Raw genomic sequence first — 55,370 nt, 5'->3', positions numbered from 1 at the left:
CACAGCTGAAAACGATGCCATGGCGGCTGCCGACAGGTCGATGCAGCCGAGCAGCACCGGAAGCGTGCTGCCGATAACCAGGATCAGCAGCGGCGCGGCATCGAAGAGCAGCGCATTGATCGCGCGCCATTTGAGGATGCCTGGCGCGATCCAAATCACGGTCGCAAACACCAGCAGGAGGACAATGGCCGGCCCGCAAGCACGCAGCAGGTCGCCAATGGATCGGATGGATGGGAACATTCGGGCGAGTGCGGGGGTCATGAACGGCTCCGATGGGTCCACCAGGTGCAGTCTCGATCGAGAGGGTCGCGGCGCATGCTCATACCATCGCCCTCACGATGTCTTCCTCTGACGGCCGTTGGGTTTGCACGTCATCGAAGCGCTGGCTGAGCCTCCCGTCCCGCAACACCAGGATCGTGTCCGAGAGCGTCACCATCTCATCCAGCGTATCGCCCACGAAGACGATCGAGAGGCCGTCCTCGGCCAATTGACGGATCGCGTTGAAGAGATCGGCGCGCGCTCCGGGATCCAGACCGCGGGTCGGATGATCGAGCACCAGGAGCCGCAGCGAGCGACCCAGAAGCCATTTGCTGAGCACAGCCTTCTGCTGATTTCCGCCGGAGAGCTGGTCGATGCGATGGTCGAGCGACGGCGTTTTAATCTTGAGCCGCTCAACCCAGTTCGCCGCCTCGCGCCGTTCGCGCCGTTTCGACAGCAAGAGCCCGCCATAGCCGTAGTCCGACCCGAAGGTTACGGTCATGTTCTGGCAGACACTCATCCCTTTCATCATCGCTTCCGCCTTACGCTCGGCGGGGACATAGCCTATGCCGAGACCGACGGCGCCGCTCGGACAGCTGACACGCACTGGCCGACCCTCATATTCGATGTGGCCGCTATGGCTGTCCTCGACGCCGAAAATCGCGCGGCAGACCGCTTCGGCGCCGGATCCCTGGACGCCGATCAAGCCGACGATCTCCCCGGACGCGACATCGAAGGTCACATCCTCGACTTTGCCCGGCACCGTCAGGTCGCGGACTGCCAGTCGCTTCGGCGCGCTCTTGTCCGGCGGATTGTTCCTCGGCAGCACCGAACCGGCGCGCTGGCGTCCGACCATCAGCTCGTACAGCTCGTCGGGATCAGTCTCGCCTTTCGCTCTTTCGGCGACATTGCGTCCATCGGAAAGCACATAGACCCGGTCGGAGATCGCCAGCACCTCCTCCATGCGATGCGAGATGAAGACGACCGATGAGCGCATCTTCAGCCGCCGCACCTGGCGGAACAACGCCTGGATCTCGGTCGGCGTCAGGACCGACGTCGGCTCGTCGAATAGGACGACGAGATGGCCCTCCACCAGTTCCTCGAGCGACAGCACTTTGGCCAGCTCGACCATCTGGCGCTGCGCAAAGGTCAGCTGGTCGACGGGCGTATCGGGCGCGACATCCAGTTCGACCTTGTCCAGTTGGATACGGGCCGCATCGTTCATCCGGCCCCGCCGATAGAATCCGAAGCGGCTGAAGTCGGTCGGCTTGTCGATGAAAAGGTTCTCGGCAACGGTGAGATTGCCGATGAGCGACTGCTCCTGATGGACAAGGCCAATGCCCGCTCGCGCGGCCTCGAGGGGAGAGCCGAAGCGCACGGGCGAACCGCGCAGACGCATTTCGCCTGCGCTTGGTTGATGGAGGCCGCCGATGATCTTCATCAATGTCGACTTGCCCGATCCGTTCTGGCCGATCAGGCCGAGAACCTCGTGCTCGCGCAGTTCCATGTCGATCTCATCGAGAGCGAGAACGCCGGGAAAGCGTTTGGAGATGTTTTGCAGGGACAGGAGCGCGCTCATTTTACCACTCTGGTCTTGCGCCGCAGGTGCCATGTGGACGCGGCGACCGCGACGACGATCACCATTCCCTCGATGGCTTTCTGCAGCAGAGGGTTGGCTCCCGTCTGCACGAGCCCGTTGCGCAGGGTGACGAGAACAAGGACGCCGACGAGTGAATGCAGCACGCCACCCCGGCCGCCGGACAGCAACGTGCCGCCGATCACGCAAGCGGCGATTCCGGGAAAGAGCAGCCCCTCTCCCGCCAGGGGATTGCCGACGCCGATCTGCGCCGCGGTCAAGATGCCGGCCAATCCGGTCAGACATCCACAGATGGCAAAAGCGCCGACCTTGTAGAAATTCACATTCAGGCCGGCCAACCGGACAAGCGCCTCGTCAGCGCCGATGGCAAAGCCGATACGGCCAAGCTTGGTGCGCCGCTCGATAATGAAGGCAACAAAAGCGACCGCCACTGACAGGTACACCAGCGCGCTGAGGCCCAGATGCTTGTGCAGGGTCAATCCGACAAAACCGCCGTCCAGGATTTGCGGCTGTCTGGAGGGAAAGAGCAAAGCCGCCAGGCCGAGCGTGATCAGCCACATCGCAAGCGTGACGATGAGCGACGGCATGCGCAGATAGGCATACAGTGTCCCGTTGAGGGCACCGACGGCCAGACCCGCGCCCAGCGCGACCACGATCGCACCCGCACCAAGATCGTGTGCGGTGACGCTGTTAGCGATCAGGATCGAAAGCAGGATGTTGGCGAGCGAAGCCACTCCCTCGCCCGACAGGTCGATCGAGCCTTGCACCAGCACGAAAGTCATCCCGATTGCGACCACGGCGGGAACCGCCGCCGACTCCAGGATCGCCTGCAAATTGGCCACCGAAACGAAATTCGGGGTGAGGCTGGCGAACACCAAAATCATCGCAAGCAGCGACACTATGGGACCGGCCGACTTCAAGACACCGAGTCCGATGTGCCCGGAACGCTGGTGTCGTGGGCGTGCAATTGCGCCTGGGTCATGGCGCGGCTCAGTTCACGCCGACCGGGATCTGACCCTTTGACCGCGCCCAGAAATTCTTCTTCAGCGCGTCGTAGGTGAAGTCGGCCGGGTTCGGCTGGGCCGAGAGCATCGCATCCACATTGTCCTTGGTCGCGAGTGTTTGCACCAGGTAGAAGTCGCGCTGCGCCTGCGCCAGGTCGCCGATCTTGAGGTCTCCCGAGGCCACCGCGTAGGCAAGAGCTGCCGCCACGGCTCCGTGCAGTTGCGAGCTGATCCGCATGCTGGACAGCATCTCGCCGGATTTGATCAGCTTCAGCACGTCGCTGGATCCGTCGGAGCCGGTGACAGGGACCTTGCCGGCCAGGCCTTTCTCGCGCAGCGCTGCGACCGCGCCGAGCGCCATGCCGTCATTTTGCGCGAAGACACCCTTCAGCTGGTCCCCGTAGCGCGCAATCCATGTACGGGTGATGTTCTGACCTTCCGTCTGCCCCCAATTGCCGATCTGGGTGTCGAGGATCGTCATGCCCGGACATTCCGAGACCGCCTTCAGGAGGCCAATCTCGCGCTGCTTCGACGGCGGATTGTCCGGCGTCCCCTTGAGGACCGCGATGCCGCCCTTGCCGCCGATCGCCTTGCACAGCGCCATGCCGTTCTGATAGCCGGAATCAACACCGTCGAACGAAATGTTGGCGATCCATGCATCGGAAGCCGTGTCCCATGGATGGATCTCCTCAGGACGATTCCACATCGTCGTCATGAAGGCGCCGCCGGCTTCGGCACGCTCAACGAAAGCCTTGGTGAAAGCGGTCGAGTCCGGGAACCAGGCGAACGCACAGCCTTCGCAGCCGGCTGCAAGTATCGCCCCCAATTGCTGCATGTGCTTCTGGCCGTCGAAGCCGCTCTCGTAGACCTCGAGCTTGGCGCCGACGGAGTTCGCCACCTGCTGGGCGCCCCAGATGACTTCCTGCCAATACTCGCTGCTGGTCGTTCCGACCGCCAGATAGATGGTTTTTGGTTTCTCCTGGGCCATTGCGCCGTGGCTGGCCAGAGGCCCGACGGCGATAGCCACAGCCGCCACTACCGCGGCTGAAATCCTCTTCAGCAGTTTCACTTCATCCTCCCGATGATCGTGTTCATGCGATCGGCCGTCCTCTACGGCCTGCAGAAATTACATTTCCTCAAAAAATCTATTTTGTAAAGCTGAATAAATTATCTAAAAGAAAAAGTGACGATCGATCCGCAGCGCATTCAACGGGAGGTTCGGCCATGGGAACGGGAGAAACCGTGCTTGTCACAGGCGCCACGGGGCGGACAGGCAAAGCGGTGATCGCCGCGCTTGCCGCACGCGGAGCGCGGATTCGTGCCATGACCCGCACGCTGGCGGCACAGGACGGCCTTCGCGCTGCCGGCGCGCACGAGATCGCGGTCGCCGATCTCGGAGATCGCTCGTCGCTCGATAGCGCGGTCTCAGGAATTGGGCGGCTCTACCATATCGGCCCGCGTTTCAACGACCGTGAAATAGCGTTGGGAGCCAACATCATCGCCGCCGCCAGCGATGCCGGCCTAAGGCATTTCGTCCTTCATTCGGTGTTCCATTCGCAGTGCCGAACCATGATCCACCACCGGCAGAAGCTTAGGCTGGAGGAGATGCTGATCGAATCCGGCCTGCCCTACACCATCCTTCAGCCGGCGATGTACATGCAGAACATCGCGCTCGAATGGTCGAAGATCGAAGCCGAGGGCATCTATGAACGCCCCTATCGGACAGACCTTCCCATGGCGATGGTGGATCTCGCCGATCTGGCCGAGGCGGCGGCGGTCGTGCTGACGACCGAGCGCTACATCGGGGGCACGTATGAGCTGGTCGGCGGCGAGCCGCTTTCACATGCCGATATGGCGAAGGTGCTGACCGGACTTTTGGGGAAACCGGTTCAAGCGTCGCGCTATGCGCCGACGGAATGGCGACGCCGCAACCGCGACCGGTTTCCTGACGACTATCTTCGGATCTATGCAGCGATGTGCCGGCATTATGACCGCTTCGGTCTGCCGGGCGGCAATCCGGTGGTGGCGTCGATGATCCTCGGCCGCGAGCCCACCGGCTTCGGGGATTTCGCCCGCCGCTTCGCCGCGGAACGAAAGACAAGATAGCATGCAAGCGCCCGGACCTTCTTTGTCCGGGCGCAAGTGTCAGGCTATTGCCAGCCTCACGCCGGCCTCTGCCAGCACCCTGCGGGAAGTGTCGCCCGAACGCACCCCAGCCGCTGACGGCGACAGCGCGTCGGCTTCGAGCGAGAAGACTTCTGGGCCGACATGGCGAAGGTTGCCTTTGCTCGCGACGATCTTGATGATCTCCACGACATCGAACTCGCCCTCTCCCGGGAAATTCCGATAGTTGATCGTATCGTCGAAGAGCGACTTGCCCACCTGCCGCCGCAGACCGTCATCGATCTGCATTCCAGCCAGGTGCTTGGCCGGCAGGCTCTTGAGCAGGTCGAGCTCGTATGCGCCCTTGGAAAAGTGCCATACGTCGACAAGGATGCCGGCATTGGATGGATTGACGCCACTGACGATCGCCCAGGCATCGGAAAGATTGGGCATTCCCCAGAACGGCATGAATTCAAGATCGATCCAGTATCCCTGAGCCCTGGCGCGCTCGCAAAGCCGCCCGAACCCGTCGACCAGCCGGGAGAGCTCAACCGTTCCCTTGTCAAAACCGGCAACCGCCAGGATCGACGTCAAACCGAGTTTCTCACACATGCGAAACGAATGATCGGTGCTGACATCGAAGCGGGCGCGCAGCTCCGGCGAACATTCCGCAGGCACACGGATGGGGGCCCAGTCGGTGAGCGAATCCAGATAGCGCAGCGGGGCGCCGGCATCGGCGGCCATCGCCTTCATATCCGATGGCGTGAGCCCCGACTCCAATGCTTCGAGGTAGGTTTCAGGCGCGATGGCAAGAGCGGTGAAGCCACCTGCCCTTGCGGCTTCCACATGCCCCCGGAACCCATGCGCGCGCGCCGACGCAGGCCAGAAGACGAAATCGACCGGTGCAGTCATCACAATCCCTCGCTTGTCTTTTCATGGCGTCGCGGACTTCCGCCGGCCCGGCGGAACGCCGCGCCGGCCGCGGCCGTGGCAGGCAGCCCGTTATCTGCCGATGATTGGCCGGCAACGCCGTTGTTGACTTGCAACCGACTCAGGCGGCCTCGGCTGTCCCGAAACGGTGTGGAATACCCGCCTTGTCGAAGACATTTGCGAGCGCCACCCGGCTCCGGTTGCCGATCTCATCGGCCGACAGCGTGTCGTAGAGACCGGAGAAGGTCTCGGGTCCATAACGATTGAGCCCGCCGATGCGATGAAGCTGCTGGAGCAGCTCGACCACCGGGAAGCCGCCGGTGCCGGCGTCCACGCGATGGAAGATGCAGTCGTCCAGCAGGGACCGGCCGGGTGTCAGCTTGGCGTCGGCATCGGCGATCTGCACGGTGGAGATCCTGTCGCCGGGGATCGTGTCGAGCAGCGCCGGGTCCGGCTTTCCGCGCAGATAGTGCCAGAAGTCGAACACCAGGCCGCTGTTGTCGCGATCCGCGGTCTTGATGATCTTCCAGGCGGTCTCGAGGTCGGGAAGGCCCCAGAACGGGATGAATTCGAGGTCACAGCGCCAGCCAAGGCCGGCGGCCCGGTCACAGGTCCTGGCAAAGCCCTCAATGAGCTGATCGATCGAGACCTGGCTTTTCGGGCAGGTGATGATGCAGCTCATGGAGTCGACCCGAAGCGCCTCGCCGATACGAAAGAAGTCGTCTTCGTCAAATCCGAAAAAGCCGAGCGAAAACGCGGCCGGGTCGAGATTGTCGGGCAGCCAGTGCGTCGCCCAGCGCGAATAGGGATCGAGCTGGGTGAGCTTCACCCCCTCGTCATCCGCCATGAGCAGCATGTCCTTCGTTGTGATGCCGTCAGCAAGCCAGCGGCAATAGTGCCATGGCGTGATGGAGATGGCATCGCAGCCTGCCAGCCGCGAGGCGCGCAATTGCTCCTTCAGCGGCAGCGACCGCACCGTTCCCACCCACATGATCGTCGACGACTTGTCCATACTCTCCTCCTTGTCGCAGCCAGGCGCGAAGCAATGGCGCCTCAAAAACCTTCGAATACAATCTTGCCATTCACGGAACCGGCCTCGATATGCCGGTGGGCCTGGATCAGCGCGTTCGCCGAGGCCGGCCCCAGGCGCTGCGCCAGCGTGGTTCGCACCTGGCCTGCGTCGACCAGCTGCGCCAGCTTGCGCAGAATTGCGCCCTGCTCGGCCATGTCCGGGCGCTGAAAAACCGGCCGTCCCATCACTGAATGCATATGCACGGCAATGCACTTGGTTTTCAACGTCGCGAGCGGAAACGGATCGGGATCATCGAGGACCCCGATCGACCCGAACGGCTGGACCAGATCCACGAACTGGCTCTGATGTCGAGGCGTCTGGGCCAGGGCCATGACGAGCTCCACGCCCTTGAAGCCCAACGCCTCGACCTGCGGCTTCAACGGCTGCCGGTGGTCGATGATATGGGCGGCGCCAAGCTTCCGGCACCAGTCAGCCGTCTCCGGTCGGGACGCCGTCGCGATCACCGTCAAATCGGTCAAGGCGCGCGCGAGCTGGATCGCCATGGAGCCGGTCCCGCCGGCGCCGCCGACAATCAGCAGGGTCCGTCCATCTGCGGCCGGCCGGGGACGGGCGACAAGCCTGTCGAACAGAAGCTCCCAGCTTGCCAGCGTGGTCAGCGGCAAGGCCGCCGCTTGCGCAAAATCGAGACTCTTCGGCATCGCCGCGACGATCCGCTCGTCCACAAGCTGATATTCTGCGTAGCTGCCCTGACGAACGACCGAGCCGGCGTAGAACACGGCGTCGCCTGTCTTGAAGTTCGTCACCTTCGAGCCCGCCGCCACGACGATCCCGGCGGCGTCGTAGCCGGGCACTTTGAGCGCACCGCCCGGGTCGGCTATGCGCCTGAGCTTGGCGTCGAGCGGATTGACCGAAATCGCCCTTATTTCGACCAGAAGGTCGCGGTCCTGCAATTCGCTCGGTCGGGACAATTCGACGTCGACAAGAGCATCCGGCGCGTCGACGGGTCCGGCCTTGGTGAATCCGACTGCCTTCATGCGTCTGCTCCTAGAACAGGTTGCGGATCGAACCGCCATCGACGCCCCAAACCGATGATGTGACGAAGGATGCCCGCTCCGAGGCGAGGAAGACGATGATGTCGGCAACCTCCTCCGGTTCGCCCATGCGCTCAAGCGGCAGTTGCCGCAGTTTCATTTCATGGTCGACCGCCTGGCGCGGCGGCATGCCGTGAACCTCCGCAAGCTTGTCCGCAAACCCGCCCGGCCGGGACCACAGCGGGCTCCAGACCGGCCCTGGCGCGACCGCATTCACCCGAACACGGGGAGCCTCGGCGCGTGCCAGGCTTTTGGTGATGCTCACCAGCGCGGTCTTCAGGGCGGCATAGTCGGCTGGGATGGTCTCGGGCTGGCGGGCGAGATCGGACGTATTGTTGACGACCGCGCCGCGGCTTTCGCGCAGCCGGGGCAGCAGGGCGCGGGTCATGCGGATATTGCTGAGGAAATTGACATCGAATGTGCGTTGCCAGTGCGCGTCGGTCAGCAGATCGAACGGCTGAGCGTCGACAATGCCGACATTGTTAACCAAGACATCCAGTCTGCCATTTCCGGCCGGGAACGCGTCGGCGATCCCCTGTTCGACACCTTGCGCCGACGATAGATCGGCGACCGCAAGCGTGATGTCGACGCCCGTCGCCGAGGCCGATGCGGCCGTCTCCTTCAGGCCCGCCACATCCATATCGATGAGCCGAAGATCTGCTCCCTCCCTGGCAAACGCGAGCGCCGTCGCCCTGCCTATGCCGCTTGCCGCACCCGTTATGAGCACGGTCTTTCCCTTCAATCCGGTGTCCATGGATCCCTCAGGCAGTGGTTGGTTCGCGCCCATGCGCCATGCAGGCGCAGCAACGCTGGTTGTGCAGTTTCGAAGCGTTGCTTCCGATTTCCGTCAGGCGGCCTTGCCGGCCATGTCCTCATGGCGAACTTCGTCGCGGATCGGATTGACCAGCTTTCCAAGCCCCTCGATCGAGACTTCGCACTTGTCGCCGTCCTTCATCAGCAGGCGCGGGTTGCGGGCCCATCCGATGCCGGCAGGGGTGCCGCTGACGATCAGGTCGCCGGCTTCGAGCGTGATTGCTTCGCTGATCGTCTCGATGAGGGTGGCGACGTCGAAGAGCATGTCGTCCGTGGTCGCCGACTGGACGACCAAATCGTTGAGCCGCGTCTCGAGCCTCAGCCCCTTGCCGCCCGCCGGCACTTCATCGGCAGTCACCAGCGCGGGGCCGAAGCCGCCCGTGGAATCGAAATTCTTGCCCACCGTCCATTGCGGCGACTTGAACTGATATTCGCGGACCGATCCTTCGTTGAAGATCGAGTAGCCGATCACGTGGTCATGGGCACGTGACTTCGGGATGTGGCGGCCGCCCCGCCCTATCACAACCACCATCTCGCCCTCGAAATCGAGGCTGGTCGAGGCAAGCGGCCGCACGATCGGCTGGTTGTGACCCACCAGCGTGGTGGCGAAGCGCGCGAACAGCGTTGGGTAATCCGGCTGTTCGTACGGCGACTCCTTGGTGTGGTCGGCATAGTTCAGCCCGACGCAAATGATCTTCGGCGGCCGCGCCAGCGGCGGAAGAAAAGTGACGGCATCGGGATCAAATTCGGTGCCCTCGGCGAGCCTATGGCCCACGCGCAACAATTCCTCCGGACCGGCAGCTATCAGATGCTCGAGCTCGAGCGCGCGATCCGTGCTGGCGGCAATCGAGCCACGCAGCCGACCCGCCCTTTCCACGGCCAAGCCTCGTTGACCGCCCAATTCGAACCTTACAAAGCGCATGCGTTTCCTCGCTCACAATGTGCTGCTTGTTGAGGCAAGGATTTTCCAAAAAATAAGATATGTCAACAAAAAATCTATTTTTCTCTTGACCATCTGATTTACGCATGGATAGTAGTCATATCGAGCAGCTTGGTGGAGGAGCCAGCTTGCGCCGTCATGCCTGCCGTCGGCTGCATGGCGCCAAAAGGGACAGTCTGGGAGGATAGATCATGAAGGCCCTTCGTTTTCACGCCGCGCGCGATCTACGGCTGGAGGACATAGACCCGCCCGCCGCCCCGGAGCCGAACGAGGTCATCGTCGCAGTCAGCCATTGCGGGATTTGCGGGACCGACATCCACGAATATCTGGACGGACCAATATTCGTGTCGACGCGGCCGCACCCTCTCACCGGCGCGTCGGCGCCGCTCGTGCTCGGCCACGAATTCTCAGGCAAGATCGCCGCTGTCGGGCGCGGTGTCGGCCGCTTCCGCGAGGGCGACCGGGTTGCGATCCTCCCCCATCTCAACAAGCCGGGAGACTATTTCGTGCGCCGCGGGATTGGTCACATCAGCGATACGACGGCCTTGGTGGGCCTCTCTTCGGCCTATGGCGGCATGGGGGAATATGCGGTCCTTCCGCAGGACAACATCGTCAAATTGCCGGAAAGCGTGAGCGACGAGCAAGGGGCGCTGTTCGAACCAATGGCGGTGGCGATCAATGCGATCGATCGGGGCTGTGTTCATGCTGGCAGCACCGTTCTGGTGACCGGCGCCGGCCCGATCGGCGTTCTTTCGGCAATGGCCGCGAAAGCCGCCGGCGCATCGAGGGTCGTGGTGTCCGAAGCCAACCCCGCACGCCGCCGCAGGCTGGAGTCTCTCGAACTCGGCTACGAGATCGTCGACCCCACTTTGGCGAATTTTGGCGATGCCGTGCTGAGGCCGACCGAGGAGGGCCTGGGTGTCGACGTGGCGATTGAATGCGCGGGCAACGAACGCGCCCTGGCCGACTGTATCCGGCTTGTGCGGCGTGGCGGAATAGTGGTTCAGGTGGGCATCTTCGTTGATCCTCCCCGCGTGGACATGCGGTTGCTTGTTTCCAAGGCCGTGACGCTGACAACGAGTTGGGGCTTTCCGATCACCATCGGCCCCCGCGTTGTCCAGTTGATCGCTGCCGGACAGGTCCACCCTGAAAAAATCATAACGGGTCGGGTGACGATGGAAGACGCCATCGCCCGAGGCTTCGATACGCTTGCCCGGCCGGACCAGGACCATCTGAAGGTTCTCATCGCAGTCGCGGCCTAGACCCGGCGGCATCACGACTTTCATTGACCTAGGAGGAAGAACAATGGGCCGTCTCGAGGGCAAGATCGTGCTTGTGACCGGTGCAGCACAAGGTATTGGCGCGGCGATCGGAAAGCTCTTCGCCGCCGAGGGCGCGGTGCTTTACCTGACCGACGTCCAGCCGTCACCGAAAGGGCAGCCGCAGTCCGGCACGGAGTATCGTCGGCTCGACGTTTCGAAAGAAGATGATTGGCGCGCCGTCGTCTCGGAGATCGTCGAGCGTTACGGCCGCCTGGATGTCCTCGTGAACAATGCCGGCATTGTCGAGCACTATGGCCAGATCGACGCCACCAGCACCGAGGCCTGGCACCGCGTCATCTCGGTCAACCAGACGGGAACCTTCTTCGGCATGCGCGAGATCGTCCCCGTCATGAAGCGTAACGGCGGCGGATCCATCGTGAATTTCTCCTCGATCTGGGGCACCACCGGCGCCGCCGGAGCGGCCCCTTATCAAGCCGCAAAGGGAGCGGTCCGCACCATGACAAAGAACGCGGCCATCAGCTACGCCAAGGACAACATCCGGGTAAATTCCATCCATCCCGGCATCATCTGGACACCCCTGATCGAGGGCCAGAGCAAGGAGATGAACGACAGCATCATAGCCGTAACGCCAATGGGTCGCGCTGGAAGGCCGGAGGAGATAGCCTTTGGCGTGCTCTACTTGGCGAGTGACGAATCTTCCTTCGTGACAGGCCTGGAGCTGAACATAGATGGTGGGTATCTGGCCCAGTGATCGGGGGATTGCGCCCTATTTTGCGTTTTGCGGAATTGGATGGACAGAAGCAGACGTGTGCACAGTGCCAGCCGCCGAACTGCCTTTCCGGCGTCCCTTGCTCAAATGCCGGATCGTCTGCTTTCAGGCAATGCCAGCATGGCGTCAAACGGCCGATAGCAGGCGCAAAGCTGTCTTTCCAACATCAAGCCTTGGTGTCCTATTTGTCCCAACACCAGCAACCGGTAACCGTCAACAATAATCGCCTCCCCCTTAAGGGCGCGGTACGCCGTGCTAAGGCGCGATAACTTGCTCGCTCCGCCGTTTTGCGCGAATTCTCGGCACGGTGATGCACCGCCTGGCGGGCTGCGGTGGTTGCGTGCCCTTAAAACGCAAAAACCGCCCCGGTCAGACCGGGACGGTTATGGATTTATGACAAAATTGGTTGCGGGGACCCCCTTTTGTCATAACATCGTCGGACTGGTCATTTGGCGAGTTCGAGGATACTGAACAGCGTAGCTCCGTATGCACCTCGCCGCGCTTGTCGCCGGGCGCGAACAAGATCTCTCCGATCAACGAGCGCAACGCCTCGGCGGCTGGACGCCCGTCATCGTGGTCGGCGAGCGCTTGCGTGAGCTGCTCGACCCGCTTGCGATAGGGAGTGGCGATGTTGGGATGCAGGTCAGGCCGGTTCCAAAGCCGCCACCACGAACGCAGCGACGCTAGTGGTGAGCCCGTTGTCGGGGAGCGGATAACGCTTCACGGCGCGGTAACAGGGTTTCGATTCCCCTTGGGCGTGCCCTTTCAGGCACCTAGCGTCATGCTAGGCAAAGCCGTCAATTAGCGGTCAATACGCCTTCTGTTAGCCCGGTCTTTTGGGCCACCTTCTGCGCTGTGCGGCAGGGGCCATGTAAGCTTGTCGACCGTCTTGACGATGGCGGTAGCCAAGGCAGCGGCTTCGTGAATCAGCGTTGGGCCATAGCGTCGACCCCGCCCGCGAGGGGCGGGACCGATCTCGCTCAGCTTCGCGCGGATGTTTCGTTGGCCGACACCTGCTGCGCGGCAAGGAACATCAGCGTCGAGGCGACGGTCCGCCGGTTCCATCCGGCGGATTCAGCCGCATCGAGCAGGCTTGCCAACAGCGGCTTCAGCGTGCTCCGGCATTCGGCTTCATAGGCGAGGAATTCGCTTGCCGAATGCGTCGGCGCGGGAATCGAGCCATCTGCGCTCATCATGTTCATGAGGGCCTCCCAAGTTTCGGTGAAACGCCCGCTCCCGTAGCCGGGAGCGGGCTCCCATCTCTATCTCAGAAGTCCATGCCGGCGCCGGCCGGCACGGCCGGCGCGGTTTCCTTCTTCGGCTTTTCGGCCACCATCGCCTCGGTGGTGACGAGTAGACCGGCGACCGAGGCCGCATCCTGCAGGGCGGTGCGCACGACCTTGGCGGGGTCGATCACACCTTGCTTGTAGAGGTCGCCATATTCGCCGGTCTGGGCGTTCCAGCCAAAGGCGAAGTCGGTCTTCTCGCGCAGCTTGCCGACGATGATCGAGCCTTCCGATCCGGCATTCTCCGCAATCTGGCGCGCCGGAGCCTCGATCGCGCGCCGCACGATGTCGACGCCGTATCTCTGGTCGGCATTGTCGACGGCAACCGCGTCGAGCGCCTTGGCCGCCCTGAGCAGGGCGACGCCGCCGCCGGGCAGTATGCCTTCCTCGACCGCGGCGCGCGTGGCGTGCAGCGCATCGTCGACACGGTCCTTCTTCTCCTTGACCTCGACTTCCGTCGCGCCGCCGACGCGGATCACCGCGACACCGCCGGCGAGCTTGGCCAGCCGCTCCTGCAGCTTCTCGCGATCATAGTCGGAGGTGGTCTCCTCGATCTGCGCCTTGATGTGCGCGACGCGGCCCTGGATCTCCTCCTTCTTGCCGGCGCCGTCGACGATGGTGGTGTTCTCCTTCTCGATCGCGACCTTCTTGGCGCGGCCGAGCATCTCCAGCGTGACGTTCTCCAGCTTGATGCCGAGATCCTCGCTGATGGCCGTGCCGCCGGTGAGGATGGCGATGTCCTCCAGCATAGCCTTGCGGCGGTCGCCGAAGCCCGGAGCCTTGATGGCGGCGACCTTCAGCCCGCCGCGCAGCTTGTTGACCACCAGCGTGGCCAGAGCCTCGCCCTCGACATCCTCGGCGATGATCAGCAGTGGCTTGCCCGATTGGACCACGGCCTCCAGCACGGGAAGCAGCGCCTGCAGGTTGCCGAGCTTCTTCTCGTGGATCAGCACATAGGGCTCGTCGAGCTCGACGCGCATCTTGTCCTGGTTGGTGATGAAGTAGGGTGAGAGATAGCCGCGGTCGAACTGCATGCCTTCGACGACTTCCAGCTCGGTCTCGGCGGTCTTGGCTTCCTCGACGGTGATGACGCCTTCGTTGCCGACCTTTTCCATGGCCTCGGCCAGAAAGCGGCCGATCTCGGCATCGCCATTGGCCGAGATGGTGCCGACCTGTGCGATCTCGTCGTTTCTGGTGATCTTGCGGGCGTTGGTCTTGAGTTCGACGACGACCGCATCCACCGCTTTGTCGATGCCGCGTTTCAGATCCATCGGGTTCATGCCCGAGGCGACGGCCTTGGCGCCTTCGCGGACGATCGCTTGCGCAAGCACGGTGGCCGTCGTGGTGCCGTCGCCGGCGAGGTCGTTGGTCTTCGAAGCGACTTCGCGGACCATCTGGGCGCCCATATTCTCGAACTTGTCCTCGAGCTCGATCTCCTTGGCGACGGTGACGCCGTCCTTGGTGATGCGCGGGGCGCCGAACGACTTGTCGATGACGACGTTGCGGCCCTTGGGGCCGAGGGTGACCTTCACCGCGTCGGCGAGGATGTTGACACCGCGCAGCATGCGCTCGCGGGCATCGGAATGGAATTTGACTTCCTTGGCAGCCATTGGATCACTCCTTTTAGGCAGTTTTCATTGACTGGGTTGCGGTTCCGATCGAAGCCCCGGTCAGGCGGCTTTCTTCAGCGTCGCGGCTTGCTCCATCACGCCCATCACGTCGCTTTCCTTCATGATGAGCAGATCCTCGCCGTTGAGCTTGATCTCGGTGCCGGACCACTTGCCGAAGAGGATGCGGTCGCCGACCTTCACGTCGAGGGCCACGAGCTTGCCGCTCTCGTCGCGGGCGCCCGGGCCGACGGCGATGACTTCGCCTTCCTGCGGCTTTTCCTTGGCGGTGTCGGGGATGATGATGCCTCCGGCCGTCTTCTCTTCGGCCTCGATTCGGCGGACGAGCACGCGGTCATGCAATGGACGGAACGTCATATCGTTCTCCTTCAGGACAAACAGATTGCGAGAGGTTCCTCCGCTCCGGACCGGAAGTCCGGAGAGGGGCGCGCGACCCTTTCGGCGTCGCGCGCATGTGGAGCTAATTTTGCCTTCTTCTACTTTCAAGGGGGTGTCGAAAAAATTTTGGCACTCTCGATCGCCGAGTGCTAGCGTGCTGAAAACAATGCGATAAATCCCATCGCGCGACAAAGGAAAGGCTTGAATTCGCGATTGAGCTGAACAAAATTATCGGCGCCCGGCAGCGCCGGGACCGCTGAGAAATTTGGAACCCGAACCAAGGAGTTTTTGGAGACGGAGGACAGAAATGGACCGACAGACGCTCTCGCCGATCATCCCTTCCCTTGCTCCCGAAAGATTAGACCTTTCGCTCGATTGGCTGCTGTCCCCGGCCAGCCATTTTCAACACCCGCGAGATGTGTTGGAGGACGACTCGCTCGACCTCTGGGAAAAGCGGGCGATCCTTTCGTCCTGGGCGTCCCACGCCTGCGCCGTGGAATCGATGCCGGCCCTACGCCAGCCGCCGGGCACCGAGCGACCGGTCTCCTTCGACGAGATCATGGATGCGCTGCGCCGGCTCGATGCAACCGCCCCGCCGCCAAGCGGCCCTGCCGATGATGACCAGCGTCAACTGGTCGAGCGGCTAAGCGCGTGAGGCCGAAGGCGATGGCAAACGCGGTCAGCAGGGAATTCCGCTTGCAGATGAATGGCTACGGCCTGACCACTGCCGAAATCCATTATCATTTACCGGACCATCCCAGCCTGCTGCAGCTCTATGTCTGGCAGGAGTACGATCTCGCCCCGGATTTCCCCGCGCTGAGGGTTTTTTTGGATTTTTGGGAACGCGAGCTTGCTGGAGCCTTGCATTCTGTCCGCGTTGCCCATCATCGGTTGATCAGGCCATCGGAATGGCGGGCCGTCGACGGGATCATTGCGATCCATTGAAAACCGGCTCCGCCAAAGGCGGTCGTCGTGCGGCCGCCTTCCGCATGCATGCGAAGACCTTTTTCACGACTTTGAATGCGGCTTCGGGGCGGGTCTTGACGTCCCGGCGTTGAATTCCCAGATCGATTTGCCGGTGCTTGAGAGACCGGCAAGTCAAGGGGCGCCGCTTCCTTGGCGCGCCTCGTATCTATGTTGCTCAACGGAGGATGTAGCTATGAGAACCAATTTTGACTTCAGTCCGCTGTTCCGGTCGAGCATCGGGTTCGATCGAATGCTGAATGCGCTCGAAACGGCTAGCCGGATCGACACCGTCGACAATTGGCCACCCTACGATATCGCCAAGACCGCGGAAGACGATTACCGCATCACCATGGCGGTGGCAGGCTTCGCGCAGGACGAACTGGCCATCACCCAGGAGCACAACATGCTCATGGTCTCAGGCCAGAAAGCCGGGGAGGACAAGGGTGAATACCTGCATCGCGGCATCGCCGGTCGCGCATTCCAGCGCCGCTTCGAGCTTGCCGATCATGTCAAAGTCGTCGGCGCCAGCCTGGTCAATGGCCTGCTGACGATCGATCTGAAGCGTGAGATTCCCGAAGAGATGAAACCGCGCCGGATCGAGATCGCGGCCGACAAGGCGACCAAAGGCGCAATGAAGAAGATCGAAGCCGAGAAGCAAGCCGCCTGAGGAGCCGCCCCTCAGGGCATCCGCGCAACGTGCCGGGTACATTGCCCGGCACGGCAGGAAGCTTTGCAAGCCGGTGAACAGAAAGGAGGAAACCATGAGCGTCCGTGATCTGATTCCCTGGGGCCGAAGCAACGGCAACCAGGTTCCAAGCATGTTCCGCGACGGCGAGCGCGATCCGTTCCTGTCGCTGCATCGTGAGGTGAACCGCCTGTTCGACGATGTTTTTCGCGGCGTCGACAGCCGGTTGCCGTCTTTTGGCGGTGTTTCCGCCCTCGGCGCTGCTTGGCCGAGCGTCGAAATCTCCAACGGTGAGAAGGAGATCAAGGTAATGGCCGAAGTGCCGGGCCTCGAACAGAAAGACATCGAGGTTCTGCTCGACGACGGCGTGCTGACGCTGCGAGGCGAGAAGCGCTCCGAGACGGATGACAAGGATAGGCAGTTCTCCGAACGGTACTATGGCCGCTTCGAACGCCACATCCCGGTTGGCTACGAAGTCAAGGAAGACGAGGTGGAGGCGCGCTTCAGGAACGGCGTGCTGACCGTCACCCTGCCGAAGAGCGAAAAGGCCCAGTCGCAGGTCAAGCGCATCGACATCAGGAGTTGAAGCAACCTGGGTGGTGGCGGCACGCCGCCACCCGGGATAATAGTTTTCAACTTCATCGAGGGTTGACTGTTATCGCCACCGGTGAATGGAGGCGCTCGTCCGCGGGCCAGATCCGGCCGGGTGGACCGCTTTGGACCATAGTCTCTCGCACTCCAACCTCGAAGAAGGCTGAACGGCGGCCTCCATCAGAACCTGTCTGAGAACTGCCAACCCGGAAACGGTCCTATGAGAGACCTGCAACGTTGGTGAGGGCGGAGAGCCGGCGCCGCTGAGAGATCCCTGGCCTTTAAAGCGCAAAACCGCCCCGGTTAGACCGGGACGGTAATTGATTTATGATAAGATTGGTTGCGGGGACTGAATTTAAGCTAGCTTGCGTTGTCCCCTTCAACAACGGATCTCGCAATGGAAACGTGCCTAAGCAAGAATCGATGCTTGCCTTTAAAGGCGTATTATCCAGCGTCACGCTATCAAAAGACTGCTTTGGGGCCGATAGCGGACTGGCAGCTGCTGATGTCAGATACAGAAAAGCAGACATTCAACTCGTAGCGGACATTGTCGTGACCAAACCCAAAGCGGCGGGTTTGGTCCGACTTCCTCTTCGCCGTCCGGCCAATCTCAAGAACAGCGGAGCAATAAGGCCCCAATGAGTGGCCCGTCAGGCAGGAGTTCGCAAGCCTCGCATTCCCGCCGGCCACGCCGAGCAGTTTTTTCGCATCCGGGGGTGGTGCTATTTCGATCGGCAGCGCGGTGAGATTTGCCACCAAGACGCGGATATTCTTGCCAACACGAAAACCGATAGCGGCAAGGCCCGGGTGATCGACCGAGGTCTCATAGCGCTCGGCACCACTCGCCGCAGCGAGTTCGGCGTGGACGGCCTGCAATGGCCGTCGGGAGCCAGCCTCATTCAAGAGCCCGAACGATCCAGTGGGTGCGGCCAGTATCAATCGATCGATTGCAGCTCGGGCGGCCTGGGCTGCAACGCCAACGGCAAAAGCCGCACCAAATAACGCTTCCTGGCGCGGATCGGCGCCAGCAGCAGGCAGGCGGCTGAGCGTAGGATTGGCTGCAACCTTCTCGCCATAGGGATTGTGCCGCATGCCAATCGTGCAAGGCCCAAGCCAGATCGCTTTTCCGGCGCAGAGGTGCCGCGCCGTCTCCATGACGGTTGGATAGACATTTAAGGTCTCCATGACCGACTGCTCGTCGGCGGCATGCACGATGGCACTGTTGCCGAAAAAGACGAAATCCGCGCTGCCTTTCGGCGGATTGCGGTTGAATTCGGTGAATAGGGAGGGCGTTCCCGCGCCTATCGGGCAATCGATGCCAGTTGCCTTGAAAGCATCCACCAGCTCGCCGGCGGGCCGCTCGCCTGCAGGCAAATTGTTCGAGGGCCGCGTCTTGAATTCGCGCCGGGGCGAAACCAAAAGCGCGCTGAGTTTGACGCCTGCCAAGCGGATCGCGTCGGCAACGCTCGCAGCCTCGGCTCGAGGATCGACTGTATCGGCAATCGCTTCGATCGCCAGCCGGGCGCCGAGCGTGCGTGCGAGATCGGCCGCCTGTTCCAGCACCCTTCTGTCATGCCCACGCGCGCTGTCGAACCGCAGTATGATCTCCGGTATTCGACCAAGCAAAGGCGCGCCGGCTGAAGCCGCGGGCAACTCGTCAGGGTCGAGGAACACGGCTATCGAAGGCATGTGCCCGGCAGGTTTGCCAACGGTCAGGGTCGCGGTGTTACCCACCGCGCGTTCAGGTGCCGACATTTCGGTCCGTACGGATACCGTGATGCGCTGAGTGTCCTTCGAACCCTTGTCGATAACGTAGGGCCGGGGCTTGGAGAGCGGCCGGATGTAGGTCTTGAACGAAGCGTCCGTCCAGTTACGCTGGTCCTCCATCTCGAAGGCATCGCCTTCCATGGCGACGGTGCAGACCATGCCGGGTACCGGCTCATGCGTCAGCGCGGCGATGTCGAAGGCAGGCTGGTCCGGGCTGACCAGTTTCGGAAAGGTGGTCTCCTCGATGCCTCCGTCGCTGTGCCGGATGATCAGCCTCTTGCCCGCCACGTCGGAAGGATGAAGCACCACGAAGCCGGTGCGGTTGGTCGGAAAATCGGTGAGCGCCACCCCGTCTGCTTCCAGGGTCAGCTCGCCCGAAGCATCGCCACGTATTCTCATCCGATAGCCGAACCGTCCCTGCGGGCCGGCGCACAGTCCATCGTAACGGAGCTCGAAGGACAGGCTCTCCTCGGAAATGCGAATATCTAAAAGCTCGGGCTTGTAAGTTCCCCAGGACGCATCGCGCGCGAGGTAGTTGATCGCCCGAACCACCTCAACGCCGGCAAAGGAAATCGTTCTGAGATTGCCGTCCTCGAGGATAGCAGTCAGCGGCCCGGCAGTCAGAAGCTGTCGTTCCGGCAGAGGCTCGTCTGTACCGTAAAGCGCCAGAGGATCCGGATCGGCTGTCACAGCGTCGCCTGTTTGAAATTCTCATCCACCTTATACGTCACGACGGTCTTGCTGCTTACCATGTCGCGTGTGCTGGCATCGAAGCTGCGGTAATGCTCGGAGGCGAGATGAAGGTCGAAGGCGGCACGGTCACGATAGATCTCATAGAGGAAGATCTGCGACGGTTTGTGGGCTCCGAGCGGAGTCAGCACGTCGAAACGCAGACATCCCGGCTCAAACTCGACGGATGAAGCCGCGTTCTCCGAAACGAGCCGGTAGAATTCGGGAAAGGTCCCCTCGACGAGCTCGAAGACGACGGTCAGCGCAAAGGCCGCTTCGGAAAGCATGCTCATCCAAGCTCTCCAACATGGTTCCATCGCATAGGTTGGACCGCGCGCCGTTCGCCTGCGGCGCGATAGGCGGCGTCGACCAGCGCGTAAGTCTTGAGATTGTCCTCGCCGCTGGTTTCGGCCGAAACACCTCGCTGCAGACAGTCCAGGAAATGGCCGCATGCACCGATTACGCCCTGCTGGGCGACATGCCAGGGATAGGCGGTCCAGGACAGGAGTGGCAAGCCCGCGTTTTCGGTCCACGTCGCGCCGTCGCTCGTCACCGTCATGCTGCAATCGGCTTCGAGCGAAATGGCTCCCTTCGGACCTTCGATGACGAGCAGCGTTTCCGGAAAATGATCGGGCAATCGGCGCGACTCATAGGTGCATTCCACGACGGACACCGCCCCGCTCGCATGCCGCAACAACATGGTCGCCGTGTCCTCGGCGCGGACACGCGGGTTGCGCTTCTGGGTTTCGCAGGAAATGTGCTCGACCTCACCGAGGAAGAAGCGTGCGAGGTCCAGCATGTGGATGCCGACATCGGCAATAGCCAGCCGCTCCTCGTCGTAGAAGTAGGGCTGGGTCTTGTAGACATCGAAGCCGGTCCGGAAGCGAATGCGCGCCCAGCTCGGCGTTCCGATCGCGCCGCTGTCGATCACCTTGCGGACAGCGCGCATCGGTGCCTGGAACCGAAAATTCTCGTGCACGGCAAGCCATGCATTTGCCTTCTGGGCGGCTTCGACGATCGCAACGCAGTCTTCCCACGTCGATGCGAAAGGCTTCTGCACGATGGTCGCGAGGCCGCGCGCGATCGCGATCTCCGCCAGCGGCCTATGCGTGTCATGGCGCGTCACGATGTCGGCCACATCGAGGCGCTCGGCCTCAAGCATCTTTTCTGCGTCCGAGTAGTGCGGTACGCCGAACTGCTCCCCAGCGGCACGAGCCTTGCCGGCATCCACGTCGCAAACAGCGGCAAGCTGGGCTCCCCTTTCGGCGAGTTCGCTCCAGGAATGCAGATGGTTCTGCGCGAAGAAACCGCAACCGATCACACCGATGCGCAGGGAACGATCCATGCGCCTATCCGGCCACGATGGGGGTTCTGAGCACACCGATCCCGGCCGCCTCGATCTCCACGACGTCGCCGGCTTTCATGAATATCTGCGGCTTCTGGAAGGCGCCTACGCCGGCTGGGGTTCCAGTCGAGACGAGGTCGCCTGGTTCCAGCGGCACGTAATGCGAAAGGAAAGATATCAGCCGCGGCAGCGAGAACAGCCAATCCGACGTGCTGCCGTTTTGCAGCAGCTTGCCGTTCAGCCTGGTCTTGAGCGCCACGTCGTCCGGCCTGGTCAGTTCGTCGGCGGTGACGATGCAGGGGCCGATCGGGGCAAAGCCCGCGAAATTCTTCCCGATGGTGATCTGGCTGTCCTTGAACTGGACGTCGCGGGCGGAGATGTCGTTAAGCAGCGTGTAGCCGAAGATCGCCGGCATCACGTCGGCTTCCGAAGCCTTATGCAGCTTCCTGCCGATCACCACCGTGAATTCGACCTCATAGTCCATCTGCTCGGTTCGAACCGGCTTCTCGACCGGCACGTCAGGCCCGACCACCGATGTCGGTAGCTTGGCGAAGAAGAACGGCTCCGTCGGCATCTTGGCGTTGGGGTTCTCCTCGGCATGACCTTTGTAGTTGATGCCGGAGCACAGCACCTTGCCGGGGCGAATGGGAGCTTCGAGCGCAACGTCGGCAAGTGCGTAGCGCGGCACCTTTGCGAGCCCGGCCCGGACCCTGTCGAGCGCCGCCTTGCCGCCCTGGACGACCTCGAGGACCGACGCGGCCAGCCCGGCCTCGGTCAGGCAGGCCACCTGCCCGCCGTCAAGAACGCCGGCGTGGTGGTGATGCCCCGCCTTCTTGTGGGAGAAAGTCACGAATTTCATGCGGCCTCCGAAGCGAAGACAGCCTTGTGCAAGGCCATCGGATTGTCAGCGAGTGTCTTGAAAACGGTGGGCGCCTCAGACAGCGGGAAGCTGCTGGCGATCTTGGGATAGTGGATCTTACCCGAGGCAAGCAGATCGAGCGCCTCGGGAAAGCAGTCGACGGAAGCGCGCGAGCCGAGGATCGTGACTTCCTTGCGGGTGAAATCCAGGCCGGGAAACGTAACGCCTTGCCCTTTCTTGACGAGGCCGAGGATGACGACGCGACCGCCGGCGGCAACGAGATCGATGGTCTGCTCCATCGCAGGCGCCGCTCCCGTAGCTTCCATGACAACGGGCATGCCTTCGCCCTTCGTGATCTCGAGCACCCGTTCAAGCAAGCCCGCGCCACCGGCGATCGGAACTGCGCCCATTTCCGCAGCAGTGGACAGCCGCTCCGCCGAAAGATCCGTCGCGTAGACTTTAGCGCCACGGGCGCGTGCGACCTCGACGATTGCCAGCCCGATCGGACCCGCCCCCAGAACGAGGACCGTGTCTTCGCCGGTGACCATGCCGCGTCGGCAGCCCTGCACGCCGATGGCGACTGGCTCGGCGAACGCGGCCTCGAAGTCGGTCAGCCCTTCCGGAATGAGGTTCAGATTGGTCGCGGGCACAGTTACGAAATCGGCGAAACCACCCTCGCGATGCACACCGATGATGGTGAGGTTGGCGCAGCAGTTGCGTTTGCCGATCCGGCAGGGATAGCAGCGACCGCAGCCGATGAACGGATCGACAACGACGCGTGTTCCGGCCTTCGGACCGGCCGCTTCTGGCCCGTAGGCCTCGACTGTTCCGGCGATTTCGTGACAGCCGATCCGTGGATAGGTCACATAGGGGTTCTTGCCGATGTAGATATAGAGGTCGCCGGCGCAGAGGCCCGCGGCCCTGACGCGCACCAGCACTTCGCCCGGTCCAGGGACAGGCTTCGGCGCATCGGCGATGCGGATCGACTGCGGCTGATCGAAGATGGCGGCCTGCATCATGCCGCCTTTGCAGGGCGCAGGACCCTGCCATCGGCATCGAATTCGATCCAGTCGCCGGCCCGCAGCAGATAGGGATCGGCAATGGCCTCGCCGCGAGCCCTGGCCGCGCCGTGATGTTCCATGTAGTCGGCGACGTCCTTGTCGCCGTCGAGCTTGATGTAATGGCACGGCAGCACGGTCTCGAGGCCGAGCCACTGGGTCGCCAGCACACCTTCATAGGGGCTCATCTCGCCGGTCAGCATTTCGCCAGGCATGGGATTGAGGTGCAGGATCTCCTGCGGATTGGCGATGCCGATGCAGCCGACATTGGGCTTGTAGAGTTCGCCCTGCAGCTTCAGGTCGGAGAAGATCGCCGTGTCGCCATAGTGGTAGAAGCGCAAGCCGTCGGCATAGACGATGAAGGCCATCGGCACGCCAGAGATGAAGGAATTGTCCTTCAAGCGAATCTGTGACCAGTGATGACACTCCAGTGGCTGGATTTCGATGCCGGCCACCTTGACCCGGATGCCCCAGGTGGTGGCGCGGATCTGGTTGGCAGGGATGCCGCGGTCCATCAGCCAGGCCTTCACCTCGCCGCCGCAGACGACCGGACAGCCGTACTTCGCGGCGATCTTGTCGGTGTCCCCGAGATGATCGAAGGCCGCATGGCTGACGACCACCAGGTCGACACGGTCGAATTCGGTGGATCTGGTCGCGGCTCCGGGATTCTGATCAAGAAACGGGTCGCATAGAATGCGCATGCCGTTGCTCGTCATGATCTCGTAGGCGGCGACGCCATGGAAACGAATGCGCGTGGTGGGTTGGAACGCCATCTTCAGTTCGTCTTTCTCTTGTCGATTGTGAGTGGCAGGCGAGCCAGCCCGCGCCGGTCGCCGCGGGTCTTCCAGCTAAGCTCTTGTGCCGGCCCGAGTGCGAGCCTTGCGCCGGTCTCGATCAGCGTTTCGAGCGTCACCGCCATTTCCATGCGCGCCACGCCCGCGCCGGCACATAGATGCGGGCCGGCCCCGAAGGTGAGATGCTTGTTAGGGCTGCGGTCGAGGCGCAGCTCCTCCGGCGCATCGAATACCGAAGGATCCCGGTTGGCCGAACCAAACCCGAGCGCCACGATATCGCCTCGCCGAATGTCGCGGCCGTGAAGGCAAAGGTCGTGCGAGGCATTGCGGCCGAAGATTTCGATCGGCGAAGAATAGCGCAAGAACTCCTCCACCGCGGTGGGAACGAGCGCCGGCTCCCGGGCCAGCCGTCCCAGAGCTTCCGGATGCTGGGCCAGCCAGTGCAGCATGACCGAGAGGCCATCCGCCGTGGTCTCGAAACCCGCGCCGAACACGACGGTCATGAACGAGCGGATCTGATTGTCGTCCAGCCGTTCGCCGTCGATCTCGGCCGCGATCAGCATGCTGATGAAATCACCGGTCGGCTCAGCGCGCCGGGCCGTGATCAGCTTCTCGATATAGGCGTTGAGTTCACAGCTCGAAGCCGCGCCGGCTGTCGGATCGCTCATGTTGAACATGCTGGTGATCCAGCCGATCCACCTGTCTGAATCTTCCAGCGGCACGTCGGTGAAAGCCGCGAGCGAGGCGACGGCAACCGGCACGCAGAAATCGGCAACGATCTCGGCCTGCCCCTTCTCAGCCATTTGCTCGAAGAGAGACCGGGTCAGCATCTTGACGCGCGGCGTGATGATTGCGACCCGCTGAGGAGCGAAGACCGGGTTGACCAGCGCGCGATAGCGCGAGTGCCGCGGCGGATCGATTTCGATCGGCAGCTGAGGTTCGGTGCGCGGCGTGATCACGGGAATAGCTGTCACGCCTGGAACGCCGGACGTGTAGTCGCGCCAGTTGATTGCCGCGGATCGCACATCGTCATAGCGGCTCAACAGCCAAAACCCGCCATGCTTGTTCGAGCGGGCCACCGGACATTCCCGCCGAAGCGTGTCGAAAGCCGGGAATGCATCGGCGACGAACGCCGGATCGTGGATGTCCACGTCGTCCGGGATCTCAGGTTCGCCTGCTGTGACAGTTGCGGCCATGATATTACTTGATCGAGTTGGTTCGCTTCGAAGTTGCCTCCGGCGCCAGGAAGAAGGCCGCCGGAGGCAAGAGGGCAGAGCCCTCGTGGAGGACGCCTACTTGACGCCGAGCGCGGTCGTCACCTTGTCGACATTGTCCTTGGTGACGAGCAGCACGCCGGTGTCCAGCGTATCGGGAACAGGGCGGCCGCCATCGGCGGCGGCGAGGCCGGCGGACTTCAGACCATTGTGATTGTAGTCGTGCAGGATCTTGACAGCATAATAGATGAACAGCTCGCGGTTCTGCACCACGATGCCATCGACCCAGCCCTCCTTGGCGGTCTTGAAGAAGTCGGGCGTCTGCTCCATCGCGGTCACCTTGATGTCGCCCGGATTCTTGCCTGCTTCCCTGAGCGCAGTCACGATGCCCGCGCCGGACTCGGAGTCGAAACCGGCTATGCCCGCGATGTCGGGGTTGGCGGCTAGAATCGCGGCCGTCACCTGCGCCGCTTTCTGCGCATCGCCGCCATCGTCCTCGTTGGAGACGATGTTGTATTTGCCGCCGCCATTGGCTTCGATATAGGCCTTGAACCCGGCCACCGCCTCACGCATGTTGCCGGCGTTGATGATCGACATCATGGCCAGCTTGCCGCCGTTAGGCACCTTCTCCATCATTTTCTTGGCCTGAGCGACACCGACCTGCGTCCAGTTCGTGCCGATATAGGCGAGGCGACCGGAGGCCGGCAGGTCGCCGTCGTCGACCACGGTCGGCACGCCCTGCTCTATGCATTTCTTGACCGATTCCGTGAGCGAGGGATCCCAGCCACCGACGACGGAGACACCGTTCGGCTTCTGCGCGCAGACTTGGTCGACCGCCGCGATAAAGCCCGGCAGGTCAAAGTCGGTCGGCCCGGCGACGACCACTTTCACGCCGAGTTCCTCCGCGATCTTCTTCATGCCGACATAGTCGTACTGCACGAAGAGCGGAAGGTTGGCCTTGTTGGAAATCCAGTAGTAGGTCTCCTTGGCGTCGGCGGGGCCAAACGAAGATTCCTGCGCGCGCGCTGACGCCGTCACGGCCGATGCAAGCGCCGTCATGCCCAAGGCGATCAATGTCGATTTCAGCATAGAGCCCATTCCTGTTTCCTCCTGATTGGGTTCTGTTCCCAGTTTTTGCAGTTCCCCCGGCTCTGGCCGGATTTCCTCCCGTTTGGCCGCCCGATCAGGCACGGCCCGCGGTCTTGAAGCGGTCGAGCGAGACGGCGAGCAAGAGGACGAGGCCGACGACCAGTCCCTGCCAGAACACGCCAACCGCGTTGATGATCATGGCGTTCTCGATCAGCGCGATGAAAAGCACGCCGAGAATGCCGCCCAGAACGGTGCCCTCGCCGCCCTTGAGGCTGGCGCCGCCAAGCACCGTTGCGGTGATGACCTTGAGCTCGATGCCGACGCCGGCATTGACGACAGCGCTATTGAGCCGCGCCGCGCCGAGCACACCGGCGATGCCTGCCAACGCACCCATTATGATGAAGCCGATGAGGATCAGCCGGTCGACGCGGATGCCGGAGAGTTGGGCTGCGCGCGGGTTGCCGCCGACGAAATAGAACTGGCGGAAGAAGCGCGTGCGCGCGATCAGCCAGCCGCCAATCAGCACCAGCACCAGCATCGCCCAGAACGGCGACTGGATGCGCAGGACCGGGTCGGCGGCACGGCCATACTCAGCGAAGCTGTCCGAGATCGGCGTGACGCCGGTTCCGGCCGTCACATAGGTCAGGCTGCGGTAGATGGTGAGCGTGCCGAGCGTCGCGATCAGAGCATTGATGCCGATGCGGGTCACGATCAGGCCATTGATCAGCCCCGCCACCGCGCCGACCACGACGCCGATGAGGAGAGCCACCTCCGCGGGCCAGCCCCACCAGCCCGCGACAACGCCTGCCCAAACGCCGGATAGCGCGAGCGTCGAGCCGACGGACAGGTCGAACGTGCCGGCGATCATCAGGAGCATCATGCCGCAGACAAGGATGCCGACCGGGGCGAGGTTGAGCAGCACGGCCCGCATGTTCGGTCCGGTCGGGAAATTATGCGGATAGACGATCGTCATCGCCAGCGCGAGCGCCACCACAAGCACGAACAAAGTCAGCTCGCGCGAATTGGCCAGACGGCGCACGATGCGCAGCGGCAAGGCTTCGCGCTGCTCGACCGGCGCCTGCGCTTCGTTGCGGGAAATTTGTGCCACGCTCATGCTCCAACCGCTTCCTTACGAACGTCCGCCACGGACGATGTGAACCGGGTCGCCAGCCGCAGGACCTGCTCTTCGGTCGCGCCTTCGCCAGCGAGTTCTCCGACGGTGCGGCCTTCGGCCATCACCACGATGCGGTCCGCGAGCGCGAGCACCTCAGGCAAATCGGAAGAGACAACCAAAAGCGCCACGCCTTTCTCGGCGAGGCCCCGCAAAAGGCGATAGATCTCGGAGCGAGCGCCAACGTCGACCCCGCGCGTCGGCTCATCGACGATAAGCAGTCGAGGCTCCATGGCGAGCCACTTCGCCAGCAGCACCTTCTGCTGGTTGCCACCGGAGAGCTCGCCGACGATCTTGTGAACGCTCGGCGTCGAGATGCGCAACTCGCTGACGAAGTTGCCGGCCAGCGCCTCGGCCTTCCTGTTGGAGAAATTGGCACCGGATGAGACCTTCGACAGGACCGTTGCGGCGATGTTGTTGACGAGATTCATTCCCAGGAACAGACCCGAGGTCTTGCGATCCTCCGGCACCATGCCGATGCCGGCGTGCTTGGCGTCCCACGGCCCCTGCGGGTTGATCGGTGCGCCTGCGATGCGGATTTCGCCGGCCCTGCGGGCTCTGGCGCCGAAGATGGCTTCACAGAATTCGCTCCGCCCTGAGCCGATCAATCCAGCCAAGCAGACGACCTCGCCTGCGCGCACGGTGACCGAGGCCGATTGCACAAGCGGCGGCGCGGAGACCTCGCTGGCTTCAAGAACGATTGGCCCTGTTTTTCGCGACGAAGCCGAGCGCGCGAGATGGACGTCGCGCCCGACCATGAGCCGGATCAATTCGTCCGTCGTGGTCTCGGCGACCTTTCGGGTCCCAGCCAGCCGGCCATCCTTCAGCACAGTGACCGAATTGCAGAGCGCAAATATCTCGGCGAGACGGTGGGAGACATAGATGACCGAAACGCCGTCCCTAGCCAGCCGGCGCACGATCTCGAACAGCTTTTCGGTTTCGGTCAGCGTCAGGGCCGCAGTCGGTTCGTCGAGGATCAAAAGCCTCAGCTCGCGCGACAGCGCCTTGGCGATCTCGACGATCTGCGCCTGGGCCGGCGACAGGAATGCCACCTTCATGGCCGGATCGATGGCAACGCCGAGTTGGGCGATGAGAGCATGCGCTTTTTCGCGCATCAGCCGGACATCGACCTGGCCGAACCATTTCGTCGGCTGCCGGCCGGCAAAGATGTTCTCGGCGACGGAGAGCTGCGGCACCAGCGAACCCTCCTGATGGACGATGCCGATGCCGAGTTCGCCGGCGGCCTTCTCGTCGAGCTCACCGAGCGCGACGCCATCGAGGCGCACTTCGCCGCCGGTACGGCTGTAGACGCCCGCGACGATCTTTCCGAGCGTCGATTTGCCCGCGCCATTCTCGCCGAGCAAGGCGCGGATTTCGCCCGGCTCAACCGCCATCGAGACATCGTCGAGCGCCCTCACGCCCGGGAACGATTTCGAAAGCTGCGAGACCTCGAGGCGCGCCACCATCTCAAGCCTCAAACGCTGAAGGACAAGGCCGGCATCGTTATGCCTTTGTCTGAAGATAGTGGGCTTGCTTGGCCTGGATCATCCAGACCATGGTGTCGTTGACCGGCGTTGGCACGCCGGCGCGCTTGCCGGCATCGACGATGGCGCCGTTGATCACCTCGATCTCCGTCTGGCGCCCGGCCTCGACGTCCTGCAGCATCGACGCCTTGCCGCCGACCGCCTTCTCTAGCAATCCGGTGATGGCCGCCCAACGTTCGTCATAGTCGAGCGAGATGCCCTGCGCATTGGCAACGGCCACGACCTCCCTGAGGATCGCGGCCATCAGCGACTTGGTGCCGTCGAAAGCAACGAGCTCGTGCGACATGAAATGCAGCAGGCCGGCGACCGGGAGCGTGCAGGCATTCAGGGCAAGCTTCTTCCACACCTCGTCGAGGATGCGTTCGGATTTCGTGGTTTCGATCTGCGCGGCGCAGAAGGTCTCGATCACCTTGTCCAGGCGCGGCGTCGTCTTGCCGCTCAGCTCGCCGATATAGGTCATCCCCACACCGGGATGCTTGACCCTGCCGGGGCCAAGCAGCGTGCCGCCATGATAGGTCAGGCCGACCAGGACCTTGTCTTCGCCGACGATGCCGGCGATGCGAGGGGCGTTGCCCCAACCGTTCTGCAGGCTGAGCACCGCTGTATCGCCCGAGATCATCGGCGCCGCTGCGCGGACCGCGGCATCGGTGTGGTAGCATTTGACGAAGTTGATGATGAGATCGACGGGCCCGACCTTGGACGGCTCCATGCTTGCGGGAACGCGGATGACCGGCTGGCTGCCGTCCTTCTCCTCGATCGTCAGGCCATTGTCGTTGATTGCCGCCACGGCAGGCTTCGACACATCGATCAACGTGACGTCATTGCCGGCGCGGGCGAGGTATCCGCCAAAAATGCCGCCCATCGCGCCGCCGCCGCCCAAAATGGCGATCCGCATGTTTCCTCGCTCCCTGACCCGCTAGGGGTGTTTTTCGGCAAAGCCGTAGCGCCGCTTCCGACCACTTGCGGAAACGCGCTTTCGGCGAACGAAACCGTTCGCCGATCCAGCCTTGTTTTGGTTTATGTTGCGGTCATCCTTGCAAGCAGTTGCATGGTTGTCAAGTATGATGGTATGAAAGGTGTATGGTCGACCCTCTCGTCATAGAACGCAAGAAGCTCTTCGAGCACGTGGCCTCGCATCTCGAGGCGCAAATCCTGTCCGGCAAACTGAAGCCCGGAGAACAGCTGCCGCCCGAGCGCGACCTGCAGATGCGCTTCGGCGTCGGCCGCCCGGCGATCCGCGAGGCCCTGATCGCGCTGCAGAAGGCCGGGCTCGTCGAGCTCACCAACGGCGCGCGAGCCAAGGTGCTGATGCCGACCGCCTCGCATATCTTCACCGGCATGGCGCCGGCGGTCCGCCAGATGCTGTCGACCGAGGAGGGCCATCGCTATTTCCAGGGCGCGCGCCTGTTCTTCGAGGTCGGGCTGGCGCGAGAGGCCGCCCGGCACGCGACAGCCGCGGACCTTGAGGCACTGGGGACGGCGCTCGAAGCCAACCGCAAGGCGATAGGCAACCGCGAGCGGTTCACCTCGACGGACATCGCCTTCCATTTCGAACTGGCGAAGATGGCGCGCAATCCGGTCTTCATCGCCCTGCACGACCAGATTTCGGAGTGGTTGAAGGAACAGCGCACCGTCACCCTTGCCGCCAAGGGTCAGGAAAAAACGGCTTTCGAGGCGCACAAGGCGATCTATGAAGGCATCGCCGCACGCGATCCTGACCGCGCCGAGCAAGCCATGCGCACGCATCTGGAGCAGCTTGCCGTCACCTTCTGGCAGCAGCGCACGCACGATTGACGGCCATGCGGATCGGCGTCATCGGTGATGACTTCACCGGCTCGAGCGATGTTGCGAATACTCTGGCGAAAGCCGGGGCACGGACGCTGCAGTATATCGGCACGCCCCGACATCCGGCACAACCGGATATCGATGCGGCCGTCATCTCACTGAAGACGCGCTCGATCGCCGCGGATGATGCCGTCGCGCAATCGATCGCCGCGTGCCGCTGGCTGAGGGCCAACGGCGCCGAGCAGGTCGTCTTCAAATACTGCTCGACCTTCGATTCCACGCCGCAAGGCAATATCGGCCCCGTCGCGGCGGCGCTGCTCGATGAACTGGAGGCGCCGCTGGCGCTTGTCTGCCCCGCCTTTCCAGCAAATGGCCGTACCGTCTACCAGGGTCATCTCTTCGTGTGGGACAAGCTGCTCAACGAGTCCGGCATGGAAAACCATCCGCTCACGCCGATGACGGATCCCGACATAAGACGCTGGTTGGCACGCCAGACCGAGCTGAAGGTTGGCCACATTTCACTGCCGACAATTCGCTCGCACGCCCTCGGAAAGGCGGTCGCGGCCGCCGAAGCGGCGGGCGAGCGACTGATCGTCGCCGATGCCATCCTGGATGACGACCTGCTGACACTCGGTCGAGCCGCAGCCTGCCATCGTTTGGTCACTGGCGGTTCGGGCATCGCCATGGCGCTGCCGGGAAATTTCGACATGCGTCCCGGCAGCGCCTCCGGGAGCTTCCAAGGAGCGCCCGGACCGGCACTGGTTCTGTCCGGCAGTTGCTCGGCCGCGACACGGCGCCAGGTTGCGATCTACCGAGAAGAGCACCCTTCCCTGGAGTTGAACGCAGAGGCATTGAGCAAGGATGGCAATGACGTCGTGGAGCGGTCACTCGCCTTCATCGAAAAGCACAAAGACGCTGCCCCGCTGGTCTTTTCCTCCGCGGATCCGGCGGTCGTGTCGGCGGCCCAGGCACGATATGGCGCCTCTGACCTTGCCGGCCGCTTCGAGAATTTCTTCGCCTCGTTGGCAACGCAAGCGATGGTCTCCGGCTTTCGCCGCATCATCGTGGCCGGCGGCGAAACGTCAGGCGCGGTTGCCTCCGCGCTGGGGCAAGGACCGATGCGCATCGGACCCGAGATCGACACCGGCGTTCCCGCGCTGGTTCTCGATGGCCCGCCGCGGCTATCGCTGGCGCTGAAGTCGGGTAATTTCGGCGCTGACGATTTCTTCGAACGCGCTCTTAGCATGCTGGAAGGCGGCCATCGATGACACTGGAAGAACAGCAGCTTCGCGATGAGATTTGCCGCTGGGGCGACTCGATGTTCAAGCGCGGCTACACCGCCGGATCCTCAGGCAATCTTTCGGCCAGGCTTCCTGATGGCTTCCTCGTGACACCGACCAATTCCTGCCTGGGATATCTCGAACCGGCCAGGCTGTCGAAACTTGATCCCGCCGGCGTCGCTGTCTCGGGAGATGCTCCGACGAAGGAAATTCCGCTGCACTTGGCTTTCTACGAGGCCCGACCCCAGGCGGGTGGTGTCGTGCATTTGCACTCCACCTACGCTACCGCGTTGTCCTGCCTCGAAGATACCGATCCTGAGGACACGATCCCGTCCATTACGCCTTATGTCGTGATGCGGGTCGGACGTGTTCCGCTTATCCCCTACACCCACCCTGGATCGACCGACACGGGCATCCTCGTGAAGACCCTCGCTCCCGATCACGCCGCAGTGCTTTTGGCCAATCATGGTCCAGTCGTATCAGGCCGCAGTTTTCGCGATGCAGTTTTCGCCGCTGAAGAGCTCGAGGAAACCGCCAAGTTGGTATTGCTGACCAGGCAGATGTCCGTGCGGCGCCTATCTAACGATCTGGTTACGGAGCTTGATCGACGTCGAAAATCGTGAACCCGTATCCGGAGTTGGAAGAGGTCGTCGAGGCGGAGCCGCTCAGCCACAGCCCCTGCCCCGGCCTCAGGGAGGTGGCGAGCGCATTGATCTGGTTCCACTGCTCTGCCGTGAAACCCGGTCCTGGAAACTCGACCGCCGTCATCTGGTACTTCCTTGAGCATAGTCTCGCCGCCGTTGGCTTGGCCGTGCGAAGGCTCATTCAGGACCGAGGTCCAGCGGACGGGCCAGCGCGGCGTACCGCCACTCCGTCGGCGGTGGAACGGTGGCTGGACGGCGTCGACAGCCCGTCGCTGGACTTCGAGCGCCGGCTGCTGCAGGCCGAGGGCTTCTACCTTGCCCTGTGCGAGGCCTTGCTGACGGTCAGGCCGGCCGACGCAGTGCGCCTGTGGCGAGCACTGAGGGCAATGTCGAGGATCCGCTTCAACGGCGCATCGTCGGTCGTCGGATATGCATCGCCCTCATAGCGACGAGCCCAAATCGTCATTGGTCGGCTGAGCATGCAGCGGGCAGTGTTAGTCGAACTAACCAAAACAAACAGAGGGGCTGACAATGGTCGCAAGTGCAAGAAGCTATTCGTGGGCGCGGTCATCTGCGCTAGCGCTCACATTGGTTCTCCCATTGGTATCGGTGGCACGCGCCGATGTGGTGATTGCCGTGGCTGGCCCAGTGACAGGGCCCTTAGCTGCCCCCGGCTCCGAGATCTTCAACGGAGCCAAGCAGGCCGCCGAAGACATCAACGCAAAGGGTGGCATCAATGGCGAGAAAATAGTCCTCTCGATACAGGACGATGCCTGCGATCCCAAGCAGGCGGTTTCTGTTGCCAACGCAATCGTGGCGGCCGGCATCAAGCTCGTCGACGGGCACTTCTGCTCGGGCTCTACAATGCCGGCATCTGATCTCTACAATGAGTCTGGCGTTACGGCGATGACGGTCTCGTCCAACCCGAAGATCACCGAGCGCGGCTATCAGAATATCTTCCGATTTGGAGGACGCGACGATCAGCAGGGGCCTGCTGGCGCCGATTTCATTCTCAAAAAATTCGCAGGAAAAAACGTGGCGTTGCTCAGCGACAAGTCGACCTATGGTGTCGGCTTGGTGGATGGGGCCCGGGCGGCTCTCAAAGCCGCCAACCCCCCCCAACGCCGACATCGCGATCGATGACAGTATCAATCCTGGTGAAAAGGATTACTCGGCCGTTGTCTTGAAGCTCAAGCAAGCCAATGTCGAGGCCGTCTATTTCGGCGGCTACCACACCGAAGCCGGACTGATGGCGCGCCAGGCTCTGGATTCAAATTATAAGCTGTCGATCGTTGGCGGTGACGGACTGAACACGTCAGAGCTCGGTTCCATCGCCGGCGCCGCCGCCGAGAACGTCTTCTTCACCTTTCCACCCGATGCCACCAAGACTGCAGCAGGCAAGGAAATCGCCACCCGGATGAAGGCGAAGAACCTGAGTGCTAGCGGCTGGACCATCTACTCCTACGCTATCATCGAGGCCCTAGCGCAAGGTGTTGCCCGAGCCGGAGATCAAGACGCGGCGAAAGTCTCAGAGGCTCTGAGAGCTAAGCCAGTCAGCACTGTGCTTGGAGACATCACGTTCGACGCTAAGGGCGACAACACCAAGCCCGGCTACGTTATCTATCATTTCGTCTCGGGCACCCCGACCGAAATAGAATAGCACAGCCACAATCTGCCAGCTTCCGGCGCCGTTGGCGCCGGCCCCATCTCATCCAGACCGAGAGCAATTCTTCCATGGGACTTAATCATTCCACGTTGTTCCTTAATCGCGATGCGGTCGAGGCGGTGAACCTCGACATGCGGAGGATTATCGAAATTGTCGAGGAGGCGTTGATCGAGAAGGCGCATAACCGGGTGCAAATGCCGGCCAAGCACTGGATGGAACGCGACAACACACGCTGGTTTGGCGGCATGTCGAGCCTAGTGCCAAAGTTTGGCTATGCGGCCATGAAATGGCAGTCCGGGTCGGAAGAAAACGCCGCCAAGGGAATTCCCTATCTCACCGGTCTGCTCTTCTTGAATTCAATCGAAGACGGGCTCGTCGCCTCCGTGATGGATTCGACCTGGATCACCCAGCAGCGCACTGCCGCAGCATCGGCAGTGGCAATAAAGCATCTTGCCAATCCAGGTGAGGAAAGCTTCGGCGTCATTGGCGCCGGCGTCCAGGCGCGGAGCCACCTCGAGGCACTTGGCCACGTCATGCCCTCGCTGGGGTCCGTCGTCATTTACGACGTCAATGGTGATGCCTCGCGCAAATTTGCCAAGGTCGTTGAAGCTGCAGGTCTCGCCGCAAGGATCGTCAACACTCCGTACGCCGTGTTTGCTCAGACGTCTGTTGTTATCACCTGTGGCCGCATCCAGGCTGACATGGAGCGTCTGGCCGATGCGGATTGGGTCCGGCCTGGCCTGACCACCGTTGCGATCGACTATGACTGCTACTGGAAGCCGTCGGGCCTTCGCGCCATCGACCATCTGCTTACGGATGACTTGGGGCAGATCGAGCACATCAAGCCGTACGGCTATTTCGTTGATAGCCCGAAATTCAAGGGTGAATTGGGCAGCGTGGCCGCCGGTCTGCTCGACGGCAGAAAACGGCCGGAAGACACCATCGCGGTCATGAACATGGGCGTCGCTGTCGAGGATGTCGGAACCGCCAAAGCCATCTTCGAAGCCGCACGTGCAATGAAGCTTGGTCAAGTGCTTCAGCTCTGAGCCCCGAACTGCTCATTGTCCGAAAGACTTGCGAAGATGGGGTGAGGCACCTCGGCGACGTGCAGCAAGCCTGACTGCACGAGCCATTTCCTGAGAGCTTTGACCGTCGCGCGGCGCGCCTTGCTCTGCGTGTAGCACAAGAAGTACGCAATGCCGTCGTTGAGCTGGACATCCGACATCTTGATGAGCTGGCCTTTGGCTAATGCCTCTTCAACCAGCGAATTCCTGCCCATAGCGATACCCTGGCCAGCTTCTGCCGCCTCTATCATCATCGCTGATTCAGAAAAGCGAATGTTGGGCCGGCGCTGAGGCAGGACGACGTTGGCGACATTTGCCCAATCCTCCCAATAGGTTTTCTCGGAAAAGTGCAGGAAAGCGACTCTACCGAGGACGTCTTCGAACCTGGACGATCCCAACTCCTCAGCCAGCTTGGGAGCAATCACCGGGAACAGAGGCTCGTCGGCAAGCTTTTCGGCAATCACATCCTGCCACTTCCCATCGCCGACCCTAATTGCAATGTCGGCCTCCCCCTTGGTGAGATCCGCAAGATGGCGGTGACCGTCGATCGTCAAGTCGATCCATGGGTGCGCAAGCGCAAACTCGCCGATCTTCTTGCTCAAAACCCGCGAACCATAGGAGCGCGCCATAGCGACGAGCAAGGTTTGCCGGGACCGAACATTGGTCACAGCCAAAAGGCCGCTTTGAAGCTCTGCGAACGCGCGTTGGCAATGCACAGCAAGCGCATCGCCGGCCTCGGTAAACTGCAACCCGCGCGGTGTGCGAAAGAAAAGCGGTGCGCCGATGAACTGCTCCAGCGACTTGATCTGCCGGCTGAGCGCGCCCTGCGTCAGCCCAAGTTCCTCTGCCGCCCGCACAAGGTTCAAGTGACGCGCCGCAACCTCGAAAATATGCAAGGAACGTAGCGACGGAACCTGCACGAGCAACTCGCTACGCTCCTGCCCGCTCGGCATCATTTCGGCACTTCCTCGCAACGCTTTCGCCAGCGTAACAAAATGATGCAAGGTGCGATATGAGAAAAACTCATAGCGAGCGACCGCATGATTGACGTGGTTTTAGCGGCAAAGCGCCTTAGGTTGGCGCAACGAAATAAGGCGCGCGGGCGAGCTTTTGACATTCGACTACATCATTGTTGGCGGCGGTTCTTCGGGCTGTGTCATGGCCAACCGGCTCTCCGCAAATGGCAGTCGCGTCCTTTTGATCGAGGCCGGGCGAGACACAGCCGGCGGCGCAATTCCAGACGATATCCTCGACGGCAATCCAACACGCGCTTATTTCAACCCGGCCTATCAATGGCCATCGCTCAACGCGACGCCAGTCCGCGATGGCCGCAAGCCAAGCCATTACGAGCAGGCCCGTGTCATGGGCGGCGGCTCGAGCATCAATGCGCAAGTCGCCAATCGCGGCGGGCCCGAAGATTATGACGGTTGGGCCTCGAGCGGTGCCTCGGGATGGGGTTGGAACGACGTTCTGCCCTATTTTCGGCGGCTTGAAGCCGACCAGGACTTTGCGAACGAATATCACGGCACTGACGGGCCGTTGCCCATCAAGCGGGTCCGGAAATCGGAGTGGTCCGGCTTCATTCAAGCGGTTTCGCGGGCTTACGAGGCAGCCGGTCTTCCATTCAGGCCAGACTTCAACGGCACTTTTGGAGATGGCTATTCCGTTGTGCCGCTGACAAATCGCGACGGACGTCGCGTTTCGGCGGCAATCGCGTATCTGACACCTCAGGTTCGCTCCCGGAAGAACCTCACAATCCTTGCAGACACGACGGTCGAGCGCCTTACCTTTGCCGGACGCGCAGTCACGGGCGTCGATACCCAAGGTGCTTCTGGCCGACGGTCCTATCGCGCGCCGAATGTCATTGTCTGCGCGGGCGCAATTCATTCACCCGCAATCCTGATGCGGTCCGGTATCGGCCCATCGGAGCAATTGGCAAAACTCGGCATCCCCCTGGTCGCCGATCTTTCAGGCGTCGGTCAGAACCTGCAGGAGCATCCTTCGATCGCGGTGTCGGCTTATCTGCTGCCAGCCAACCGCATGTCGCCCAATGTCACCGGTCATATTCAGATGCATGCCCGATACTCGTCAGGTGTCGATGGCTGCCCTCCGACTGACATGGCCATATCCGCCGTAGCCAAGTCTGCCTGGCACCCGCTCGGCAAGCGCCTTGGTTCTCTCCAGCTCTGGGTAAACCGGGCCTACTCCACGGGCGCCGTAACGCTCAGGGACCGCGCATACATGGTCGAGCCTGGGGTAGACTTCAACTGGTTAAGCGATCGGCGGGATATCGATCGTCTGAAGGCAGGGTTCCGTTTCCTGGCGAGATTGCTCCAGCACGAGCCGCTGTCCGCGGTAGCTCTTGACGCGTTTCCGTCAGCTTGGAACCGTCGCGCCAAGCAGATCAGCAAGATCAACCGAATAAACTATGGCCTGACGTCCGTCTTGGCCACGCTCATGGATACCTCAGGGGGCTTGCGGCGCAACCTCATCAAGAATGTCATTACAGATGGCGATTCGATTGCCAGCCTTACCGCCGACGACAATCGTCTGGAGGCGTTTGTCCGGCGCAATGTCACGGGCAATTGGCATCCGACATCAACCTGCCGAATGGGCGCAGATTCGGATCCTCTCGCCGTGACCGACTCTTCCGGACGCGTTCGTGGCGTTATGGGTCTGCGCATCGCCGATGCCTCGGTCATGCCGTTTTGTCCGCGGGCAAACACCAACATTCCCACCATCATGGTGGCCGAGAAAATCGCAGACGCGATCTCGAAAGAGCACGCCTATGACTGACAGCGCCGTTTTGAAAAGCTTCATCGATGGCGGATGGAAAGATTGCGCGTCAGGCAGACGGATCGAGGTCGATGACCCATCTACTGGGAAAATCGTGTCGCTCGTCGCCGAGGCAGGCGTCGAGGACGTCGACCTGGCGGTTGCCGCGGCCCACAGAGTGTTTCGCGAACGAATCCTTGTCGACATGCATCCCTATGACCGGGGACGCTTGCTCTTTCACGTCGCCGACGCGTTGGAGGCGCGTGGTGGAGAGATCGCGGTGACCGTTTGCATGGATACCGGCAAAGCCATCGACGTAGCGCGCGAAGAAGTCGGCACTGCTGTTCGCTATCTCAGATATTACGCAGGGCTGGCGGACAAGCTCGAAGGCCGCTCGATTCCGCGTGGGGCCAATCTTGTCGACTATACCCTCAGAAGCCCGTTCGGCGTTTCGGCCCAGATTGTGCCTTGGAACTTCCCACTGGAACTAACGGCACGATCGCTGGCCTGCGCCATTGCGACCGGCAACTCGGTGGTGATCAAATCACCAGATCTTGCGCCCCTCTCCGGCCTCGAGATTGCCCGTGCATGCGAAACTGCTGGCTTGCCAGCGGGAGCGGTCAACATTCTCACCGGATATGGCCACACGACCGGGCAGGCGCTTATCCAGCATCGCGATGTTCGCCACATCGTCTTCACCGGCTCGATGGCGACCGGCAGAACGGTGCTCAAGACCGCTGCCGACAGGATCGTGCCTTGCATCATGGAACTGGGCGGCAAGTCGGCCGGTATCATTTATGCCGACGCGGACATCGATTGTGTTGTCGAGGCGGTGCGCAGCGGTTCGTTCCTCAACGCCGGCCAGAACTGCAACGCCTTTTCCCGTCTGCTGGTCGACAGCAAGATCGCTGACGAGGTTCTGGAGCGCGTAAAGTCTTGCGTCGAGGGGCTGTCCGTCGGGCCAGGCCGCGATAATTGCGACATCACACCACTGATATCGAAAAAGCAGCGGGACAACGTCGAGCGCGCCTGCGAAAACGCAATCGCACAGGGGGCCAGGGTTGTCACAGGCGGTTCCGCGCTAAGGGATCGCAGCGGCTACTTCATGGCCGGGACGCTGTTTGCGGATGTAGCACCCAGCTCTGAGCTCTTCCAAACGGAAACCTTCGGGCCCGTCCTTGCGGTCACGCCGTTCGACGATCCTTCGAACGCCGTCGAACTTGCGAACGGCACCGAACAGGGGTTGGCCGCGGGCGTTTTCACAAAAGATCTCGACCGCGCACTCTGGACGGCTGACCAACTCTGGGCAGGCCAGATTTACATCAACGGTTGGTTCGTCGGCGGGGTGGAGACGCCGTTCGGTGGAGTGAAACAGTCCGGCTACGGCAGAGAAAAAGGCCAAGAAGCGCTAGACGGCTACGTCCAGACGCGAAATGTCGGCATCAAACTCTCCCAACCGCGCTCAAGCCCTTCCCAAGCCGGCGCAATGCGGAGACACACGCTATGAAGATAACGTCGATCACTTCGATCATTACCCGCCCGCCGATCAGGCACCCCGGAAAACTTGGCGTCGGTGATCTCGTGTCGGTGGACGCCGTAATCGTCGCAATCGAAACCGATGCCGGGATTTCGGGCGTCGGAGAATGCTCACCATGGGCCGTTTTTGCCGAGAACGCATTCGCCATCAAGGCCACGATCGACAACTACCTAGCGCCAGCCCTCATAGGTGAAACCCCGTTCAACATCGAGGCGATCCTGTTGAAGATGGACGCCGCACATTACGGCTCATCCTTTGCCAAGACCGGCGTCGAAATGGCTGTTTTCGACATCGTCGGCAAAGCTCTCGACTGCCCCGTCAACCAGCTCCTGGGCGGTCTTGTGCGGGACAGGATCAGCCTGAGCTACTCCGTAACAAATCAAGAAACCCAGGCCGATCTCGAGGAAAGCCGGTGGCTTCTCGATCAGGGGTTTAAAGTTCTCAAAATCAAGACCGGCGTGTTGCCCGAGCGCGAGGAGCTTATCCGCGTCGAAGCCCTACGAAAACTCGTCGGCGACGACTTCGACCTTCGGATTGATTTCAACCAGGGTGGGCGTCGTGAGCAGATGACGCGGCTCTGCAGGCAGTTGGAGGCCTTCAAGCCAACTTTCATCGAACAGCCGTTCAAAGGCTTCGACCTCGATGCGATGGCGGCACTCTGCGCCGTGCTCGACACCCCAATAATGGCAGATGAAAGCGTGCTAAGCTGGGATCAGGGTTTCCAGGTCGCCAAGCGTCAAGCAGCAGATATTATTTCAATCAAGATTGCCAAGATGGGCGGACTTTTGCGTTCCAAGAAAGTAGCTGGTATGTGCGAAGCTGCTGGAGTTCCGTGCTACGCTGGTGCCATGTGGGAGTCCGGCATTGGTCTCGCCGCAAGCCTGCATTTTGCGTGCTCATCACCTGCAATTAAATACGGCAGCGATTTCTATACAGCCAACTATCTTATGACCGACGATCTTGTCGTTTCACCGCTCGCCGTGAGTGACGGCGCGATATTTGTACCAACCGGCCCCGGACTCGGAGTCGAAGCCGACTGGGAGGCGATCGAGCGGTACAGGGTAGCCGTGTAGGTTTGAGCAGGGCGCCGCCGAATTGGGCCCAGAGGCGATCGCAGTCCCACTTCCTCAGGCTTGTCATTCCCGGCAACCCATAGAGAACTATCGCACTACGAACGTCGTAGCCAAGCACCGATGCATTGGCGACGAATTGGATAGCACGCCCCAAACTTAAGGCGGCCATCCGGGTTTCGACTTTACTCGTAAGATCGATCACCCCGAAGATTTTCGCGTCTTCGCCTCTCGTACTTGCGGGATGTCAGGAACTGCAGCCGGCCCAAGGGCCGATGTTGTCGCAAATTGGTTCAGTTTGTCAGCACGCCTACGGTTTCAAGCCCGGGACAGATGCCTATTCGCAGTGCGTTTTCCAGATCGATCAAAACCGTATCGCCAGCAATCGGGAGCAACTTCACAGGATCAGCAAAAGTTTGTCTGACACCGGCGACAGCATGATGCAAAGCGCTACCGCGAACCGGCCGCGAATGTGCACCTCCACACCGCTCGCCGGCGGAGGATTCATGACCAGCTGTTCCTGATCGCGGCTACGAGCCTGCTACCGCCCGTCAACGCAGAAAGCCGTCGCTCTCGAAATCCTCCCAGCCACGCAGCTTAGAGCCGGCGTCATCCTCATCGCGCTTGTCGACAGCGCGCCGGCCTCTTTTTTGCGCACGCTTCAGGGCCGCCTTTGCGGAGGCGCGCCGCCGGTTCTCGGCGGCCATCGCGGCGTCCTCTTCACGCCAGACGGTGACCAGGTCGCGATCGAGCACATCTTCAATCTGTCGCGGGTCGAACACGTGGAAGGTGATTTTCCTGGCGCGGCCGCGAAGTTTCACCGTTCTGGTCCCGGCACTTTGCAAGCGGCCGTCCTTCAGCCAGCGGTGCCGTTCGACCTGCTTGATCGTCAGGATGTCCTCGACTTCGCGCGGGATCACCAGCAAGTCTTCGATGTCGTGCATGGCTTCGGACACTATCGCCGAAGCCGCTCGCACATCGGCATCGACGCCCTCTGGCAGGCGTAAGGTGAGCACGCGCGACTCGATGTGGAGCAGCTTTTTCAGCGACGCCGGCAGACGAGAGCGGACCTCGAGAAAAATGCCCCTCGCCCGAACCGACGACCCAAGCGTTGCAGACGGAGACAGCTGCCACTCCGCCATCAGTTTTGCGGTCGGGTCGATTTGTCGGTGGGTAGGCATGGCGTTAGATTGGTCTCCGGTCCAGCGCGTTTCAATAGGGCCACGCTGGCAACAATCCACACTCATCGTCGCGGCTATAGTCTGAGCGTAGTCGGATGATGGCCGTGAATGTTCTTACTTTGTTCTGTTCGAGCCGCGCCGCATAACCTATACTGGTGCCTTGGGAAACCGATTCTTCCGAGGCGAACTCAAATGACCATTCAACCTGTCAGCAAGACTCTGCACGGCGACAAGCTCTTCAACGAGCCGACGATCACCTGCCCCAGTTGCAAGACTGACATCAAGCTTAACGAATCTCTCGCGGGGCCCCTGATCGCTGCCACGCGAGAGGAGTACGAGCAACGCATCGCTCAGACCAATGCAGCCATCGCCATCAGAGAGGAAGAACTCGAGCGCCAGCGCCATGAAGTTGCGGTGGCCAAAGAAGGCGTCGAAAGTCTCGTTGCCGAAAAGGTCATGGTGGAGCGAGCTCACATTGTCGCCGATGAGGCTCGTAAGGCCAGACGTTTGCTCTCGGCCGACCTGGAGGAACGCGACCGCAAGGTGGCAGAGCTGGAGGAAACGCTCAAAGCGCGCGATGACAAGCTCGAACAGGCGCAGAAGCAACAAGCAGAGTATCTGACGAAGCAGCGCGCACTAGAGGACGAGCGGAGAGAAATGACGCTCACGATCGAGCGAAAGGTCCAGGAGGGACTGGACGCTGTTCGTGCAAAGGCCAGGTCTGACGCTGAAGACGGTCTCAAGATGAAGATCGTCGAGAAGGAGGAACAGATCGCGGGCATGCAGCGCCAGATCGAGGATCTGAAGCGCCGCGCTGAACAGGGATCCCAACAGTTGCAAGGTGAAGCTCTGGAGTTGGAACTCGAAGGGCTAATCAGCAGTCGCTTCCCGGTTGATGTAATCGAGCCAGTGGCGAAGGGCGAGTTTGGTGGTGACGTCCTTCAGCGGGTCGTCGGTCCCGCCGGTCAGCCATGCGGGGCCATACTTTGGGAGTCAAAGCGCACCAAGAATTGGAGTCAAGGCTGGCTCGCCAAGCTGCGAGCTGACCAGCGGGCTGCAAAGGCTGACATCGCTTTGCTTATTTCTGAGATCCTGCCCACCGGGGTCGAAACATTCGACCTGGTCGATGGCGTATACGTCGCCCATCCCAAGTGCGCCATTCCAATCGCTGTTATGCTACGGCAGTCGCTGATCGAGTTGAGTAATTCCCGACTCGTGCAGGTCGGCCAGGCCTCAAAAATGGAGCTCGTCTATGGATATTTGACCGGGCCGCGCTTCAGGCAGCGTATCGAGGCCATTGTCGAGAAGTTCTCCGACATGCAGGATGACCTTGCCCGTGAGCGCAAAGCCACCACCCGACTGTGGGCCAAGCGAGAAGCGCAAATTCAGGGAGTGATCGAGTCGACAGTCGGCATGTATGGCGACCTGCAAGGGATCGCCGGAAAGGTGATGCAAGAGATTGAGAGCCTCGAAGTGCTAGCTGTTGCAGGCCCCCTCCCAGGCTGAGATCATTGCCGCGCTCGCTCTCGCAGCCGGACAGCGCTCGGTCCTTCTTGACTGTTTGTCGGTGGGCTGTGAGGCAATTGAGAACGACTGGTGGGACAGCATCTTGCGCTTGAGGCGACCACTCAAAAGACAAGGTGCTTGCGCCTTCGTCCGGTTTTTTTCGGATGGCCCGCCAGAGCTTCCCGATCCATTGGAATATCCAGGATCGCTTGAAACGCTGCGAGCTGCTCCGGGAAGTTCTGCGCAAGGTATCTAACCACCCGCACGTTCTCCATCAGGCGGTCGAGATAGGACCTCGCTGCCATCAGCTCTAACGCCCAGATGCCGCGAAAGCTGGCGCAGTGCAGGAATTCTTCATTCAGCATGTCAAACTCAGCTTCCATGGCAGCCAGTTGATCGGCTGTGACGCCGGCAAATTTCTTTCTGGGCCTGGACGGATCCGCCAACTGCGACACGGGAGTAAGTGTGCTGAGAAGCTGCGCATAGTGGAAGTTCGCCCGCTTCAGGGCGATCATCAGCTTTGCCGCTTTGAGCTGCCGTTCCGGTACCATCTTGCGCAAAGATGCGAAGACCTGGGGCGGCACAGACCAATCCTGCAAGAGATCCAGAACCTCGGGCAAAAGTCCGGTGACCAACGGCTTCGGTTCAGTGTGTGGACACGCGCTTTGCGCAGGTTGCTGGGGACTGACCCGCTCAGCCAGCGCCTTCGGCACGAACGCGAGGCCTTCGGCCGATAGCAGGCGACGGAACTGTTCCTGCTTCAACGGATTTCGCAACGCTCCAGCTATGGTCTCCAGCCGATTTCGAGGGGTCTTCGCCTCGGCCGTCATTTTGCGCGTTCTTTCGCATTCAGCCTCGTAGGTCCTGAGCAGCATGCTGCCGGAAAACCACCTGCCGGGCTCGTGCATCTTGTCCAACAGCGCAGCGTGCCTGGTCCGGCTGTTCTGCAGAACACGATCGGCGTCTTCCAGGCTTAACACTACGCGGCGCACCGTCATGTGGCGCTCCCTACGAATGCTCTCTCAGCCAGCGCAACAAGCGGATCCAACGATTGGAAAAGAAACGCATCCAGCTTCATTCCATTGTTCGCATGGAAATTTCCGCTGATCTCGGCAAGTTCATGCATTGGGGCGATCAGGTAATCTCGAATGGCCAGATCGCCCGGATGCATTCTGATGAGAACGAAGATATCCGCCGCGGTCTCTCGTGCAGCCTTTGAAGACCAGCGGGGGTATGCGTTGTGCGAAACACGGCAACGCGCTATCGCGATCACCACGGTGAACTCGTCATTGATCCGGATAAGCTCCGTGTCAGGGTCGCAGGAGACGTGCCCACCTACTTTTTTGATCGCATCTTGCAGGTCTTCCATTACCCGGTAACGGATAACTTCGAGACGTTTTTTGAGATCGATGAAGTGACCCTGCCTTGGCGGCAGGCAACCGATCAGCCTGTAGGCATCAAGCACACTTCCGAAACGTGATCTATAACGCCAGCCTGATGGGCATTCGGGCGCTGCCTTAATGATTGCATGAGATAGTTTTCCATGGCGGTTGTGGAGATTGCGCAGGGCCGCCAGCATCTCATCATCGCTCATACGCAGGTACAGCGATTTGACAATTTGCTGAGCCTTTTCGAACAACCTGCGGCTAACGATCGGCTCAAAAGCGTTGTCTGCCCTGACCCACTGGTCCGGAGGATTGTATACCACCTTGCTTTTGAGTTTGGTGCAGCGACGATTCCATACGTTGTTGCCGATATATTTCTCGTTGGTGAGCACACGGCGTACGCTTCCGCACTTCCATGGCCGGCCGAAGTCGTTCGCCACCCCCCGGTCATTCAGGTATCTTGCGATTTCTGTTTCAGTTTTCCGTGACCCGACAAAGAGGCGAAAGATCAATCGAACAGTTGCTACCTCCTCCGGTGGCCCCGGTACGATAATGACCCGGTCTGATTGAAGGCTTTTGTGTTCGTTGCGAGCAAGGATGACCTTCGGCCGTCCAAACTGGTCAATCATCAGGCGCCTTAGTCCGAGCCCCTGCAGGCCGCCTACGTGGAACCCCATCCCGGCCACCCGCACCTGGCCCATAAAGACCTTCTGCGACAAACTCCGGCTGTACTCTGCTGCCATGCTGCGCTTTATGGCCTTGAGCACGTCCGATCCCACGGTGCCGTCATTCCCGAATTGCTCGGCGCAAAACTCAATTCGAACGCCAGCCATCTGGCATCGATACTCGTAGGACGCGCTTTCATCGATGTTTTGAAAACGGCCCCATCGGCTCACGTCGTAGATGACGACCGTTTCAAAATCGACGAGCCCATGTTCAACGTCGAATAGCAGCTTCTTCAGGCCGGGCCGGCCTTCTATATGCAGCCCGCTTCGGCCGGGATCTTCATATGTGGCAACGATGTCGTACCCCATGACATCGGCATAACTGCGGATTGCATCCCTCTGGTTCTGGATAGAGTAGGTCTGGCCATCGGTGGACATTCGCAGGTACTGCGCGGCGCGAACCCGTCGCCTCCCCTGGGGCGGTTTGCCAGCCTCTGCAAACTTGTCCATGGTCTTGCACCGTCGTGCCGGCACTTTAAAGTAGCGGTCGATGGCCCTACGGCAAGGGGACTGGAATGCATCAATATGTCGGGCTGATCCATAAAGAGCGGACCGGCGACTACGGAGTGTCTTTTCCCGACTTTCCGGGCGTCGTCACGGCTGGTGAAACTGTTGCCGAGGCGCGTGATCTGGCGGAATAGGCCCTGGCTTTCCATATCGAAGGAATGGTCAAGGACCGCGCGCCGTTTCCAAAACCTACCCCGATCGAACAGATCGAGGCGGGCCCGGACCATTCCGAACGCGCTTTCATCCTGTGCAGTTGAAGATCAGCTGACCGCGCGGATATTTACCCGCATGAAGGCCACGTTTTCGCTTTGGCAACCATGGTGTTCAACTGCCGGGAAACCGTGATTCACTTCGTGAGCCAGCGCGCCGCCGTTCCGCCGCAATGCGACCGCACTTGGCGATTCCGCCCCCGTTTTCCAGTCCCTGGGGCTTCAGAGGAGTTCTAGTGATGATTATCAAGAAGGCTATTCTGGCGGTGCTCATGACCGCAGCACTTGCCGGCTGCGAGACGCAGACCGAGGGGCAGCAGCGGGCCACAACCGGCGCGTTGCTCGGCGGCGCCGGCGGCGCGCTGGTCGGACAGGCGATCGGCGGCAACACCAAGAGCACGGTGATCGGTGCGGCGAGCGGCGCGCTGCTCGGCGCTGTCGTTGGCTCAGCTACCACGCCGCAGGAGCCGCGCGGCCGCCAGCTCTGTCGCTACCAGGACCGCTACGGCCAAATCTACACGGCACCCTGTGACGACCGCTACTACAACGGCAACTATTGATCATTGCCGGGTTCTCCGCCGAGGAGAAACCTAAAATCGCACCAGCGCGCACGTCGCGCGCTGGTGAGGCTGCAGGCCTCCAGCCGACTCCAAGCATGTCGGCCGCGGAGCGTGGCCGCAAGCTACTCGACGGCTGCGGCCAAAGCGGCGTCGCAAATCATGGTTGCGGCGCGGTTTCGCGAAGCTCCCGTTCGTTCACGTCGCGATGTTGTTCACTGGCGCCAGCGGCGCGGGAAGATTGGTCTCACCGAGCCCTCTCCGCAGCTCGATCTCGATGTCGCGGCAGATTTGCGAGATCGGCACGTCGTTGGCGTTGCCTTCAAAAGGATTGGCGCTGCTTTCGCCTACCAGGTCCAGCGACATGTAGACCCAGCCCAGCAGCGCACTGAACGGTATGGTCAGCCAGATCGAGATCCAGCCGAGCACGCCGCCCAGCTTGGCCATGTCGGCAAAGACCGGAACGACGCCGAAGGGCAGCAAGGTGCAGAAGATGATCATGAACATCGAGCTCACGATCGCGTATTGCCGGGGATATGGATTGTTCTTGATGCGATCGCAACGCGCCTGCTGGTCTTGGAAGTCGCGTATCAGCTTGATCAGCTCAGAGTAGACCTGGGCCGGGACGGCTGAGCGCTTCAGCAAGCCGTTGACCTCGGCCAATTGCCTGTCGAGAAGTTCTGTCGCCGGCTGCGGCGATTTCGGCATGCTTGCGGCTTCCTCGCCCAGCAGCCTGCGCAGCTCCTCGGCAAGCGTCGTCCTGTCCTCCTGGATGTGATAGCGGCGCCGCCGGAATTCGATGTTGGCTGCTTTCGCCAGCGATTCCCAGGGCATCGGCCGCCGCAGCGAAAAGCGCAGCGCCGTCAGCCAGGCAAGATGACGGTGGATCAACTGCCGGGCGTTGGCCGCATCCATGAAATCCCGGCAGAAGCCCGACAGCATCCGGCTGCTGGCGGTGATCTGCGAAAAGGCCTGCAGGGCCTCGTTGGCGCGGGTGAAGACCTGCGAATTCTTGAAGCCGGTGACGAGCGACACCGTGGTGCCGAGCACCAGCACGATCGACCATGGTACCGAAAAACCCGCGGTCGCGGGAAGGCGGTAGGCGGCGATCGCCAACCCGCTCACCACGACCATGTAGATGACGCTGCGCCGCGACCAGAGCGCGAAATCCAGCAACCTGTAAGAACGGCCTACGTACATTCCTGAAATCCCTTACGGCATGCAAATCGCGCGACCGCGCGTTTGCGTACCATATGCGGTGGAAATCGTTTTGATAGGTCCCACGGCAAGCCCTTGGGCTCGCCAACACAAGCGCGGCAGAAGGAAAAGCTGTGCCGTCATTTTTTCCGCACTTCTCAGTGCTAGACACCCCACCGCGGCGGGCAGGAGGAGGTCGAGAATGACAAGCCTTGCTGGCGCCCTGAAGAATCGCGGCAAACACGCGGTGAAGCGGCTGCTTCGCTATGACAACCGCAACTGGCTGCGCATCCGCCAGATCGAAGCCTTTACGGTCTTCCTCGAGGCTGCCAACCGCAAGTCGCGCGACGTGATCGAGATATCGCCGGGCTGGAACCGCTATTGGCGGGCGCTGTGCCCCGACTACCGCTCGGTCGACTTCCCCGACTTCGACATCTGCAAGGACCGCACTGACGAGCAATATTCCATCGTCATCGCCGATCAGGTGCTGGAGCATGTACGGCGGCCGCCGGCGGCCGCCGCCAACATCCACGCTATGACCAAGCCCGGTGGCTGGGCGATGGTGGCTACACCTTTCCTGTTCCGGGTGCATGCGCGCCCGCACGACTACAACCGCTGGACCCCCGCGGGGCTGAAGCAGCTAATGGTCGAAGGTGGTTTCGGCGAAAGCGACGTGCAAGCGTTCGGCTGGGGCAACAAGGCATGCGCCAAGGCGCATATCGGCGGCCCGGTGCGGGCCTACGGGGTGTGGCGGGATTTGAGCAACGACGAAGAGTATCCGCTGATGGTGTGGGCTTTCGCAAAAAAGGCTGCGTAGGCGGGTGGGTCGTTCATGCCAACATTGTGCTCAATCAAACGACAGGTGACGATCGAGGCAGGAAATGCGATGGCGCGACCGAGCTATTGAGCGTGCAGGAGGATCGATGGAGCGAGAGACGAGAGAGTTCGTCTGTCACCGACAGAGGACCCTAGTGGTTTCGTTGCGGCCGGTGGCTAGCTGCTCTCTGCACGACCGAAGATCACTGCCTTCACAGGAGTAGCGCTGCTCTCGACAGAGGTGGCCAACGTGCTTAGCCGGACCAGAACCACAACGATGCTGCCTATCGACCTGCCCGCCCGCAGCGAACCCTACTATCTGGTGAGGCGGCGCGACCGAACACTTTCCCCCATTGCCGAACGCTTCTGGCAGGGCATGCAAACTCGCGCTGGCGCCATTTGAACAGAAGTCATCGCGACCGTGCCCCATTAATGGCTGGCCACTTTGCCTCTCTCATCACCGTGCACCGGTCGACCCCGATTAGACTGAGGCGCACTAGTTTAACTTGCTCGCTCTTCGTTTCGCGCGGCTCTCGGCGGTGATGCACCCTCTGGCGCGCCGCCGCGATCGCGTACCCCTCCAAACCCAAAAACCGCCCCGATCGATCAGACCGGGACGGCAATTGATTTTTGATGAAAGTGGTTGCGGGGACACGGGGACACATATTCCATCCTTTGCGGTAGCTGAAGCGAGGAGAACTTTGGGAGCCGCATTTTGCACTGATCGAGGACGCGTCGATCACGCGATGTAAGCTTTTTCAGTTTCCTTCCGTAGGTGGCCCTGACCACCCGCAGCGGAATTCGATCTCTCTCGTTTTCCACCACTGAACGGCAACCGCAGTGGCATCTGGTTGCCAGACGCCACGGTTCTCCTCGGTGGCCCACAGTCGGAATGGAAGCTTCATCGTCGAGACGGAACAGGGCGGGCAGGCTGACAAGTGGCATTCGCGTCAGGTATACGCCGATGACGCATTTCGTTGATATCATTACATCCCAGGTGACTTCCAAATGGCAGAACTGCGCACCCGTGGTCGCCCTAGACCTTGGTGTCATATTGGACGAAGGCTTCTGGCAATGCGGCGATCTCGTACTCTGGTCCGCCGCCAGGCATCCCTGAAAGAGGAGCATATTCCTACGGTGCTCAAGAGGCACTTGACTCCGGTGTTCTCATTTTGTTCACTATTGGCTCAACAAAGGAGCCAGGACCATGGCACGAAAACCGGGATACGTAGTGCCCATCGAAGCCGCGGGCGTTTTTTTCGGCATGCGCGAAACACAAAATGGTCGGTTCGTCATCGATCTGGAAGGGCAAGCAATTCTGTCGCTGCCCGGAATCCGATACGGCCTCGCGTTGAAACCTGGCGTCACAAAAGCTCAGGCCCAGAAATTGCGGGATTTGCTCAATGAACTGTGCTCCCAATACTTCGCCGGCTTTTTGGATCGGGTGAATGACGAGGAGTTTCAACAATGGCTGTTCGAAGGCTATGACATAGCCGGCTATTTGAATCCGAGCCGCCAGCTTGGGCCGGGCGACGAAATTGGCCGCGATCCCTTTGCGTATGATAGCAATTAGAAACGTGTGCAGGCGCGCCTAATTTGCCCTCGCGTCCATTGAGACACCTCCCGCCCAAGGCTGGCGGCCGAACCTTTCACACACCGGAGCCCAAATCCCGGTATGCGTGGCCCGCGGCCTTTTTCTCAGGGAAGTTCGCGTTTCTCAGAGAAGTTCGCGGGGCGAAGGTCATGCAGAAAGATATCACCGGCCATAGGAACGCTCTATCTAAGCGTCGTCCTTTTTTGCTTTGGCAAAGCCGCGGTCCGTTGCGATAAACCGTTCAAGCATCGGCGCAATCAAGCGCGATGGATCGGCAAATGGCCGACCGGTCTCGCGCCCAAGGATCTCTGCGTATTTCACCAAATCGCGATGCAGAGGCGCCGGCAATTCCACCGTAATCTTCACTGGCTTGTCGTCGGCGATCGTTGAGAGTTTCAACTTGGCCACTGTCAACCTCCGTAGGGCTCAAGGGCAAGGTCCCGAGTTACGAGCACCCGAACGGGGAATCCTGGTCGGATCGTAAGCGTCGGCGCTATAGCGAGTTGCCGCTGAACAACCTGCTGGCCTACCTGGCTTACACTATCGGAAGCGCCGCTGCGCAAAGCACGCACGATCTCGCTGTCTTGGTCCGACGAACCGGCCTGCGCGCCAACGCTCAGGACGGTCGACAACGCCGCGGCCTTGAACAGCTCGCCCCAGTGATAATCGACGCCGTCCTCGAGACCGGCATAGCCTCCCGGGTCAGCGCCTGGCTGCCGCTCCAGAACGATGGAGCGTCCGTCGGGAAAGATTAGCCTGTTCCAGACAAGCAGCACGCGACGCTGTCCCGGACCAATTCCGCTATCGTATTGCCCGATGACACGAGTGCCCTGCGGGATGAGTAACGAGCGGCCGGTGGGACTGTCATAGACATTTTCGGTTACCTGGGCGCTGATCTGCCCGGGCAGGTCAGACCGGATACCTGTAATCAGCGCCGCCGGGATCACGGCGCCGGCTTGAAGTACATAAGGTGACGCCGGAGGCGCCACGTGATCTGGCGCCACGGTACGCCGGTCCGCGGCGGCGGACAGGAAGGAAAGCTGGCGATCCTGCGCATTTGGCTGGCCGTTCTGACTGGCAAGCTCGTTGCCGGCCGGGGCGGACGCCTCGGCGGTCCTGGCATCTCCTGGCGCAGTCTGGAAGAAGACGCGCGAGGTTCTGGCGGCTTCCTCGTCGGCCCGCCGGCGTTGCTCGGCTTCGTCAATCGCAGGGGTTGCGATCGAAGGTGGCACCAGGGTCTGTCCGTTGTTTTGGGCATCGAGGATCGGCCTGCCCAGATCGCCCGGCAGCGGCGGCCCAAGGACCGGACCTGCATAGTCGCGCGGCAGGCTTGCCAGTCCATCGGCGGGCGGCCTATTTGAGGTAGGGTAGATCTCTTCGCCCTGCTTGGATCTGTTAGCGTCCTGCAGGGCGTAAATCAGGGCACCGCCAACACTGAGCGAGGCGACGAAGCCGAGGCCCGCGAGCATCTTGCGCGACAGACGCGTCACGCGCGGCGCCTCGGTGCGAAGCCGCATGGGTTCGACGGGCATGTCTTTCTCGTTCATGGCTGCCGCGCTCCCCGCGTCGCTGAGTTCGGCACCTCCGGCGCGGCCCAGTCGCTTGGCTTGCGCCACAGACCATCGGTTCTTCCGCCATCGATACGGACGATCCTTACCGTCTGTTGCCGCTTGCCGGCGCCAAGACGTAGTTCGGCCGCGCCGAAAAGGCGGTCGACGATCAGGACGTTCTGATAGACGCGGCTGTTGGTGATTTCGGCTTCGCCGTCTGGACCGATGACGAAAATCGGTGGCATCTCGCCTTGAACGATGCCGCGCGGGAAGGCGATATAGACTCTGCGGCCGTCGTCAAAGGCGCTCACCGGCTTCCAGGGCGGGCTGTCGCCTGTAAGGCCGTAACGATAGTTGCGCGCCCTAAAGTCCGGTATGATCGGCGTCGTTGCGGCGGTCTGCAGAATCCCCGCTTTCGGGGCCGGATAGGACCACGCGACGGCGGGCATGTATGGCTTGGCGCCTGACCGCAGCTCAAGCATATAGCTGCGCCGGTCCGTGGCGATGATGAGGTTCGTCGTGATGTCGGCCCGCGAGGGTTTCACCAGGACGTGGACACGTCGGCTAGTGCCGGACCCGCTTTCGGTGTCGCCGATGATCCAGCGCGCGGTGTCACCGGCCGCGATCGGCCCGTCGCCGGTCAGGCTCTCGCCAGGCTCGAGCGCGATGTCGGTAATCTGGCCTGGGGCGGCATAGACCTGGTAGAGCGCGCCTTCGCTCCATGGATAGATCTGAATGGCGTTGTAGTAACCCTCCCGGCGCGGCTCCACGCGCGCCGCCGCGTTTGCGTTCTCGACGCGCGCGGCCGGCGTTAGGGCGATGGCGCCGCCCCGCGTGGGAGCCCAGCCTGGTGGCACGCGAAGCGGTTTCGGCCTTTGGTCCGTCGCCGCGGCCGGAGCGGCCGGCAAAGGCGGAATATAGGAATCGTAGCTGATTTTCGGGGGCTTCTTCAGCGGCATGGCGCAGCTTGCGAGCAGCGTCGTCCCCGAGACCAGCATCGCTGATAGCAGGTATCTTGCGGGAACCGAAGCGACGACAACACGCAAAGTCGGGCTCATTGGCTCATCTCCCGCGACCAATTGATGGCGTTGACATAGATGCCGAGCGGATTTGCGCGCAGCCGCTCTGCATCGCTCGGCATTTGCATTACAATCGTCAGGATCGCCGTCCAGCGCTCGGTCCCCGAAAGCTGGCCGTTCTCGTACTTGCGCTCGCTCCAGGCGACGCGAAAGGAGTTCGGCGAGGCCCGGATGACCGAGGAAATCTCCACCGCGACTTGGCTCTTGCCGACCCTGGAAAAAGGGTCGTTGGCACGAGCATAGTCATTGAGGGCCGCCGCGCCCTGGTCGGTCGTCCATTCATAGGCGCGCAGCCAGTCCTGGCGCAGGATGACCGCGTCAGCGGGAATCGAGCGCACCTGTTCGATGAATCGGGCAAGATGCCAGGCGATCTGCGGATCGGTCGGCTTATAGCCGGCGATCGCGGGCGCGGTCGCCTGGGCCTCGCCCAACCTGTCGACCTGCACGATCCAGGGCACGACGGAACCGCGGGCCAACTGCCAGACGAGGGAGGCGGCAAGGCCCGCCGACAGGATCAGCGATCCGAACGCCATGGCGCGCCAGTTCCGGGCCTGCACGCGGGCGGAGCCGATGCGCTCGTCCCAGATCTGCTCCGCCTTCTGATAGGGTGTCTCCGGTCGAGGGATCTTGCCGTAGTGGACGGCGGGGCGCCTAAAGATGTTCATGGGTCATTCGCCTTCAGAAAGAGAAATCGAAGCTCCGCCGCCATGGCTGTCGCCGGCGCGCACCGCGTGGGCGGCAGTCTGGGCGCCATGGGACAGGCGATGAGAGCGCTGCAAGCGTCTGGCCCATTCGGGCTGTCCTTGGGTGGCGGACGGCTTGCCCGCGCCGGGCGCAGGAGCTGCGGCCGACGCGGCAACGCCCCCGATCGTCCCCATCGTCGACGAACCGCCGGTGATTTCAGCGGCGGAACTGGCGCCGGAGGCGAAACTCGACTTGAGCGATTGACCGGTGCTTGCGGCGGCGCGCTTGAGTGGGGAGGCTGCCGCCGAAGCGCCAGCGCGCGCAATGCCGCCCAAGCCGGAGGCGACGCCTGTCGCGCCAGCTTGGCCGGCGGCCCCAAGCGTGTAAGCGGCCGAGGCGCCGCCGGCGAGTGACGTGCCGCCACGCGTGGCTGACGCCGCTCCCGAGAGTGCGGCTGTCCCGCCTCGCGCCACCAGGCCGGCTGTGCCATAGCCTGCAACCGCCATGCCGCCCGCGGCAAGGCCAGCGCCGACGGCGGCACCGGCGCCAAGCTGCGGTCCACCCGCGACGAGGCCGTTGGCGATGCCGGGACCGAAGATGCCGAGGCCAAGCAGCGACAGCGCCGCCAGCACGATCGCCATGGCCTGGTCAATGGTGGGGTTCTCGCCACCGAAGCCTTGGGTGAATTCGCCGAAGAGTGTTGATCCGATGCCGATCACCACGGCAAGCACCAGAACTTTGATGCCGGACGAGATGACGTTGCCGAGCACGCGTTCGGCCATGAAGGCAGTCTTGCCGAAGAGGCCGAAGGGTATCAGCACGAAGCCGGCCAGCGTCGCCAGCTTGAACTCGATAAGCGTCACAAAAAGCTGCACCGCCAGAATGAAGAAAGCGAGCAGGACGAGCGCCCAGGCGAAGAGCAGGCAAGCGATCTGGATGAAGTTTTCAAAGAAGGAGACGTAGCCCATCAACCCGGAGATCGCCTCGAGCAACGGTCGTCCCGCGTCGAGTCCGGTTTGCGCCACCTTGCCGGGGTGCAGCAGGTCCTGTGCCGAAAAACCAGTTCCGCTCGCCTTGAGGCCAAGACCGGAGAAACTCTCGAAGACGATTTGGGCGAGGCCGTTCCAGTTGGAGATAAGGTACGCGAAAACACCGACGAAGAGCGTCTTCCTGACCAGCCGCGCAAGGATGTCGTCATCGGCGCCCCAGCTCCAGAAAAGCGCGGCGAGCGTTACGTCGATCACGATCAGCGTGGTGGCGACGAAGGCGACCTCGCCGCCGAGCAGGCCGAAACCGCTGTCGATATAGCGGGTGAAGGTCGCCAGGAACTGGTCGATGACGCCGGTATTTCCCATCTATCGGGCCTCGCGCAGGGCAGTATCGGGCGACTGCAACAAGGTCGGCTCGCTTGTCGAACTTCCCGACGGCTTATCGAGACCGAGGAAGCGATCGCGCTGTTCGGCCCACAGTCGCGCGCATCCATCGTCACGCAGGGCGGCCTCGCCGAGGATCTGGCAGCGGCGCAGCCCATCGCGAGCCGGATTTGGCATCGCGGCGGCCGGTGCGTGCGGCCCCTCCCCCACCGACTCTTCCCCCTTCCGGCTTATCTCGAGCGCGGTCGCCGTCACGGCGAC

At 61.8% G+C, this 55,370-nt stretch carries 58 protein-coding genes (1 of these 58 running past the window's edge); 23 read left to right on the top strand and 35 right to left on the bottom strand.

What is annotated here, in order from left to right:
• The 4 genes from LB572_RS17535 to LB572_RS17520 all read right to left on the bottom strand — a co-directional run.
• A protein-coding gene (locus tag LB572_RS17535; protein WP_224668571.1) for an ABC transporter permease crosses the window boundary here: on the bottom strand, window positions 1-261 show its 5' end (the start). Its footprint begins 714 nt before the window's first position; 261 of the gene's 975 nt are visible here — the first part of the coding sequence; it begins with the start codon at window positions 259-261; its stop codon lies off the left edge, out of view.
• Window positions 262-319: 58 nt separating this feature from the next.
• On the bottom strand, window positions 320-1,837 hold the full coding sequence (locus LB572_RS17530) for a sugar ABC transporter ATP-binding protein (protein ID WP_224668570.1): 1,518 nt from the start codon (window positions 1,835-1,837) through the stop codon (window positions 320-322).
• Complete coding sequence (locus LB572_RS17525) at window positions 1,834-2,775, bottom strand: ABC transporter permease (RefSeq protein WP_224668569.1); 942 nt, start codon at window positions 2,773-2,775, stop codon at window positions 1,834-1,836. Before LB572_RS17525 ends, LB572_RS17530 begins: the two co-directional genes overlap by 4 nt.
• 70 nt (window positions 2,776-2,845) lie before the next feature.
• Window positions 2,846-3,928: a sugar ABC transporter substrate-binding protein gene (locus LB572_RS17520; RefSeq protein WP_224668568.1), complete on the bottom strand. Its 1,083-nt coding sequence runs from the start codon at window positions 3,926-3,928 to the stop codon at window positions 2,846-2,848.
• Between the two features lie 155 nt (window positions 3,929-4,083).
• Here LB572_RS17520 and LB572_RS17515 point away from each other — a divergent pair, with 155 nt between their 5' ends.
• Complete coding sequence (locus LB572_RS17515; RefSeq protein WP_224668567.1) at window positions 4,084-4,965, top strand: NmrA family NAD(P)-binding protein; 882 nt, start codon at window positions 4,084-4,086, stop codon at window positions 4,963-4,965.
• 39 nt (window positions 4,966-5,004) lie between these two features.
• On the opposite strand, the gene LB572_RS17510 is transcribed toward LB572_RS17515, so the two are convergent.
• The 5 genes from LB572_RS17510 to LB572_RS17490 all read right to left on the bottom strand — a co-directional run bounded on the left by LB572_RS17510 (window position 5,005) and on the right by LB572_RS17490 (window position 9,706).
• Window positions 5,005-5,874 (bottom strand): TIM barrel protein, encoded by an 870-nt coding sequence (locus LB572_RS17510; protein ID WP_224668566.1) that lies wholly within the window; start codon window positions 5,872-5,874, stop codon window positions 5,005-5,007.
• 139 nt (window positions 5,875-6,013) lie between these two features.
• Window positions 6,014-6,904: a sugar phosphate isomerase/epimerase family protein gene (locus LB572_RS17505; protein ID WP_224668565.1), complete on the bottom strand. Its 891-nt coding sequence runs from the start codon at window positions 6,902-6,904 to the stop codon at window positions 6,014-6,016.
• A gap of 41 nt (window positions 6,905-6,945) precedes the next feature.
• Entirely contained in the window at window positions 6,946-7,959 is a 1,014-nt protein-coding gene (locus tag LB572_RS17500; RefSeq protein WP_224668667.1) for a zinc-binding alcohol dehydrogenase family protein, read from the bottom strand.
• Window positions 7,960-7,969: 10 nt separating this feature from the next.
• Window positions 7,970-8,770, bottom strand: coding sequence for an SDR family NAD(P)-dependent oxidoreductase (locus tag LB572_RS17495; protein WP_224668564.1), 801 nt, complete (start codon window positions 8,768-8,770; stop codon window positions 7,970-7,972).
• Window positions 8,771-8,863: 93 nt separating this feature from the next.
• The gene (locus LB572_RS17490) at window positions 8,864-9,706 is read right to left on the bottom strand and encodes a fumarylacetoacetate hydrolase family protein (RefSeq protein ID WP_224668563.1); all 843 of its coding nucleotides are present in this window, start codon (window positions 9,704-9,706) and stop codon (window positions 8,864-8,866) included.
• A gap of 254 nt (window positions 9,707-9,960) precedes the next feature.
• Here LB572_RS17490 and LB572_RS17485 point away from each other — a divergent pair, with 254 nt between their 5' ends.
• Window positions 9,961-11,031 carry an alcohol dehydrogenase catalytic domain-containing protein gene (locus LB572_RS17485; protein ID WP_224668562.1) on the top strand — a complete coding sequence of 357 codons (1,071 nt, stop codon included), beginning with the start codon at window positions 9,961-9,963 and terminating at the stop codon, window positions 11,029-11,031.
• A gap of 43 nt (window positions 11,032-11,074) precedes the next feature.
• Complete coding sequence (locus LB572_RS17480; RefSeq protein WP_224668561.1) at window positions 11,075-11,803, top strand: SDR family NAD(P)-dependent oxidoreductase; 729 nt, start codon at window positions 11,075-11,077, stop codon at window positions 11,801-11,803.
• Between the two features lie 998 nt (window positions 11,804-12,801).
• On the opposite strand, the gene LB572_RS17475 is transcribed toward LB572_RS17480, so the two are convergent.
• From LB572_RS17475 to groES, 3 genes are all read right to left on the bottom strand, one after another.
• Window positions 12,802-13,023, bottom strand: a complete 222-nt coding sequence (locus tag LB572_RS17475; protein ID WP_140802725.1) for a hypothetical protein — start codon at window positions 13,021-13,023, stop codon at window positions 12,802-12,804.
• Window positions 13,024-13,088: 65 nt separating this feature from the next.
• Window positions 13,089-14,717 (bottom strand): chaperonin GroEL, encoded by a 1,629-nt coding sequence (gene groL / locus LB572_RS17470; protein ID WP_224668560.1) that lies wholly within the window; start codon window positions 14,715-14,717, stop codon window positions 13,089-13,091.
• 60 nt (window positions 14,718-14,777) lie between these two features.
• Window positions 14,778-15,092, bottom strand: a complete 315-nt coding sequence (gene groES / locus LB572_RS17465) for a co-chaperone GroES (RefSeq protein ID WP_140802727.1) — start codon at window positions 15,090-15,092, stop codon at window positions 14,778-14,780.
• Window positions 15,093-15,420: 328 nt separating this feature from the next.
• Here groES and LB572_RS17460 point away from each other — a divergent pair, with 328 nt between their 5' ends.
• The 4 genes from LB572_RS17460 (at window position 15,421) to LB572_RS17445 (ending at window position 17,350) form a co-directional block, all read left to right on the top strand.
• Window positions 15,421-15,768, top strand: coding sequence for a hypothetical protein (locus tag LB572_RS17460; protein WP_224668559.1), 348 nt, complete (start codon window positions 15,421-15,423; stop codon window positions 15,766-15,768).
• A gap of 11 nt (window positions 15,769-15,779) precedes the next feature.
• Window positions 15,780-16,058 carry an usg protein gene (locus LB572_RS17455; protein WP_140802728.1) on the top strand — a complete coding sequence of 93 codons (279 nt, stop codon included), beginning with the start codon at window positions 15,780-15,782 and terminating at the stop codon, window positions 16,056-16,058.
• Window positions 16,059-16,272: 214 nt separating this feature from the next.
• Window positions 16,273-16,746: an Hsp20 family protein gene (locus LB572_RS17450; RefSeq protein ID WP_140802729.1), complete on the top strand. Its 474-nt coding sequence runs from the start codon at window positions 16,273-16,275 to the stop codon at window positions 16,744-16,746.
• A 94-nt stretch (window positions 16,747-16,840) separates the two neighbouring features.
• The gene (locus LB572_RS17445) at window positions 16,841-17,350 is read left to right on the top strand and encodes an Hsp20/alpha crystallin family protein (RefSeq protein ID WP_224668558.1); all 510 of its coding nucleotides are present in this window, start codon (window positions 16,841-16,843) and stop codon (window positions 17,348-17,350) included.
• Window positions 17,351-17,817: 467 nt separating this feature from the next.
• Here LB572_RS17445 and LB572_RS17440 read toward each other — a convergent pair whose 3' ends face one another.
• The 11 genes from LB572_RS17440 to LB572_RS17390 all read right to left on the bottom strand — a co-directional run bounded on the left by LB572_RS17440 (window position 17,818) and on the right by LB572_RS17390 (window position 29,820).
• Window positions 17,818-19,812, bottom strand: a complete 1,995-nt coding sequence (locus tag LB572_RS17440; RefSeq protein WP_224668557.1) for a hypothetical protein — start codon at window positions 19,810-19,812, stop codon at window positions 17,818-17,820.
• Complete coding sequence (locus LB572_RS17435; RefSeq protein ID WP_224668556.1) at window positions 19,809-20,144, bottom strand: putative quinol monooxygenase; 336 nt, start codon at window positions 20,142-20,144, stop codon at window positions 19,809-19,811. The genes LB572_RS17440 and LB572_RS17435 overlap by 4 nt, the downstream gene beginning before the upstream one ends.
• On the bottom strand, window positions 20,141-21,196 hold the full coding sequence (locus tag LB572_RS17430) for a Gfo/Idh/MocA family protein (protein ID WP_224668555.1): 1,056 nt from the start codon (window positions 21,194-21,196) through the stop codon (window positions 20,141-20,143). Before LB572_RS17430 ends, LB572_RS17435 begins: the two co-directional genes overlap by 4 nt.
• Window positions 21,197-21,200: 4 nt before the next feature.
• Window positions 21,201-22,055, bottom strand: a complete 855-nt coding sequence (locus LB572_RS17425) for a fumarylacetoacetate hydrolase family protein (protein ID WP_224668554.1) — start codon at window positions 22,053-22,055, stop codon at window positions 21,201-21,203.
• The gene (locus LB572_RS17420) at window positions 22,052-23,074 is read right to left on the bottom strand and encodes a zinc-binding alcohol dehydrogenase family protein (protein ID WP_224668553.1); all 1,023 of its coding nucleotides are present in this window, start codon (window positions 23,072-23,074) and stop codon (window positions 22,052-22,054) included. Before LB572_RS17420 ends, LB572_RS17425 begins: the two co-directional genes overlap by 4 nt.
• On the bottom strand, window positions 23,071-23,886 hold the full coding sequence (locus LB572_RS17415) for an MBL fold metallo-hydrolase (RefSeq protein ID WP_224668552.1): 816 nt from the start codon (window positions 23,884-23,886) through the stop codon (window positions 23,071-23,073). Before LB572_RS17415 ends, LB572_RS17420 begins: the two co-directional genes overlap by 4 nt.
• A gap of 2 nt (window positions 23,887-23,888) precedes the next feature.
• Window positions 23,889-25,103, bottom strand: a complete 1,215-nt coding sequence (locus LB572_RS17410; protein WP_224668551.1) for a cytochrome P450 — start codon at window positions 25,101-25,103, stop codon at window positions 23,889-23,891.
• A 96-nt stretch (window positions 25,104-25,199) separates the two neighbouring features.
• On the bottom strand, window positions 25,200-26,219 hold the full coding sequence (locus LB572_RS17405) for a substrate-binding domain-containing protein (RefSeq protein WP_224668550.1): 1,020 nt from the start codon (window positions 26,217-26,219) through the stop codon (window positions 25,200-25,202).
• Window positions 26,220-26,304: 85 nt separating this feature from the next.
• Window positions 26,305-27,324 carry an ABC transporter permease gene (locus LB572_RS17400; RefSeq protein WP_224668549.1) on the bottom strand — a complete coding sequence of 340 codons (1,020 nt, stop codon included), beginning with the start codon at window positions 27,322-27,324 and terminating at the stop codon, window positions 26,305-26,307.
• A complete protein-coding gene (locus LB572_RS17395) occupies window positions 27,321-28,847 on the bottom strand; it encodes a sugar ABC transporter ATP-binding protein (protein ID WP_140805298.1) in 1,527 nt (508 codons plus the stop codon). The genes LB572_RS17400 and LB572_RS17395 overlap by 4 nt, the downstream gene beginning before the upstream one ends.
• 37 nt (window positions 28,848-28,884) lie before the next feature.
• Window positions 28,885-29,820, bottom strand: coding sequence for a ketopantoate reductase family protein (locus tag LB572_RS17390; RefSeq protein WP_140805300.1), 936 nt, complete (start codon window positions 29,818-29,820; stop codon window positions 28,885-28,887).
• A 185-nt stretch (window positions 29,821-30,005) separates the two neighbouring features.
• Between LB572_RS17390 and LB572_RS17385 the strand changes: the two genes are divergently transcribed.
• From LB572_RS17385 to otnC, 3 genes are read left to right on the top strand one after another with little or no spacing between them, the layout of a single operon-like run.
• Window positions 30,006-30,719: an FCD domain-containing protein gene (locus LB572_RS17385; protein WP_224668548.1), complete on the top strand. Its 714-nt coding sequence runs from the start codon at window positions 30,006-30,008 to the stop codon at window positions 30,717-30,719.
• Window positions 30,720-30,724: 5 nt separating this feature from the next.
• Window positions 30,725-31,978 carry a 3-oxo-tetronate kinase gene (gene otnK, locus LB572_RS17380; RefSeq protein ID WP_224668547.1) on the top strand — a complete coding sequence of 418 codons (1,254 nt, stop codon included), beginning with the start codon at window positions 30,725-30,727 and terminating at the stop codon, window positions 31,976-31,978.
• Window positions 31,975-32,613 (top strand): 3-oxo-tetronate 4-phosphate decarboxylase, encoded by a 639-nt coding sequence (otnC, locus tag LB572_RS17375; protein WP_140805306.1) that lies wholly within the window; start codon window positions 31,975-31,977, stop codon window positions 32,611-32,613. Before otnK ends, otnC begins: the two co-directional genes overlap by 4 nt.
• On the opposite strand, the gene LB572_RS17370 is transcribed toward otnC, so the two are convergent.
• Window positions 32,582-32,758: a hypothetical protein gene (locus LB572_RS17370; RefSeq protein WP_224668546.1), complete on the bottom strand. Its 177-nt coding sequence runs from the start codon at window positions 32,756-32,758 to the stop codon at window positions 32,582-32,584. The two genes, otnC and LB572_RS17370, sit on opposite strands and share 32 nt — an antisense overlap.
• 112 nt (window positions 32,759-32,870) lie before the next feature.
• On the opposite strand from LB572_RS17370, the gene LB572_RS17365 reads away from it, so the two are divergent.
• The 4 genes from LB572_RS17365 (at window position 32,871) to LB572_RS17355 (ending at window position 35,346) form a co-directional block, all read left to right on the top strand.
• Entirely contained in the window at window positions 32,871-33,080 is a 210-nt protein-coding gene (locus LB572_RS17365) for a hypothetical protein (RefSeq protein WP_224668545.1), read from the top strand.
• 85 nt (window positions 33,081-33,165) lie between these two features.
• A complete protein-coding gene (locus tag LB572_RS34415) occupies window positions 33,166-33,777 on the top strand; it encodes an ABC transporter substrate-binding protein (protein WP_263498093.1) in 612 nt (203 codons plus the stop codon).
• Window positions 33,698-34,294 carry a branched-chain amino acid ABC transporter substrate-binding protein gene (locus LB572_RS34410; protein ID WP_318014041.1) on the top strand — a complete coding sequence of 199 codons (597 nt, stop codon included), beginning with the start codon at window positions 33,698-33,700 and terminating at the stop codon, window positions 34,292-34,294. The genes LB572_RS34415 and LB572_RS34410 overlap by 80 nt, the downstream gene beginning before the upstream one ends.
• 74 nt (window positions 34,295-34,368) lie before the next feature.
• On the top strand, window positions 34,369-35,346 hold the full coding sequence (locus LB572_RS17355; RefSeq protein ID WP_140805312.1) for an ornithine cyclodeaminase family protein: 978 nt from the start codon (window positions 34,369-34,371) through the stop codon (window positions 35,344-35,346).
• Here the strand turns inward: LB572_RS17355 and LB572_RS17350 are convergent.
• Complete coding sequence (locus LB572_RS17350) at window positions 35,337-36,320, bottom strand: LysR substrate-binding domain-containing protein (protein ID WP_224668544.1); 984 nt, start codon at window positions 36,318-36,320, stop codon at window positions 35,337-35,339. The two genes, LB572_RS17355 and LB572_RS17350, sit on opposite strands and share 10 nt — an antisense overlap.
• A 154-nt stretch (window positions 36,321-36,474) precedes the next feature.
• Between LB572_RS17350 and LB572_RS17345 the strand changes: the two genes are divergently transcribed.
• The 3 genes from LB572_RS17345 to LB572_RS17335 are packed head-to-tail and all read left to right on the top strand — an operon-like array spanning window position 36,475 to window position 40,749.
• Complete coding sequence (locus tag LB572_RS17345) at window positions 36,475-38,160, top strand: GMC family oxidoreductase (protein ID WP_224668543.1); 1,686 nt, start codon at window positions 36,475-36,477, stop codon at window positions 38,158-38,160.
• On the top strand, window positions 38,153-39,646 hold the full coding sequence (locus tag LB572_RS17340) for an aldehyde dehydrogenase family protein (protein ID WP_224668542.1): 1,494 nt from the start codon (window positions 38,153-38,155) through the stop codon (window positions 39,644-39,646). The genes LB572_RS17345 and LB572_RS17340 overlap by 8 nt, the downstream gene beginning before the upstream one ends.
• The gene (locus LB572_RS17335) at window positions 39,643-40,749 is read left to right on the top strand and encodes a mandelate racemase/muconate lactonizing enzyme family protein (RefSeq protein WP_140805320.1); all 1,107 of its coding nucleotides are present in this window, start codon (window positions 39,643-39,645) and stop codon (window positions 40,747-40,749) included. The genes LB572_RS17340 and LB572_RS17335 overlap by 4 nt, the downstream gene beginning before the upstream one ends.
• A 548-nt stretch (window positions 40,750-41,297) precedes the next feature.
• Here the strand turns inward: LB572_RS17335 and LB572_RS17330 are convergent.
• Complete coding sequence (locus LB572_RS17330) at window positions 41,298-41,927, bottom strand: hypothetical protein (protein ID WP_140805322.1); 630 nt, start codon at window positions 41,925-41,927, stop codon at window positions 41,298-41,300.
• A gap of 192 nt (window positions 41,928-42,119) precedes the next feature.
• Between LB572_RS17330 and LB572_RS17325 the strand changes: the two genes are divergently transcribed.
• Window positions 42,120-43,433: a DUF2130 domain-containing protein gene (locus LB572_RS17325; protein WP_224668541.1), complete on the top strand. Its 1,314-nt coding sequence runs from the start codon at window positions 42,120-42,122 to the stop codon at window positions 43,431-43,433.
• Window positions 43,434-43,555: 122 nt separating this feature from the next.
• On the opposite strand, the gene LB572_RS17320 is transcribed toward LB572_RS17325, so the two are convergent.
• Window positions 43,556-44,431: a plasmid partitioning protein RepB C-terminal domain-containing protein gene (locus tag LB572_RS17320; RefSeq protein WP_224668540.1), complete on the bottom strand. Its 876-nt coding sequence runs from the start codon at window positions 44,429-44,431 to the stop codon at window positions 43,556-43,558.
• Window positions 44,428-45,993, bottom strand: a complete 1,566-nt coding sequence (locus tag LB572_RS17315; RefSeq protein ID WP_224668539.1) for a recombinase family protein — start codon at window positions 45,991-45,993, stop codon at window positions 44,428-44,430. The genes LB572_RS17320 and LB572_RS17315 overlap by 4 nt, the downstream gene beginning before the upstream one ends.
• A gap of 65 nt (window positions 45,994-46,058) precedes the next feature.
• On the opposite strand from LB572_RS17315, the gene LB572_RS17310 reads away from it, so the two are divergent.
• Window positions 46,059-46,184 carry a type II toxin-antitoxin system HicB family antitoxin gene (locus LB572_RS17310; protein ID WP_140805330.1) on the top strand — a complete coding sequence of 42 codons (126 nt, stop codon included), beginning with the start codon at window positions 46,059-46,061 and terminating at the stop codon, window positions 46,182-46,184.
• 314 nt (window positions 46,185-46,498) lie between these two features.
• Window positions 46,499-46,819 (top strand): YMGG-like glycine zipper-containing protein, encoded by a 321-nt coding sequence (locus tag LB572_RS17305; RefSeq protein WP_140805332.1) that lies wholly within the window; start codon window positions 46,499-46,501, stop codon window positions 46,817-46,819.
• Window positions 46,820-47,014: 195 nt separating this feature from the next.
• Here LB572_RS17305 and LB572_RS17300 read toward each other — a convergent pair whose 3' ends face one another.
• On the bottom strand, window positions 47,015-48,016 hold the full coding sequence (locus tag LB572_RS17300; protein ID WP_224668538.1) for a bestrophin family protein: 1,002 nt from the start codon (window positions 48,014-48,016) through the stop codon (window positions 47,015-47,017).
• Window positions 48,017-48,215: 199 nt separating this feature from the next.
• Here LB572_RS17300 and LB572_RS17295 point away from each other — a divergent pair, with 199 nt between their 5' ends.
• From LB572_RS17295 to LB572_RS17290, 3 genes are all read left to right on the top strand, one after another.
• On the top strand, window positions 48,216-48,830 hold the full coding sequence (locus LB572_RS17295) for a class I SAM-dependent methyltransferase (protein WP_224668537.1): 615 nt from the start codon (window positions 48,216-48,218) through the stop codon (window positions 48,828-48,830).
• A gap of 276 nt (window positions 48,831-49,106) precedes the next feature.
• Window positions 49,107-49,232 carry a hypothetical protein gene (locus LB572_RS34405; protein ID WP_263498091.1) on the top strand — a complete coding sequence of 42 codons (126 nt, stop codon included), beginning with the start codon at window positions 49,107-49,109 and terminating at the stop codon, window positions 49,230-49,232.
• Between the two features lie 804 nt (window positions 49,233-50,036).
• Window positions 50,037-50,402, top strand: a complete 366-nt coding sequence (locus LB572_RS17290) for a hypothetical protein (RefSeq protein ID WP_140805337.1) — start codon at window positions 50,037-50,039, stop codon at window positions 50,400-50,402.
• A 207-nt stretch (window positions 50,403-50,609) separates the two neighbouring features.
• On the opposite strand, the gene LB572_RS17285 is transcribed toward LB572_RS17290, so the two are convergent.
• From LB572_RS17285 to trbK-alt, 6 genes are all read right to left on the bottom strand, one after another.
• Entirely contained in the window at window positions 50,610-50,831 is a 222-nt protein-coding gene (locus LB572_RS17285; protein WP_224668536.1) for a DUF2274 domain-containing protein, read from the bottom strand.
• A gap of 2 nt (window positions 50,832-50,833) precedes the next feature.
• On the bottom strand, window positions 50,834-51,970 hold the full coding sequence (locus LB572_RS17280; protein WP_224668535.1) for a TrbI/VirB10 family protein: 1,137 nt from the start codon (window positions 51,968-51,970) through the stop codon (window positions 50,834-50,836).
• The gene (gene trbG / locus LB572_RS17275; RefSeq protein ID WP_224668534.1) at window positions 51,967-53,031 is read right to left on the bottom strand and encodes a P-type conjugative transfer protein TrbG; all 1,065 of its coding nucleotides are present in this window, start codon (window positions 53,029-53,031) and stop codon (window positions 51,967-51,969) included. The genes LB572_RS17280 and trbG overlap by 4 nt, the downstream gene beginning before the upstream one ends.
• Window positions 53,028-53,717, bottom strand: coding sequence for a conjugal transfer protein TrbF (gene trbF, locus LB572_RS17270; RefSeq protein WP_224668533.1), 690 nt, complete (start codon window positions 53,715-53,717; stop codon window positions 53,028-53,030). Before trbF ends, trbG begins: the two co-directional genes overlap by 4 nt.
• Window positions 53,718-53,720: 3 nt before the next feature.
• The gene (gene trbL, locus LB572_RS17265; protein WP_224668532.1) at window positions 53,721-55,091 is read right to left on the bottom strand and encodes a P-type conjugative transfer protein TrbL; all 1,371 of its coding nucleotides are present in this window, start codon (window positions 55,089-55,091) and stop codon (window positions 53,721-53,723) included.
• Window positions 55,092-55,370 (bottom strand): putative entry exclusion protein TrbK-alt (trbK-alt, locus tag LB572_RS17260; protein ID WP_224668531.1); only part of this gene is annotated, 279 nt, incomplete at its 5' end.

The sequence above is a fragment of the Mesorhizobium sp. BH1-1-5 genome (assembly GCF_020165615.1).
In the GTDB taxonomy this organism is placed as follows: domain Bacteria; phylum Pseudomonadota; class Alphaproteobacteria; order Rhizobiales; family Rhizobiaceae; genus Mesorhizobium.
This window is presented reverse-complemented; position numbering and strand designations above follow the sequence as displayed.

Excerpts from the sequence above, each read along its gene's own strand:
- LB572_RS17530 (WP_224668570.1), bottom strand. The coding sequence starts at position 1,837 with ATGAGCGCGCTCCTGTCCCTGCAAAACATCTCCAAACGCTTTCCCGGC.
- LB572_RS17515 (WP_224668567.1), top strand. The coding sequence starts at position 4,084 with ATGGGAACGGGAGAAACCGTGCTTGTCACAGGCGCCACGGGGCGGACA.
- LB572_RS17510 (WP_224668566.1), bottom strand. The coding sequence starts at position 5,874 with ATGACTGCACCGGTCGATTTCGTCTTCTGGCCTGCGTCGGCGCGCGCG.
- LB572_RS17505 (WP_224668565.1), bottom strand. The coding sequence starts at position 6,904 with ATGGACAAGTCGTCGACGATCATGTGGGTGGGAACGGTGCGGTCGCTG.
- LB572_RS17500 (WP_224668667.1), bottom strand. The coding sequence starts at position 7,959 with ATGAAGGCAGTCGGATTCACCAAGGCCGGACCCGTCGACGCGCCGGAT.
- LB572_RS17495 (WP_224668564.1), bottom strand. The coding sequence starts at position 8,770 with ATGGACACCGGATTGAAGGGAAAGACCGTGCTCATAACGGGTGCGGCA.
- LB572_RS17485 (WP_224668562.1), top strand. The coding sequence starts at position 9,961 with ATGAAGGCCCTTCGTTTTCACGCCGCGCGCGATCTACGGCTGGAGGAC.
- LB572_RS17480 (WP_224668561.1), top strand. The coding sequence starts at position 11,075 with ATGGGCCGTCTCGAGGGCAAGATCGTGCTTGTGACCGGTGCAGCACAA.
- LB572_RS17475 (WP_140802725.1), bottom strand. The coding sequence starts at position 13,023 with ATGAACATGATGAGCGCAGATGGCTCGATTCCCGCGCCGACGCATTCG.
- groL (WP_224668560.1), bottom strand. The coding sequence starts at position 14,717 with ATGGCTGCCAAGGAAGTCAAATTCCATTCCGATGCCCGCGAGCGCATG.
- groES (WP_140802727.1), bottom strand. The coding sequence starts at position 15,092 with ATGACGTTCCGTCCATTGCATGACCGCGTGCTCGTCCGCCGAATCGAG.
- LB572_RS17460 (WP_224668559.1), top strand. The coding sequence starts at position 15,421 with ATGGACCGACAGACGCTCTCGCCGATCATCCCTTCCCTTGCTCCCGAA.
- LB572_RS17455 (WP_140802728.1), top strand. The coding sequence starts at position 15,780 with ATGGCAAACGCGGTCAGCAGGGAATTCCGCTTGCAGATGAATGGCTAC.
- LB572_RS17450 (WP_140802729.1), top strand. The coding sequence starts at position 16,273 with ATGAGAACCAATTTTGACTTCAGTCCGCTGTTCCGGTCGAGCATCGGG.
- LB572_RS17445 (WP_224668558.1), top strand. The coding sequence starts at position 16,841 with ATGAGCGTCCGTGATCTGATTCCCTGGGGCCGAAGCAACGGCAACCAG.
- LB572_RS17435 (WP_224668556.1), bottom strand. The coding sequence starts at position 20,144 with ATGAGCATGCTTTCCGAAGCGGCCTTTGCGCTGACCGTCGTCTTCGAG.
- LB572_RS17430 (WP_224668555.1), bottom strand. The coding sequence starts at position 21,196 with ATGGATCGTTCCCTGCGCATCGGTGTGATCGGTTGCGGTTTCTTCGCG.
- LB572_RS17425 (WP_224668554.1), bottom strand. The coding sequence starts at position 22,055 with ATGAAATTCGTGACTTTCTCCCACAAGAAGGCGGGGCATCACCACCAC.
- LB572_RS17420 (WP_224668553.1), bottom strand. The coding sequence starts at position 23,074 with ATGATGCAGGCCGCCATCTTCGATCAGCCGCAGTCGATCCGCATCGCC.
- LB572_RS17415 (WP_224668552.1), bottom strand. The coding sequence starts at position 23,886 with ATGGCGTTCCAACCCACCACGCGCATTCGTTTCCATGGCGTCGCCGCC.
- LB572_RS17410 (WP_224668551.1), bottom strand. The coding sequence starts at position 25,103 with ATGGCCGCAACTGTCACAGCAGGCGAACCTGAGATCCCGGACGACGTG.
- LB572_RS17405 (WP_224668550.1), bottom strand. The coding sequence starts at position 26,219 with ATGGGCTCTATGCTGAAATCGACATTGATCGCCTTGGGCATGACGGCG.
- LB572_RS17400 (WP_224668549.1), bottom strand. The coding sequence starts at position 27,324 with ATGAGCGTGGCACAAATTTCCCGCAACGAAGCGCAGGCGCCGGTCGAG.
- LB572_RS17395 (WP_140805298.1), bottom strand. The coding sequence starts at position 28,847 with ATGGTGGCGCGCCTCGAGGTCTCGCAGCTTTCGAAATCGTTCCCGGGC.
- LB572_RS17390 (WP_140805300.1), bottom strand. The coding sequence starts at position 29,820 with ATGCGGATCGCCATTTTGGGCGGCGGCGGCGCGATGGGCGGCATTTTT.
- LB572_RS17385 (WP_224668548.1), top strand. The coding sequence starts at position 30,006 with ATGGTCGACCCTCTCGTCATAGAACGCAAGAAGCTCTTCGAGCACGTG.
- otnK (WP_224668547.1), top strand. The coding sequence starts at position 30,725 with ATGCGGATCGGCGTCATCGGTGATGACTTCACCGGCTCGAGCGATGTT.
- otnC (WP_140805306.1), top strand. The coding sequence starts at position 31,975 with ATGACACTGGAAGAACAGCAGCTTCGCGATGAGATTTGCCGCTGGGGC.
- LB572_RS17370 (WP_224668546.1), bottom strand. The coding sequence starts at position 32,758 with ATGACGGCGGTCGAGTTTCCAGGACCGGGTTTCACGGCAGAGCAGTGG.
- LB572_RS34415 (WP_263498093.1), top strand. The coding sequence starts at position 33,166 with ATGGTCGCAAGTGCAAGAAGCTATTCGTGGGCGCGGTCATCTGCGCTA.
- LB572_RS34410 (WP_318014041.1), top strand. The coding sequence starts at position 33,698 with ATGGTGTCGGCTTGGTGGATGGGGCCCGGGCGGCTCTCAAAGCCGCCA.
- LB572_RS17355 (WP_140805312.1), top strand. The coding sequence starts at position 34,369 with ATGGGACTTAATCATTCCACGTTGTTCCTTAATCGCGATGCGGTCGAG.
- LB572_RS17350 (WP_224668544.1), bottom strand. The coding sequence starts at position 36,320 with ATGATGCCGAGCGGGCAGGAGCGTAGCGAGTTGCTCGTGCAGGTTCCG.
- LB572_RS17340 (WP_224668542.1), top strand. The coding sequence starts at position 38,153 with ATGACTGACAGCGCCGTTTTGAAAAGCTTCATCGATGGCGGATGGAAA.
- LB572_RS17335 (WP_140805320.1), top strand. The coding sequence starts at position 39,643 with ATGAAGATAACGTCGATCACTTCGATCATTACCCGCCCGCCGATCAGG.
- LB572_RS17330 (WP_140805322.1), bottom strand. The coding sequence starts at position 41,927 with ATGCCTACCCACCGACAAATCGACCCGACCGCAAAACTGATGGCGGAG.
- LB572_RS17325 (WP_224668541.1), top strand. The coding sequence starts at position 42,120 with ATGACCATTCAACCTGTCAGCAAGACTCTGCACGGCGACAAGCTCTTC.
- LB572_RS17320 (WP_224668540.1), bottom strand. The coding sequence starts at position 44,431 with ATGACGGTGCGCCGCGTAGTGTTAAGCCTGGAAGACGCCGATCGTGTT.
- LB572_RS17315 (WP_224668539.1), bottom strand. The coding sequence starts at position 45,993 with ATGGACAAGTTTGCAGAGGCTGGCAAACCGCCCCAGGGGAGGCGACGG.
- LB572_RS17310 (WP_140805330.1), top strand. The coding sequence starts at position 46,059 with ATGCATCAATATGTCGGGCTGATCCATAAAGAGCGGACCGGCGACTAC.
- LB572_RS17305 (WP_140805332.1), top strand. The coding sequence starts at position 46,499 with ATGATTATCAAGAAGGCTATTCTGGCGGTGCTCATGACCGCAGCACTT.
- LB572_RS17300 (WP_224668538.1), bottom strand. The coding sequence starts at position 48,016 with ATGTACGTAGGCCGTTCTTACAGGTTGCTGGATTTCGCGCTCTGGTCG.
- LB572_RS17295 (WP_224668537.1), top strand. The coding sequence starts at position 48,216 with ATGACAAGCCTTGCTGGCGCCCTGAAGAATCGCGGCAAACACGCGGTG.
- LB572_RS34405 (WP_263498091.1), top strand. The coding sequence starts at position 49,107 with ATGCTGCCTATCGACCTGCCCGCCCGCAGCGAACCCTACTATCTGGTG.
- LB572_RS17290 (WP_140805337.1), top strand. The coding sequence starts at position 50,037 with ATGGCACGAAAACCGGGATACGTAGTGCCCATCGAAGCCGCGGGCGTT.
- LB572_RS17280 (WP_224668535.1), bottom strand. The coding sequence starts at position 51,970 with ATGAACGAGAAAGACATGCCCGTCGAACCCATGCGGCTTCGCACCGAG.
- trbG (WP_224668534.1), bottom strand. The coding sequence starts at position 53,031 with ATGAGCCCGACTTTGCGTGTTGTCGTCGCTTCGGTTCCCGCAAGATAC.
- trbF (WP_224668533.1), bottom strand. The coding sequence starts at position 53,717 with ATGAACATCTTTAGGCGCCCCGCCGTCCACTACGGCAAGATCCCTCGA.
- trbL (WP_224668532.1), bottom strand. The coding sequence starts at position 55,091 with ATGGGAAATACCGGCGTCATCGACCAGTTCCTGGCGACCTTCACCCGC.